At 63.1% G+C, this 53,706-nt stretch carries 63 protein-coding genes and 2 tRNA genes (1 of these 65 cut by a window edge); 34 read left to right on the top strand and 31 right to left on the bottom strand.

Features of this window, described 5'->3' with window-relative positions; all coding sequences use genetic code 11:
* Both recJ and J6497_RS11605 read left to right on the top strand, forming a co-directional pair.
* A protein-coding gene (recJ, locus tag J6497_RS11610) for a single-stranded-DNA-specific exonuclease RecJ (protein WP_225704433.1) crosses the window boundary here: on the top strand, window positions 1–1,265 show its 3' portion. The gene continues 577 nt to the left of window position 1, outside the view; the window shows 1,265 of its 1,842 coding nt (coding positions 578–1,842); its start codon lies off the left edge, out of view; its stop codon occupies window positions 1,263–1,265.
* 20 nt (window positions 1,266–1,285) lie between these two features.
* Window positions 1,286–2,095, top strand: coding sequence for an SDR family NAD(P)-dependent oxidoreductase (locus tag J6497_RS11605; RefSeq protein ID WP_225704393.1), 810 nt, complete (start codon window positions 1,286–1,288; stop codon window positions 2,093–2,095).
* A gap of 160 nt (window positions 2,096–2,255) precedes the next feature.
* On the opposite strand, the gene J6497_RS11600 is transcribed toward J6497_RS11605, so the two are convergent.
* Both J6497_RS11600 and J6497_RS11595 read right to left on the bottom strand, forming a co-directional pair.
* Complete coding sequence (locus tag J6497_RS11600; protein WP_225704392.1) at window positions 2,256–3,485, bottom strand: lytic murein transglycosylase; 1,230 nt, start codon at window positions 3,483–3,485, stop codon at window positions 2,256–2,258.
* A 55-nt stretch (window positions 3,486–3,540) separates the two neighbouring features.
* Window positions 3,541–4,083 (bottom strand): MarR family winged helix-turn-helix transcriptional regulator, encoded by a 543-nt coding sequence (locus J6497_RS11595; protein ID WP_225704432.1) that lies wholly within the window; start codon window positions 4,081–4,083, stop codon window positions 3,541–3,543.
* An 80-nt stretch (window positions 4,084–4,163) separates the two neighbouring features.
* Here J6497_RS11595 and J6497_RS11590 point away from each other — a divergent pair, with 80 nt between their 5' ends.
* Both J6497_RS11590 and J6497_RS11585 read left to right on the top strand, forming a co-directional pair.
* A complete protein-coding gene (locus J6497_RS11590) occupies window positions 4,164–4,646 on the top strand; it encodes a carboxymuconolactone decarboxylase family protein (protein ID WP_225704391.1) in 483 nt (160 codons plus the stop codon).
* 49 nt (window positions 4,647–4,695) lie between these two features.
* Window positions 4,696–5,193, top strand: a complete 498-nt coding sequence (locus J6497_RS11585) for a cupin domain-containing protein (protein ID WP_225704390.1) — start codon at window positions 4,696–4,698, stop codon at window positions 5,191–5,193.
* Window positions 5,194–5,321: 128 nt separating this feature from the next.
* Here J6497_RS11585 and J6497_RS11580 read toward each other — a convergent pair whose 3' ends face one another.
* On the bottom strand, window positions 5,322–6,896 hold the full coding sequence (locus J6497_RS11580; protein WP_376708196.1) for a M23 family metallopeptidase: 1,575 nt from the start codon (window positions 6,894–6,896) through the stop codon (window positions 5,322–5,324).
* Between the two features lie 46 nt (window positions 6,897–6,942).
* Window positions 6,943–7,509 (bottom strand): elongation factor P, encoded by a 567-nt coding sequence (efp, locus tag J6497_RS11575; RefSeq protein ID WP_225704388.1) that lies wholly within the window; start codon window positions 7,507–7,509, stop codon window positions 6,943–6,945.
* 409 nt (window positions 7,510–7,918) lie between these two features.
* On the opposite strand from efp, the gene epmA reads away from it, so the two are divergent.
* The 3 genes from epmA (at window position 7,919) to J6497_RS11560 (ending at window position 10,379) form a co-directional block, all read left to right on the top strand.
* Entirely contained in the window at window positions 7,919–8,971 is a 1,053-nt protein-coding gene (gene epmA / locus J6497_RS11570) for an EF-P lysine aminoacylase EpmA (protein WP_225704387.1), read from the top strand.
* On the top strand, window positions 8,968–10,059 hold the full coding sequence (locus J6497_RS11565; protein WP_225704386.1) for a lysine-2,3-aminomutase-like protein: 1,092 nt from the start codon (window positions 8,968–8,970) through the stop codon (window positions 10,057–10,059). The genes epmA and J6497_RS11565 overlap by 4 nt, the downstream gene beginning before the upstream one ends.
* 68 nt (window positions 10,060–10,127) lie before the next feature.
* Window positions 10,128–10,379, top strand: a complete 252-nt coding sequence (locus J6497_RS11560; protein WP_225704385.1) for a hypothetical protein — start codon at window positions 10,128–10,130, stop codon at window positions 10,377–10,379.
* Between the two features lie 49 nt (window positions 10,380–10,428).
* Here the strand turns inward: J6497_RS11560 and J6497_RS11555 are convergent, their stop codons facing one another.
* The 4 genes from J6497_RS11555 to J6497_RS11540 form a co-directional block, all read right to left on the bottom strand.
* Entirely contained in the window at window positions 10,429–11,514 is a 1,086-nt protein-coding gene (locus J6497_RS11555; RefSeq protein ID WP_225704384.1) for a 3-deoxy-7-phosphoheptulonate synthase, read from the bottom strand.
* A 310-nt stretch (window positions 11,515–11,824) separates the two neighbouring features.
* Window positions 11,825–12,403: an HdeD family acid-resistance protein gene (locus tag J6497_RS11550; RefSeq protein ID WP_225704383.1), complete on the bottom strand. Its 579-nt coding sequence runs from the start codon at window positions 12,401–12,403 to the stop codon at window positions 11,825–11,827.
* A gap of 67 nt (window positions 12,404–12,470) precedes the next feature.
* Window positions 12,471–13,508: a PrsW family intramembrane metalloprotease gene (locus J6497_RS11545; protein WP_225704382.1), complete on the bottom strand. Its 1,038-nt coding sequence runs from the start codon at window positions 13,506–13,508 to the stop codon at window positions 12,471–12,473.
* A 279-nt stretch (window positions 13,509–13,787) separates the two neighbouring features.
* Window positions 13,788–15,041, bottom strand: coding sequence for a Zn-dependent hydrolase (locus J6497_RS11540; RefSeq protein ID WP_225704381.1), 1,254 nt, complete (start codon window positions 15,039–15,041; stop codon window positions 13,788–13,790).
* 232 nt (window positions 15,042–15,273) lie between these two features.
* On the opposite strand from J6497_RS11540, the gene J6497_RS11535 reads away from it, so the two are divergent.
* The 6 genes from J6497_RS11535 to J6497_RS11510 all read left to right on the top strand — a co-directional run bounded on the left by J6497_RS11535 (window position 15,274) and on the right by J6497_RS11510 (window position 19,987).
* The gene (locus tag J6497_RS11535) at window positions 15,274–15,510 is read left to right on the top strand and encodes a hypothetical protein (RefSeq protein ID WP_225704380.1); all 237 of its coding nucleotides are present in this window, start codon (window positions 15,274–15,276) and stop codon (window positions 15,508–15,510) included.
* A gap of 171 nt (window positions 15,511–15,681) precedes the next feature.
* Entirely contained in the window at window positions 15,682–16,023 is a 342-nt protein-coding gene (locus tag J6497_RS11530) for a hypothetical protein (protein ID WP_225704379.1), read from the top strand.
* A gap of 1,003 nt (window positions 16,024–17,026) precedes the next feature.
* A complete protein-coding gene (locus tag J6497_RS11525) occupies window positions 17,027–17,722 on the top strand; it encodes a Crp/Fnr family transcriptional regulator (RefSeq protein WP_225704378.1) in 696 nt (231 codons plus the stop codon).
* Window positions 17,723–17,929: 207 nt separating this feature from the next.
* A complete protein-coding gene (locus J6497_RS11520; RefSeq protein WP_225704377.1) occupies window positions 17,930–18,115 on the top strand; it encodes a hypothetical protein in 186 nt (61 codons plus the stop codon).
* Window positions 18,116–18,627: 512 nt separating this feature from the next.
* Complete coding sequence (locus tag J6497_RS11515) at window positions 18,628–19,314, top strand: energy transducer TonB (protein WP_225704376.1); 687 nt, start codon at window positions 18,628–18,630, stop codon at window positions 19,312–19,314.
* Between the two features lie 223 nt (window positions 19,315–19,537).
* Window positions 19,538–19,987 carry an arsenate-mycothiol transferase ArsC gene (locus J6497_RS11510; RefSeq protein WP_225704375.1) on the top strand — a complete coding sequence of 150 codons (450 nt, stop codon included), beginning with the start codon at window positions 19,538–19,540 and terminating at the stop codon, window positions 19,985–19,987.
* A 115-nt stretch (window positions 19,988–20,102) separates the two neighbouring features.
* On the opposite strand, the gene J6497_RS11505 is transcribed toward J6497_RS11510, so the two are convergent.
* A tRNA-Glu gene (locus tag J6497_RS11505) sits at window positions 20,103–20,177 on the bottom strand.
* A gap of 227 nt (window positions 20,178–20,404) precedes the next feature.
* Here J6497_RS11505 and J6497_RS11500 point away from each other — a divergent pair.
* Together J6497_RS11500 and J6497_RS11495 are read left to right on the top strand one after the other, a co-directional pair.
* Window positions 20,405–20,662 (top strand): PilZ domain-containing protein, encoded by a 258-nt coding sequence (locus tag J6497_RS11500; protein WP_225704374.1) that lies wholly within the window; start codon window positions 20,405–20,407, stop codon window positions 20,660–20,662.
* 171 nt (window positions 20,663–20,833) lie between these two features.
* Complete coding sequence (locus J6497_RS11495; protein ID WP_225704373.1) at window positions 20,834–21,079, top strand: porin; 246 nt, start codon at window positions 20,834–20,836, stop codon at window positions 21,077–21,079.
* Window positions 21,080–21,086: 7 nt separating this feature from the next.
* Here J6497_RS11495 and J6497_RS11490 read toward each other — a convergent pair whose 3' ends face one another.
* The 3 genes from J6497_RS11490 to J6497_RS11485 all read right to left on the bottom strand — a co-directional run bounded on the left by J6497_RS11490 (window position 21,087) and on the right by J6497_RS11485 (window position 22,507).
* Window positions 21,087–21,728, bottom strand: coding sequence for a glutathione S-transferase family protein (locus tag J6497_RS11490; RefSeq protein WP_225704372.1), 642 nt, complete (start codon window positions 21,726–21,728; stop codon window positions 21,087–21,089).
* A gap of 131 nt (window positions 21,729–21,859) precedes the next feature.
* The gene (locus tag J6497_RS41220; protein WP_283844413.1) at window positions 21,860–21,985 is read right to left on the bottom strand and encodes a hypothetical protein; all 126 of its coding nucleotides are present in this window, start codon (window positions 21,983–21,985) and stop codon (window positions 21,860–21,862) included.
* Between the two features lie 69 nt (window positions 21,986–22,054).
* Complete coding sequence (locus J6497_RS11485; protein ID WP_225704371.1) at window positions 22,055–22,507, bottom strand: VOC family protein; 453 nt, start codon at window positions 22,505–22,507, stop codon at window positions 22,055–22,057.
* 553 nt (window positions 22,508–23,060) lie between these two features.
* Here J6497_RS11485 and J6497_RS11480 point away from each other — a divergent pair.
* From J6497_RS11480 to J6497_RS11470, 3 genes are all read left to right on the top strand, one after another.
* On the top strand, window positions 23,061–23,273 hold the full coding sequence (locus tag J6497_RS11480) for a hypothetical protein (RefSeq protein ID WP_225704370.1): 213 nt from the start codon (window positions 23,061–23,063) through the stop codon (window positions 23,271–23,273).
* An 864-nt stretch (window positions 23,274–24,137) separates the two neighbouring features.
* Window positions 24,138–24,326 carry a hypothetical protein gene (locus tag J6497_RS11475; RefSeq protein ID WP_225704369.1) on the top strand — a complete coding sequence of 63 codons (189 nt, stop codon included), beginning with the start codon at window positions 24,138–24,140 and terminating at the stop codon, window positions 24,324–24,326.
* Between the two features lie 415 nt (window positions 24,327–24,741).
* The gene (locus J6497_RS11470) at window positions 24,742–25,098 is read left to right on the top strand and encodes a hypothetical protein (protein WP_225704368.1); all 357 of its coding nucleotides are present in this window, start codon (window positions 24,742–24,744) and stop codon (window positions 25,096–25,098) included.
* 64 nt (window positions 25,099–25,162) lie between these two features.
* Here J6497_RS11470 and J6497_RS11465 read toward each other — a convergent pair whose 3' ends face one another.
* Window positions 25,163–25,348 (bottom strand): hypothetical protein, encoded by a 186-nt coding sequence (locus J6497_RS11465; RefSeq protein ID WP_225704367.1) that lies wholly within the window; start codon window positions 25,346–25,348, stop codon window positions 25,163–25,165.
* Window positions 25,349–25,535: 187 nt separating this feature from the next.
* Between J6497_RS11465 and J6497_RS11460 the strand changes: the two genes are divergently transcribed.
* From J6497_RS11460 to J6497_RS11440, 5 genes are all read left to right on the top strand, one after another.
* Window positions 25,536–25,781, top strand: coding sequence for a hypothetical protein (locus J6497_RS11460; RefSeq protein WP_225704366.1), 246 nt, complete (start codon window positions 25,536–25,538; stop codon window positions 25,779–25,781).
* Window positions 25,782–25,867: 86 nt separating this feature from the next.
* On the top strand, window positions 25,868–26,629 hold the full coding sequence (locus tag J6497_RS11455) for an SIR2 family NAD-dependent protein deacylase (RefSeq protein ID WP_225704365.1): 762 nt from the start codon (window positions 25,868–25,870) through the stop codon (window positions 26,627–26,629).
* 197 nt (window positions 26,630–26,826) lie between these two features.
* On the top strand, window positions 26,827–27,492 hold the full coding sequence (locus tag J6497_RS11450; protein ID WP_225704364.1) for a cold-shock protein: 666 nt from the start codon (window positions 26,827–26,829) through the stop codon (window positions 27,490–27,492).
* Between the two features lie 190 nt (window positions 27,493–27,682).
* Window positions 27,683–28,102 carry a DUF192 domain-containing protein gene (locus J6497_RS11445; protein WP_376708197.1) on the top strand — a complete coding sequence of 140 codons (420 nt, stop codon included), beginning with the start codon at window positions 27,683–27,685 and terminating at the stop codon, window positions 28,100–28,102.
* Window positions 28,103–28,165: 63 nt separating this feature from the next.
* Window positions 28,166–28,242: transfer RNA gene (locus tag J6497_RS11440), tRNA-Pro, on the top strand.
* Window positions 28,243–28,314: 72 nt separating this feature from the next.
* On the opposite strand, the gene J6497_RS11435 is transcribed toward J6497_RS11440, so the two are convergent.
* On the bottom strand, window positions 28,315–28,770 hold the full coding sequence (locus J6497_RS11435; RefSeq protein ID WP_225704362.1) for a cupin domain-containing protein: 456 nt from the start codon (window positions 28,768–28,770) through the stop codon (window positions 28,315–28,317).
* 32 nt (window positions 28,771–28,802) lie between these two features.
* Between J6497_RS11435 and J6497_RS11430 the strand changes: the two genes are divergently transcribed.
* Window positions 28,803–29,120, top strand: coding sequence for a hypothetical protein (locus J6497_RS11430; protein ID WP_225704361.1), 318 nt, complete (start codon window positions 28,803–28,805; stop codon window positions 29,118–29,120).
* Between the two features lie 32 nt (window positions 29,121–29,152).
* Here J6497_RS11430 and J6497_RS11425 read toward each other — a convergent pair whose 3' ends face one another.
* From J6497_RS11425 to J6497_RS11400, 6 genes are all read right to left on the bottom strand, one after another.
* Window positions 29,153–29,482 carry a hypothetical protein gene (locus J6497_RS11425; RefSeq protein ID WP_225704360.1) on the bottom strand — a complete coding sequence of 110 codons (330 nt, stop codon included), beginning with the start codon at window positions 29,480–29,482 and terminating at the stop codon, window positions 29,153–29,155.
* A gap of 218 nt (window positions 29,483–29,700) precedes the next feature.
* Complete coding sequence (locus tag J6497_RS11420) at window positions 29,701–29,859, bottom strand: hypothetical protein (protein ID WP_225704359.1); 159 nt, start codon at window positions 29,857–29,859, stop codon at window positions 29,701–29,703.
* Window positions 29,860–30,162: 303 nt separating this feature from the next.
* Window positions 30,163–30,513: a hypothetical protein gene (locus J6497_RS11415; RefSeq protein ID WP_225704358.1), complete on the bottom strand. Its 351-nt coding sequence runs from the start codon at window positions 30,511–30,513 to the stop codon at window positions 30,163–30,165.
* 175 nt (window positions 30,514–30,688) lie between these two features.
* A complete protein-coding gene (locus tag J6497_RS11410; protein WP_225704357.1) occupies window positions 30,689–31,873 on the bottom strand; it encodes an acetate/propionate family kinase in 1,185 nt (394 codons plus the stop codon).
* A 29-nt stretch (window positions 31,874–31,902) separates the two neighbouring features.
* The gene (locus J6497_RS11405) at window positions 31,903–34,311 is read right to left on the bottom strand and encodes a phosphoketolase family protein (RefSeq protein WP_225704356.1); all 2,409 of its coding nucleotides are present in this window, start codon (window positions 34,309–34,311) and stop codon (window positions 31,903–31,905) included.
* Between the two features lie 255 nt (window positions 34,312–34,566).
* On the bottom strand, window positions 34,567–34,806 hold the full coding sequence (locus J6497_RS11400; RefSeq protein ID WP_225704355.1) for a hypothetical protein: 240 nt from the start codon (window positions 34,804–34,806) through the stop codon (window positions 34,567–34,569).
* A 260-nt stretch (window positions 34,807–35,066) separates the two neighbouring features.
* Here J6497_RS11400 and J6497_RS11395 point away from each other — a divergent pair, with 260 nt between their 5' ends.
* Complete coding sequence (locus J6497_RS11395; RefSeq protein ID WP_225704354.1) at window positions 35,067–35,843, top strand: cyclase family protein; 777 nt, start codon at window positions 35,067–35,069, stop codon at window positions 35,841–35,843.
* A gap of 110 nt (window positions 35,844–35,953) precedes the next feature.
* On the opposite strand, the gene J6497_RS11390 is transcribed toward J6497_RS11395, so the two are convergent.
* A complete protein-coding gene (locus J6497_RS11390) occupies window positions 35,954–36,244 on the bottom strand; it encodes a hypothetical protein (RefSeq protein ID WP_225704353.1) in 291 nt (96 codons plus the stop codon).
* Window positions 36,245–36,598: 354 nt separating this feature from the next.
* On the opposite strand from J6497_RS11390, the gene J6497_RS11385 reads away from it, so the two are divergent.
* Window positions 36,599–38,410: a carbamoyltransferase family protein gene (locus J6497_RS11385; protein ID WP_225704352.1), complete on the top strand. Its 1,812-nt coding sequence runs from the start codon at window positions 36,599–36,601 to the stop codon at window positions 38,408–38,410.
* A 151-nt stretch (window positions 38,411–38,561) separates the two neighbouring features.
* Here the strand turns inward: J6497_RS11385 and J6497_RS11380 are convergent, their stop codons facing one another.
* The gene (locus J6497_RS11380; RefSeq protein ID WP_225704351.1) at window positions 38,562–39,575 is read right to left on the bottom strand and encodes an IS5 family transposase; all 1,014 of its coding nucleotides are present in this window, start codon (window positions 39,573–39,575) and stop codon (window positions 38,562–38,564) included.
* A 206-nt stretch (window positions 39,576–39,781) separates the two neighbouring features.
* Complete coding sequence (locus J6497_RS11375) at window positions 39,782–40,939, bottom strand: OpgC domain-containing protein (RefSeq protein ID WP_225704350.1); 1,158 nt, start codon at window positions 40,937–40,939, stop codon at window positions 39,782–39,784.
* A 225-nt stretch (window positions 40,940–41,164) separates the two neighbouring features.
* On the opposite strand from J6497_RS11375, the gene J6497_RS11370 reads away from it, so the two are divergent.
* Entirely contained in the window at window positions 41,165–41,473 is a 309-nt protein-coding gene (locus J6497_RS11370) for an ETC complex I subunit (protein ID WP_225704349.1), read from the top strand.
* A gap of 24 nt (window positions 41,474–41,497) precedes the next feature.
* Here J6497_RS11370 and J6497_RS11365 read toward each other — a convergent pair whose 3' ends face one another.
* The gene (locus J6497_RS11365; RefSeq protein WP_225704348.1) at window positions 41,498–41,950 is read right to left on the bottom strand and encodes a DUF2000 domain-containing protein; all 453 of its coding nucleotides are present in this window, start codon (window positions 41,948–41,950) and stop codon (window positions 41,498–41,500) included.
* Window positions 41,951–42,038: 88 nt separating this feature from the next.
* Between J6497_RS11365 and J6497_RS11360 the strand changes: the two genes are divergently transcribed.
* Complete coding sequence (locus tag J6497_RS11360) at window positions 42,039–42,455, top strand: MarR family winged helix-turn-helix transcriptional regulator (protein ID WP_225704347.1); 417 nt, start codon at window positions 42,039–42,041, stop codon at window positions 42,453–42,455.
* On the opposite strand, the gene J6497_RS11355 is transcribed toward J6497_RS11360, so the two are convergent.
* Both J6497_RS11355 and J6497_RS11350 read right to left on the bottom strand, forming a co-directional pair.
* Window positions 42,452–42,919 carry an Lrp/AsnC family transcriptional regulator gene (locus J6497_RS11355; RefSeq protein ID WP_225704346.1) on the bottom strand — a complete coding sequence of 156 codons (468 nt, stop codon included), beginning with the start codon at window positions 42,917–42,919 and terminating at the stop codon, window positions 42,452–42,454. The genes J6497_RS11360 and J6497_RS11355 overlap by 4 nt on opposite strands.
* 26 nt (window positions 42,920–42,945) lie before the next feature.
* A complete protein-coding gene (locus tag J6497_RS11350) occupies window positions 42,946–43,596 on the bottom strand; it encodes a TetR/AcrR family transcriptional regulator (RefSeq protein WP_225704345.1) in 651 nt (216 codons plus the stop codon).
* A 318-nt stretch (window positions 43,597–43,914) separates the two neighbouring features.
* Here J6497_RS11350 and J6497_RS11345 point away from each other — a divergent pair, with 318 nt between their 5' ends.
* Genes J6497_RS11345 through J6497_RS11335 form a run of 3 tightly spaced genes read left to right on the top strand, consistent with a single transcriptional unit; the run spans window position 43,915 to window position 48,436 of the window.
* Window positions 43,915–45,519, top strand: a complete 1,605-nt coding sequence (locus J6497_RS11345; RefSeq protein WP_225704344.1) for a carboxyl transferase domain-containing protein — start codon at window positions 43,915–43,917, stop codon at window positions 45,517–45,519.
* A gap of 2 nt (window positions 45,520–45,521) precedes the next feature.
* Complete coding sequence (locus J6497_RS11340) at window positions 45,522–47,528, top strand: acetyl/propionyl/methylcrotonyl-CoA carboxylase subunit alpha (RefSeq protein ID WP_225704343.1); 2,007 nt, start codon at window positions 45,522–45,524, stop codon at window positions 47,526–47,528.
* On the top strand, window positions 47,528–48,436 hold the full coding sequence (locus tag J6497_RS11335) for a hydroxymethylglutaryl-CoA lyase (RefSeq protein ID WP_225704342.1): 909 nt from the start codon (window positions 47,528–47,530) through the stop codon (window positions 48,434–48,436). Before J6497_RS11340 ends, J6497_RS11335 begins: the two co-directional genes overlap by 1 nt.
* 98 nt (window positions 48,437–48,534) lie before the next feature.
* Here the strand turns inward: J6497_RS11335 and J6497_RS11330 are convergent, their stop codons facing one another.
* Genes J6497_RS11330 through J6497_RS11320 form a run of 3 tightly spaced genes read right to left on the bottom strand, consistent with a single transcriptional unit; the run spans window position 48,535 to window position 51,463 of the window.
* Window positions 48,535–49,893, bottom strand: coding sequence for a TRAP transporter large permease (locus J6497_RS11330; RefSeq protein ID WP_225704341.1), 1,359 nt, complete (start codon window positions 49,891–49,893; stop codon window positions 48,535–48,537).
* Window positions 49,890–50,444: a TRAP transporter small permease gene (locus J6497_RS11325; RefSeq protein ID WP_225704340.1), complete on the bottom strand. Its 555-nt coding sequence runs from the start codon at window positions 50,442–50,444 to the stop codon at window positions 49,890–49,892. The genes J6497_RS11330 and J6497_RS11325 overlap by 4 nt, the downstream gene beginning before the upstream one ends.
* Window positions 50,441–51,463, bottom strand: a complete 1,023-nt coding sequence (locus J6497_RS11320) for a TRAP transporter substrate-binding protein (protein WP_225704339.1) — start codon at window positions 51,461–51,463, stop codon at window positions 50,441–50,443. The genes J6497_RS11325 and J6497_RS11320 overlap by 4 nt, the downstream gene beginning before the upstream one ends.
* A 325-nt stretch (window positions 51,464–51,788) precedes the next feature.
* Here J6497_RS11320 and J6497_RS11315 point away from each other — a divergent pair, with 325 nt between their 5' ends.
* Entirely contained in the window at window positions 51,789–52,034 is a 246-nt protein-coding gene (locus J6497_RS11315; RefSeq protein WP_225704338.1) for a pentapeptide MXKDX repeat protein, read from the top strand.
* 129 nt (window positions 52,035–52,163) lie between these two features.
* Here J6497_RS11315 and J6497_RS11310 read toward each other — a convergent pair whose 3' ends face one another.
* Together J6497_RS11310 and J6497_RS11305 are read right to left on the bottom strand one after the other, a co-directional pair.
* A complete protein-coding gene (locus J6497_RS11310; RefSeq protein ID WP_225704337.1) occupies window positions 52,164–52,520 on the bottom strand; it encodes a DUF6481 family protein in 357 nt (118 codons plus the stop codon).
* Between the two features lie 220 nt (window positions 52,521–52,740).
* Window positions 52,741–52,956 (bottom strand): hypothetical protein, encoded by a 216-nt coding sequence (locus tag J6497_RS11305; protein WP_225704336.1) that lies wholly within the window; start codon window positions 52,954–52,956, stop codon window positions 52,741–52,743.
* 198 nt (window positions 52,957–53,154) lie between these two features.
* Between J6497_RS11305 and J6497_RS11300 the strand changes: the two genes are divergently transcribed.
* Window positions 53,155–53,331 (top strand): hypothetical protein, encoded by a 177-nt coding sequence (locus J6497_RS11300; RefSeq protein WP_225704335.1) that lies wholly within the window; start codon window positions 53,155–53,157, stop codon window positions 53,329–53,331.
* Between the two features lie 104 nt (window positions 53,332–53,435).
* A complete protein-coding gene (locus tag J6497_RS11295; protein ID WP_225704334.1) occupies window positions 53,436–53,669 on the top strand; it encodes a hypothetical protein in 234 nt (77 codons plus the stop codon).
* The last annotated feature ends 37 nt before the right edge of the window (window positions 53,670–53,706 follow it).

Below are 53,706 nucleotides of genomic sequence, written 5' to 3'. Positions count from 1 at the left end.
AATGCGGCGAGGCGCTGCCTGAGGTCGATGCTCTGGTCAATCCGAACCGGCTCGACGATCTCTCCGGCCTCGGTCATCTCGCCGCCGTTGGGCTCGTGCTGGTAACGCTGGTCGCGGTGAACCGGGAATTGCGCCAGCGCGGTTTCTGGACTTCGGAAATGCCGGAGCCGGATCTCTTGGGCATGCTGCATCACGTCGCGCTTGGGACGGTGGCCGATGTCGCGCCGCTGATCGGGCTCAACCGCGCCCTTGTCGCCAAAGGGCTGATCGCCCTGCGCAGGCGCGACCATGTCGGGCACACTGCGCTGATGGACGTGGCCCGGCTCAACGGCCCGCCGGAGGCCTGGCATCTCGGCTTCATGCTGGGGCCGCGCATCAATGCCGGCGGCCGGATCGGGCGCGCCGACCTCGGCGTGCGGCTGCTCCTGGAAGGGGACATCTCGGAAGCGGCGCGGATCGCGGCAGAGCTCGACCGCCTCAATAACGAGCGGCGCATCATCGAGCAGGCGGCGGAAGCGCAGGCCGAGGCAGAGGCGCTCGCCTCGCTCGGATTGGAAGACAAGGGCGCCGTCATCGTCACGGCCGCCGAGGGCTGGCATCCCGGTGTCGTCGGTCTCGTGGCCTCGCGTCTGAAGGAGAAATTTGGCAGGCCGGCCTTTGCCATCGCGCTCGAGCCGGGCGGCATCGGCACCGGCTCGGGCCGCTCGATCGGCGGCGTCGATCTCGGCAAGGCGGTGCGGCAGGCGGTGGCGGACGGTTTGCTGTTGAAGGGCGGCGGCCACGCGATGGCGGCGGGCGTAACGTTGCGCAAGGAGAAGCTAGCCGAGTTCCGCGCCTATCTGGAAAGCGTGCTCGCCGCCGATGTCGCCAATTCGCGTCACGAGAATGAATTGTTCATTGACGGCGCGGTGAGCGCACGCGGCGTAACGGCTGAGTTTGCCGCGATGCTGAACCGCGCCGGCCCGTTCGGCAGCGGCAATCCGGAGCCGGTGATCGCGCTGCCGGCGCATCAGCTCGTCTACGCCGATGAGGTCGGACAGGCGCACTTACGCCTGCGCTTCAAATCGGGCGACGGTTCGATCGTGAACGGCATGGCGTTCCGTTCCGTTGGCCAAAAGCTCGGCAATGCGCTGATCCAGAATCGCGGCCAACCGCTCCATGTCGCAGGCTCGCTCGCGATCGACCGTTGGCAAGGCAGCGAACGTGTGCAATTGCGTGTGCTCGACGTCGCGGTCCCCGATCAGGGGCCCGCGGTCATCAGATAAGAAAAAGTCGGGGAGAGCACATGGCAGGACGGGTTGAAGGCAAGATGGCGCTGGTCACCGGCGGCGCCTCGGGCATTGGCGCGGCGGTCGCGGAGTTGCTGGCGCAGGAGGGCGCTACAGTCGTGGCGACCGATATCGACGAGCTCAGGGGACCCGAGCTCGTTGCCGGCATCACCAAGGCTGGCGGCAAAGCGGTGTTTCTGCAGCAGGACGTGACCAGCGAGGTGCGCTGGGTGGAGATCATCTCGGAGATCGAGAAGCAGTTCGGCCGGCTCGATGTGCTGGTCTCCAATGCCGGCATCGGCATCTCCGTGCCCTCGATTGTCGACATGACCTTCGCCGATTGGCGCCGGCAGACCGCGATCAATCTCGACGGCGTTTTCCTCTCGGTGAAATATTCCCTGCCGCTGATGCGCAAGAGCGGCGGCGGGTCGGTCATCATGATGTCCTCGCTCGCGGGCCTGCGCGGTGCGGCGGGGTTGGCCGGCTATTGCGCGACCAAGGGCGGCGTGCGGCTGTTTGCGAAAGCGGTCGCGATGGAATGCGCTGCCGTGGGCGACGGCATCCGCGTCAACTCGGTGCATCCTGGGATCATCGACACCCCGATCTGGGGCAAGATCCCGACGGAAGCCACTGGCAACCGTGCCAACGCGCCCATCGATCCCGAAGAGCGCGCGAAGCTCGCAACCCCGCTCGGCCGCGCCGGCCAGGCGGCTGAGATCGCCGGCGGCGTGCTCTATCTGGCCTCCGATGCGTCGCGCTACGTGACTGGGACTGAGCTCGTGATCGACGGCGGCATGAATGCGGGTGCTGTCGCGCGCAAGGCATGAAAGCAGTCAATTTCTCTCGTCATTCCGGTTCTCTCGTCATTCCGGGATGCGTCGAAGGCGCAGGCCCGGAATCCATCTGGCAGCAGGCGCGAGCGGAGAAATGGATTCCGGGCTCGATGCTTCGCATCGCCCCGGAATGACGACCTGGTGCCGAGACATGCTACGGACCCTGCCTCAGCCGCGCCAGCACCTTCAGCCCGCCATAGCCGTCGGCCGGCAGCAGGCCCATCTTGGTCTGATAGTCCCGGATCGCCTTCATCGTGTCGTTACCGACGCGGCCGTCGGTGCCGCCGGTATCGAAGCCGGCCTTGGTGAGCCGCGTTTGCATCTCCTGCACTTCGGCAAGCGTCAGCGCACGCTCGGAGCCGGGGAAGGGATGGATGAAGGGTGGCGCGCCCAGGATGCGGTCGCCAAGGTGGCAGATAGCCAGTGCATAGTTCATCGAGGGGTTGTAGCTGCGCACGGCATAGAAATTCGGACCCAACAGGAAGGCGGGGCCGCCCGCTACCGGGATCCATAGCTGCGCCGACGCATTCGGTTGCGGGAACGGCTGGCCGTCGGCGCGGGTCACGCCGGCACTGGCCCACGCCGCGTAGGTCCGGCTGCCGCTCATGCTGCCATTGGCGCGCACCTCATAGCCCCAATGCTCGCCACGGTGATATTTGCCGCGCTTGACGAGGTATTTCGCGGTTGATCCGAGTGCATCGTCCGGCCGGCCGAATGGCGAGACCTTGCCATCGCCGTCATAGTCGAAGCCGACATTGAGCCACACTTCCGGCATCCACTGCGAATGCCCCATGGCGCCGGCCCAGGAGCCGCGCATCTCCTCCGGCGTGCTCCAGCCGCGGTCAACGACCCTGAGCGCGTTGATCAGCTCGGTCTCCCAGTAGGCCTTGCGGCGCGGCTCATTCCAGGCGAGCGCGGCGAGTGCAGGGAACACTGGTTTCATGTGGTTCTGCTGCACCAGCGGATCGCCGTAAGCGGACTCGACGCCCCACAGTGCCAGCAGCGTGCCGCGTTCGACACCAAAATCCTTCTCGATCCGCGCGAACAGCGCCTCGTTCTTTTTGAGCGCCTCGCGGCCATTGATGATGCGCCAGTCGGACACGCGGCGGTTGATATACTGCCAGATCTGCTCGTTGAATTCCGGCTGCTTCTTCATCTGCCGGAACACGCTCATGTCGGGCTCGATGTGGCCCATCACGCGCGTCCAGGTCGCCTCCGAAATTCCCTTGGCGAGCGCGCGTGCGCGAAAACTGTCGCGCCATTGGTCGAAGCCCGCTGGCGCCGCAAGCGCGGCGAGCGGACAGGTGAGCAGACCGCTGGCCGCGATGCTGCCCTGCAGGAAAGTCCGGCGGGTAGGGCGCTTCAGAGAATCAAGCTGTTTCATGCCACTAGTCTAGCGGCGTCATCCACGCACACCAAAAGTCACATCGCCGCGGGAACTAGCTATCCTGCAAGTCTGTGGCGATTTTGGACAACCAGCGCCGCACGATCAGTTCCGCCTTGGGGCTGAGCCCGTCCGCCAGCCGCCGGTCCACAGCATGGGCGTGGCGTCGGCATTTTTCCAATAGCGCCGTTCCGCGCTTGGTCAGGGTCCACTGCAGGACGCGGCCGTGGACCGGATGCGGCGTCTTCCTGATCGCGCCGTCGCGCTCGAGATTGCGGATGATGACGCCGACGGTCTGCGGCGTCAGCAGCGCCACCCGCGCGAGATCGGCGCCGGAGAGCCCGGGATAGGCGCGCAACATTGTCAGTACGACGAACTGCGGCGGCGTGACGCCGAGCGTTCCCAGCGCCCGTTCCATGGTCAGCCGCGTCGCAGCCTGCGCTTGCCGCAACAGATAGGCGAGATAGCCTTGTTCGCCGCGTTTGCCCTGGCCGGGCGGCGGCGGCCGTATCGTGAGAGCCGGATTCGTCACGACGGGCGTTTTCCAGTTCCGAGCAGGGTTTTTCGAATTCCGGCCTTTTGACGTCTGACGATCCATGCCGGACGTTGGTACAGCCTTGCGCGCCATATCAGTACTCTTATAATATATCAGCATACTGATAACATGAGGCGACACCAATGTCACACGCGAGAGCCGAGCTCACCGATTTTCAGAAGCTGGCACCTGAAGCCTATGAGGCCGTGCGAGCGTTGGGCCAGATGGCGGCCAAAGCCGGGCTCGACAAGCAGTTGCTCGAATTGGTCAAGTTGCGCGCCTCGCAGATCAACGGCTGTGCCTTCTGCGTGCAGTTTCACATCCTGCAGGCCGAGAGCCTCGGCATATCCGCCGACAAGCTCAACCTCGTCGTGGTCTGGCGCGAGGCCCCGCAATTCTCACGCCGCGAGCGCGCCGCGCTGGCGTGGGCCGAAGCCCTGACGAAGCTGGGCGATGGCGTGAGCGACGAGGTTTATGCCAAGGTGCGCGCGGAATTCTCCGAGCAGGAACTGAGCTATCTCACCTCGGCGATCGCAGCGATCAATGTCTGGAACAGGTATGGCGTCGCCTATCGCTGGACGCCGCCGGAACGGAAGCCGCCCGCGGTCGGCGCTGCCGCGTCGTGAATCGGGGAAGGCAGGGGGCGAATAACGTCTGTCTCCAAAGGAGAGCAACATGACATCGATGCTGGCGACAACTCCTCTCGCACCGACGCGGCCGACCTCGCTCGCGGTTATTGCTGGTCTTGCGTGCGCCCTGGTCATTGGAAAGACACTACCTGCGACGATGGACGCGGTGTCAGGTGCCGTCGCGCCGCTTTGTGCGAACGCCGCAGAGGGATCGCCGCTCGACAAGGTCGAGCCGATCGGCTCGTACGCCCTGCCAAACGTGCCGGGCAAACGGGTCACCATCGTGCGCGTATCCTACGGCCCCGGAGGTTTCACGCGCGCCCACAAGCATGCCGGCTCGGTGACGGCCTACATCACCAAGGGCGAAATTCGCTCGCAGCTCGGCGGCGGACCGCTCGAGACGTTCAAGGTCGGCCAGTCCTTCTTCGAGCCGCCGGGCTCGACCCACCTGGTTTCGGCCAATGCAAGCAACACGGAGCCCGCAGAACTGATCGCGGTGTTCGTGGCCGACGAGGGCGCGCAGCTTACGACGTTCATCGAATAGCCGATCGAGCGGCGGCGGACTTGGCGACTAAAGCGCGATGAGATGAGGATGAATCATCATCGCGCTTTAGGTTATTGTTTGAGCATGATCTTTTCGGAAAACCGCTTCACACTTTTCCGGATCATGCTCTAGTTGCCGCCGCCTTCCTGTGGGTCGAGCCGCTGGATCGCGTCCTCCGGCTGCGCATCCGCCACCGCGGCGGCCACCGGCGGTTCGGGGCCGATCTCGCGGCCGCGGCCGCGGATCAGGCGTTCATAGGCCGAGGTCAGCGTGGTGTAGGGATTGACCCACAGCCAGCCGTCGCGCGTGAACACCTGCACGTCGAAATGCAGGTGGCGCGAGGTGCCGTTGGGGTGATCGAGATAGTTCGAGACCACGCCGATCTTCTCGCCTTCCGTGACGCGGCGCCCATTGAGGAGGCCGTCCGCGTCCATCGCCGACGGGTTCATATGCATGTAGCGGAAGCGAATATGCTCGGTCCGGGTGCTGACCTGCAGCGTCACGCCTTGTTGGCCCGCTGAGCGGATCACGACGCCGTCTCGCACTGCGACAACCGCTTGCCGCTTGGGATCGCAGGACTCGCCTCCCTTGTTGGATAGGCAGGCACCGGGGCGGATGTCCTGCCCCTGGTGGCCAAAGCCGCGGGCGCATTGGCCGACTTCGAAACTGCGCGCCTCGCAAAAATTGTCCTGCCAGGGATATTGGTCGGCGCGCCTGACGAACGATTGCGAATGCACGAAGGCCGGCGCCTTCGCCAGGGGGAAGCGGATCTGCGAATAGACGGTCAAGTCGGGGCGACCGCTTTGCCCCCGGTAACCGCTGTTGGCGACAATGTCACCGCTCGGCCGGTAGGTGAAGTCAGGGGAGAGGCTGGCCGGCCGCTCGGCGCTCACGGAGGCGATGTCCCGCCGCGGCCGCGAGGGTTGGCCGCCGGCGATGCGCAGCGCCTTCAGGAAGCGCTCGGCGACCGGATAGGCTTCGCGGCAGGCCAGCCGCCGCAGCCGCGGCGTGCTGTCGAGGCAGTGGATCGAGACCACATAGGGCACGCCGAAGCGCGTGAAGGCGTAGCGGACATAGCCTTCGCGGATGACGCGGCGAAGGTCTGGATACTGTGCGGAAAGCGATTTGACAGGTTCGCCCTTGCCGCCGAGCCGATCGTTGAGGTCATAGAGCAGCAGCGAACCGGTGATGTGCACCTCGACCGGCTTTGCAAACGTCCGCTCCGGCATTCCGTCGCCCGCACCCGGCTCGAGTGCGAACATCGCGTCATAGCCGGCAGCTCCCGCATGGAAGAGATCGGCCGGACGGAAGCTCGCCTGATAGTGCGACACTGACAAGGTCTCCGCCGCGCCGCGCTGCCGCGCCTCAAGATAGCTTGCGGTATCGAACGGCAAGAGCACCGGGACTGAGCTGCGGCCGATGCCGGGGAAAAGCTGCGAGGTGATCGCATTCAATTGCACCAGCGCGGGACGCGAGCGCGGGTCGTAAGAAGGCACGCGGCGCTGACTCGCAAAAGCGAAGTTCGCAGTGATCGAAGGCTGGGTATTGATCTCGGCGCGGAGCTGATCGAGCACCGCGCGCCATTCGACGCGCACGGCCGAGAGCGACGGGGTGCGGAATTCGTCCGCCGAAGTGGCGAGGGAGCCGGCAAGAAGCGACGCTAAAGCTGCCAGCCAAGGTGCGACTAAGCGGACAGCTTTCACTTTCAACGCGTCGCCCCCCGGCGCGGCACCCCCTTAACCCGATCGGCTAATCCTTGGCGCGTTCGACGTAGGAGCCGTCTTCGGTCATCACCACGATGCGCGTGCCGGTGGAGATGTGCGGCGGCACGGCGGTGCGAACGCCGTTCGAGAGCATGGCAGGCTTGTACGAGGAGGAGGCGGTCTGGCCCTTCGTCACCGGCTCGGTCTCGACGACCTCCAGCGTGGCGCGCTGCGGTAGCTGGATCGCGACCGGATTGCCCTCGTGCATCGAGAGCTTCACCGTCATGTTTTCCTGCAGATACGGCGCGGACGATCCGACGATATCCTTCGGAACCTGGACCTGGTCGTAGGTCTCGCCATTCATGAAGTGGAAGCCGTCGGCGTCCTCATAGAGGTAGTTGAAGTTGCGATCCTCAACCGTTGCCTTCTCGACCTGGTCGGTGGTCTTGTAGCGTTCGGAGACCTTCACGCCATCGCCGATGCGGCGCATTTCGATCTGGCTGACCGGGGTTCCCTTGCCAGGGTGGATATTTTCGGCGGAAAGGACAATGTAAAGCTTGCCATCCTGCTCGATGACGTTGCCTTTGCGGATGGAACTGGCGATGACTTTCAAAGTGGTTTTCCTGAATGGTTCGGCCGCCGGCTCAGCTCGGCTGATGCGCTCGGCGGCCTGGCGGCAGTTTCGGGCTGCAACATACTGATTTGCCCCCGAGATGCCAGCCTTTTACGGCTGGCTTGGCGGGTTGCTGACAGGTGTGGCGTCGCGCGCGTGCTGTCAACCACGCTTGGGACGCGGGATCTGGATGCGCTTGACGCCGGGATGACGAAGTCGCAGACGGGGCGAGCGATCCGCCGGTGCGCGGGACGTCCTGTATCCTCGGCGTTTGGAGCAAAGATCAAGGTGCGCTACGCGGGGTGATGTGAAGAAATCAAGTGATTTCAATGGTTTTCGCTGAGTTTATCAACTTATTGATGGGCAGCCCCATGTGCCGTCTGAAGCGGCTTTCGCCGGCGGCGCGTTCATGACTGACGTCGACCGGCCATCGCCCTGGTGGACGCCGACGCGGCATGCCGACAGAAGGCCGTTTCTTGCGGCGCGGAGCGGCGTGACGAGGGCGGTGCGAGCCTGGTTCGAGGAGCAGGGATTTTCGGAGATCGAGACGGGCGTCCTGCAAGTTTCGCCCGGTAACGAGACCCATCTGCATGCGCCTCGTACCGAGTTGACGCATGCCGATGGAAGCCACGCGAAGCGCTACTTGCGGACGTCACCCGAGTTCGCCTGCAAGAAGCTGCTCGCCGCGGGTGAAACCAAGATATTCGAGTTCGCGCGCGTGTTCCGCGATCGCGAGCGCGGCGACCTGCATCTGCCCGAGTTCACCATGCTGGAATGGTATCGCGCCAATGAGGTCTACGACGCGGTGATGACCGATACGATCCTTGTTATTGCCAAGGCCGCGCAGGCGACCGGCATCGGGCGGTTCTCATTCCGCGGCAAGAGCGCCGATCCCTTTGCCGAACCGGAATTGCTGACTGTTGCCTCGGCCTTCGAGCGCTTTGCCGGGATCGATCTGCTGGCCACCGTTGTTGACGGCAAGGGCGACCGTGCAGCGCTTGCGGATGCGGCCCGGCAACAGGTACGGATCGCCGATGATGACACCTGGTCGGATATTTTTAGCAAGGTCCTGGTCGAGCATGTCGAGCCATATCTCGGGCAGGGGCGACTGACCGTGCTGTCCGACTATCCGGTTCCGGAGGCCGCGTTGGCACGTGCAAAACCGTCCGATCCGCGCGTTGCCGAACGGTTTGAGGTCTATGCCTGCGGCGTCGAACTCGCCAATGGATTCGGTGAATTGACCGACGAGGCGGAGCAGCGCCGCCGCTTCGTCGCGGCCATGGACGAGAAGCAGCGCCGCTATGGCGAGCGCTACCCGGTGGATGAGGATTTTATCGCCGCCGTCGGCGCGATGCCTGAGGCGAGCGGCGTGGCACTCGGCTTCGACCGTTTGGTGATGCTGGCGAGCGGCGCGCTGAGGATCGATCAGGTGGTTTGGACGCCGCCCGCAGGAGAGACATGAACCGGATCGACCGAAAGCTGACCGCAACCCTGCGACAGCCCGCAGAACTGATCGAGCGCGGGCTGGCGCCAGAGCAAGCGCTTGCCGATCTCGAGCAGGTCGCGGCGCGCTATGCGATCGCGGTGACGCCTGACATTGCAGCGCTGATCGATCCGGACGATCCGAATGATCCGATCGCGCGGCAGTTCATCCCCGCCGCGGATGAACTCGCGACGCATCCCGGCGAGAATGCCGATCCGATCGGCGACGATGCGCACTCGCCGGTTCCCGGCATCGTGCACCGCTATCCGGACCGGGTGCTGTTCAAGCTTGTGCATGTGTGCGCGGTCTATTGCCGGTTCTGCTTCCGCCGCGAGATGGTCGGGCCGGGCAAGGCGACCGCGCTGCCGGAAGCTGCGTATCGCCACGCGCTTTCCTATATCCGCTCGCACCCGGAGATCTGGGAGGTGATCCTGACCGGGGGTGATCCATTGATGTTGTCGCCGCGGCGGCTCGCCGAGATCATGGCCGATATCGCTGCCGTCGATCACGTCAAGATCATCCGCCTGCACACGCGCGTGCCGGTGGCTGATCCGGCGCGCGTCAGTCCGGAGATGGCGCACGCGCTGCGCGTGGACGGCGCGACGACGTGGATCGCGATCCACGCCAATCATCCGCGCGAACTGACCTCAGAGGCGCGTGCCGCCTGCGCGCGGCTGGCGGATGCCGGCATCCCCCTGGTGAGCCAGACCGTGCTGCTCAGGGGCGTCAACGATGATGCCGCCACGTTGGAGGCTTTGATGCGCGCCTTCGTCGAATGCCGGATCAAACCTTATTACCTGCATCACGGCGATCTGGCGCCCGGTACCGCGCATCTGCGCACGACCATCGCAGAAGGCCAGGAACTGATGCGGTCGCTGCGGGGACGCGTCTCTGGCCTGTGCCAGCCGGATTACGTGCTCGACATTCCCGGCGGCCATGGCAAGGCGCCGATCGGACCGCGCTATTTGTCGCAGGAGAATCCCCGACAACGTGAAGGGGCTAACGAAACACGCTATCGTGTCGTCGATTATTGCGGTGACGTGCATCTCTATCCACCTAAGGTGTGATGTGAGATGCGCGAATATCGACGTTCCGGAACCGGTGCGATAGAATGTTGAAAGGCAGGAGAATCGAGATGCGGAAAACAATCTTGTCGATGGCACTTGTGACCCTGATCGGTGCGCCTGCGTTTGCGCAGGGCGGGACCTCGTCGGTTCCGAAAAATACCCAGGAGATCAAGCCAATTCCGGAAGCGCCGATCGGACACCGCCAGCCGCGCCGGGGCGAGGTGCCGAGCGAGAGCAATGTCAGCGATCCGAACAATCCGGCGAACAAGGAGGACGCCGCTCTTGATCGCAAGATCAAGAGCATCTGCAGGGGTTGCTGAGGCGAGCCGCCGGACGCTGCGGCGCCCAGCGGCCCGTAGCCACAAGCGTCTAGGCCAACCGTTCCCGGACATCGCGGCGTTGTGCCTTGCGCCGCGCCCCAACCGCATCGGCGAGCACGTTGAGCGACGAGACCGTCGTCTCCCAATCGATGCAGCCGTCTGTGATGCTCTGCCCGTAGGTGAGCGCAACTCCCGGCACCACATCCTGCCGCCCGGCAACCAGGTTGCTCTCGATCATCACGCCCATGATGCGCATCTCGCCGCCGGAAACCTGGCCGGCGATGTCGGCGACGACCAGAGGCTGGTTCTCCGGCTTCTTGCTGCTGTTCGCATGACTGGAATCGATCATCGTGCGCTGGTTGACGCCTGAGCGCGCCAGCTCGGCCGCGGCGGCATCGACGCTCGCCGCATCGTAGTTCGGCGTGCGGCCGCCACGCAAAATGATGTGGCAGTCCTCGTTGCCGCTGGTCGCCGCGATCGCCGAGCGCCCGCCCTTCGTCACCGCCATGAAATGGTGCGGGTGTGAGGCCGATTTCACGGCGTCGGCGGCGATGCGCACATTGCCGTCGGTACCGTTCTTGAAGCCGACGGGGCAGGAGAGCCCGGAGGCAAGCTCGCGGTGAATTTGGCTCTCGGTCGTGCGCGCGCCGATCGCAGCCCAGCTCACGAGATCGGCGATATATTGCGGCGTCGTCATATCCAAGAATTCGGCGCCGGCGGGCAGGCCGAGATTGTTGATGGCGGAGAGCACGCTGCGGGCAAGCCGCAGGCCCTTGTTGATGTCGAAACTGCCGTCAAGGCCCGGATCGTTGATCAGCCCCTTCCATCCGACGGTTGTGCGCGGCTTCTCGAAATAGACGCGCATCACGATCTCGAGCCGGTCAGAAAGCTGCTCGCGCAAGCTGGCAAGGCGCTCGGCATAATCGATGGCAGCGGCGGGATCGTGCACGGAGCAGGGGCCGACGACGACCAGGAGCCGGTCGTCCTTGCCGTTCAGAATGGCGTGGATGGCGTTGCGCGCCGCCATCACCACCCGCGTCGCCGTCAACGTGCGCGGGACTTCGCGCATCACCTCTTCGGGCGTACTCAGCTCTTTCAGTTCTCTAATTCGAAGATCGTCAGTGGTACTCAACACGGCGGGCTCCTTTGACTTTTGAACCTGCCGGCCAACAAAAAAGCCGCCAGGTCTGGCGGCTGTTCGGACGTCTTGCTGCAATTTCACTAAATTGAGCGCGATCCTCCCGCCGCCAGCGAGCTGTCGTAGCTAAAGTACCAGAAGTAGCTGGTGGCGGCGTTGATCATGGCGGGCTCTATAGCGGATGGATCCGGCCTTGTCACCCCTAAAGCTTCGGTCCTGATTAAATCAGGACCGAAGCTTTGGATTCTCGTTTTGACGCGTTTTCTTCACGCGAACCGGCATCCACTTCGCTCGAAAACGCTCTAAATCATGGGGCAGTGCTGTGGGCTGCGAGCGCCATGCCGATCAGCGTGGCCCCGCCGAACAAGAGATTGAGGCCGACCAAGAGCCCGAGCGCCCATTCCGCAGAGCCGGGCAGGCCAGCGATGATGATGAATGCGATAAGGATGTCCATCAATCCCGCGACCAGGAGCCACGACCAGCGCCCGGTCAATTCGCGCCGGTGCTCCAGCCCATACATGATGGTGGCGACGCCCTCGGCGATGAAATAGGCGCCGACTACGATGGTCAGCGTCAGCACGCCTTGCGTCGGCTTCGCCAGCAGGATGACGCCGGCGAGCACGGCAAGCGCCGCCGAGATCAGCGACCACCAGAAGCCCGGCATCTCGCGCGCCCAGTAGGTGACGATCAATCCGCCGATGCCGGAGATCAGGAACATCCAGCCGAGAAAGATCGTGACGGCGAGGCTCGCAAAGGGCGGCACGATCATCGCGGCGAGGCCGAGAACTGCAAGCAGGATGCCTTCGAACAGGAAGGCCTTCCAATGCGCCTTCACGGCTGCGTTCACTTCGGATTGCAGCTTGTCGAAGTTGTCTGGAATGGTCATCGCAGCTCTCCGGGCGGGGCGTGATTGCACGCGATCCTAGAGCATATCAGGTTTCGATGATATCAGATTAGCCGGGTCCCGGCGCCGACGAAAAGCCCTCCGAGGTCGTGCGAATTCGATTTCGCCCGAAGATGTAGATCGCGGTGGCGGCGATCAGGAGCGCTATGCCGATCACGATCGAAGTCGCCGCGACCGGGACCAGGATCGCCGCCGGATTGTGCTCGGGATTGATCAGCCAGCGGCGGATCGACGTCAGCACAAAAGCCAGCCCGAGAAAGCCGGCGCCGCTGCCGAGGACGAGCACGGCCCACAGCCGCCGCAGCTGGCTGAGCCGTTCGCGCGCGAGCGCGGTGCGTGGCGCATGATGGCGGCCGACCCGGTAGACCAGGCGGATCGCGAAGCCGATCGAGCTGAACCCGATCAGGACACTTGCCGAGCCCAGGATCATCCGCAGCGTGGAGCCGAGATCGCCGCCCCTCTGCAGGGTCAGCAGCGGGAAGTCGAACGCGGCATGCAGCAAGACCGGGGCGAGCAGCACCATGGCCCAGCTCGACAAGCGCGCCCAGTCGCGGTGCAGGCGGTGCGCGCCGAGCGCGGTGCCCGAGCGGGCGATCGCGACATAGGCGCCGGCGATGATGCCGAGCGCGCCGTGAAACGGCACGGTGAGCACGCTGCGCAGCACGGCGAGCGCGCGCCACATCTCGGCATGCTGGACGAGGTAGGCGAGGTTCTCGTAAGCGGCGAAACCGAGCCCTACGGCGGCGCCGTAGACCACCGGGTCCATCGGGTCGGCGGTGGCGCGGCGCCGCGACGATACCGCGATGATCACCGCGATCTTGACGATCTCCTCGGGCAGGGCGACGCCGAACAGCGAGCGCAGCACCAGCGTCATCCAGGGGTTTTCCGGTATCGCCAGCAATGCATTGAACGGCGCCCGCACCAGCCCAAGCAGCGAAATGCTGGCCGCGCCAAGCACGAAAGCGAGCCAGACCTGCGCCGGCGGACCCGGGCGTTCATCGGCAGCGATGACGAGCCAGAGCATCAAAAGTGCCGGCGCAATGGCGGCGGCGCCGATGACGGTTGGGAGAGACTCGAGCAACAGCATCTACGGGCAATCAAACCGGGTACGATCTGGGAAAATGGCCACAAAGCCAGCACTTGGCAAGCCAACGTAACCGGTTTGCGATGGGTTCGGCGCGCCACATTCACGGCTTTTTGTCGCATTGCACTGTGGCGTTGCTTCGCGGGGGTGTCATTCCGGGGCGATGCGACAGGCCGTAGGATGGGTAGAGCGAAGCGAAACCCATCATTCGCGCGGCTTGCTCCATCGCGATGGGTTTCGCTTCCGCTCTACCCATCCTACCACCTCGCTCCTGCGCAGTGCTCACCGCGCCAGCACCAGCAGTCGCCGGCACGTCTCGACAAACACTTTCGCGCCGGTGACAATGTCGGCGTCATCGGTGTTCTCGCTCCAGTGATGGCTGATGCCGCCGATCGAGGGCACGAACAGCATGCCTGACGGCATGATGGTGGCGAGGACCTGGGCGTCGTGACCGGCGCCGCTTGGCATCCGGATCGACTTGCCGTCGGCAAAGCGCGCGCTTGCGGCTTCGATCGTATCCTGGAACGTGGCATCCATCAGCGCCGGTGCGCCTGTGCGGATGCGCTCCACCTCGACGCTGCAGCGGCCTTCCGCCGTGACCTCGGCGGCCATGCGGCGCAGCTGCGCTTCCAGACGTTCGATCACGCTGGCATTGTCGTCGCGCATTTGAAACAGCATTTCGGCGCGGCCGGGAATGATGCTGGGCGCGCCGGGGTCGAGCGTGATGCGGCCGGTGGTCCACACCGTCCGCGGGCCGCACAGGACGGAGAAGCTGTCGTCGATCGCGACGCAGAATTTGGCGAGCGCCAGTCCGGCGTCACGGCGGATCGCCATCCGCGTGGTGCCGGCATGGTTCTGCTCGCCGCTGAATGTGATGCGATATTGCCAGATGCCGACGATGGAGGTGACGACGCCGATCTTGAGGCCGCTGTCTTCCAGCGTCCTGCCTTGCTCGATATGGGCCTCGAGATATCCAACGTGCCGCCCGCGTTCGGCGGTGACACGCGGACGGCCGCCAAGCCCGACGCTTTCTAGCGCTTCCCGCATGGGACGGTCGCTACTGCGGTCGCGGGCGGCATCGATCTCCGCTTCCGTCACGGCGCCAACATAGGAGCGGCTGCCGATGAAATGGCCGAAATGGCCTTCCTCGTCGCACCAGGCGGCGACCTCGACGGCGCCTCTAAGGCTCGAGTCGGGATTGATGACGCGTGCGGCTTCGAGCGCATAGACGACGCCGAGTGGTCCATCGAGCCAGCCAGCAAAATTCTGACTTTCAAGATGCGAACCGGCCAGAAGTTTCGGGCCAGGTTTTGCGCTGGTGCCGAACACGTTGCCGATGCCGTCGATTGTAGGGGCAAGGCCGGCTTCCGGAAGCCTTGCCGCGAGCCACTCGATTGAGCGCATATGCGGTTCCGAAAACGATGGCTTGTGCACGCCGGTCTTGTACGCGCCAATGGCGCGGAGCGCAGTGAGATCGGCAAGAACGCGGGCGCCGTCGACGGGCAGGTTTGGATCGGGCATGGCAGATTCACCCATGGATGGTCTCTTCCATCCAGGCTCGCATACACCGCGCGATAGGGAAAGCAGGGTGCGCGCCTGCCTTGGAATGTGGATGAGGCCTACTTCTGGCATGGACAAACCAAGTGCATAAAATGACGACTGGCGAAGCCCATATTGATTTGGCGCAAGCCAAGACAACTCAGACTTGCTTTCATTGCGATCTGCCCCATTGGACGGGCAGCAAGAAAATATACCGGGGAGACGGCCCGTGGGCGAGATTACTCACTTTGTCGCCGTGCCATTCGACCTGACGGATGATGGTCTCGTCGCCGGCGAGCCCTTCAAATGCGCGAGCCCTGCGGCGGCAATCGAACGCGCGAAAGGTTTTTGGCAGATCCTGGGCCATGCCGGGGCCGTCGCGCTCGTTCGCGTCGGTTATCCGGATTCGACGACGACCGTGCTGCGCGCGTTTGGCAACGTTCCTGATGACCTGTTGCGCGGCTAGTATGGGCGCCGGTGCCATCACGCAAATGCGCCATCCAAACGCGAGGCGCAGGTACGCTCGGGCATCGCCGCTTTGGTCATCTTTTGGCTCCACTCGGCGAATACATGACTACAACGATTTGTTAGCCGTTCTGGTCTTAGCTCACAGCACCAGTTGCGTCAGAGTATCGCCATGCGCCATGTTCGGAGCCGGTTTAGCCGGATCGCCATCCTGTTTCTTCCGCTCGCGCTTGGTGCCTGCGCGCAATACGGGGCGATGAACACGTTGGCTTCGACCGGGCCAAGAGCGTTCGCCTGGGACGGAGCGGGAGAGGATCCCAACCAGCCGCAACGAATGCCCAGGCGCTCAGCGAATGCATCTCAGGCGATCGAGCCATCCGCGGATGAGCACGAGCAGGCCTCTGACGCCCAAGCCGATCGCGATCTCGCCGGCAAGCTCGTGATCTGCAGCGGCTGCATCAAGACTCCGGCGACGGCGGAGCGGACTGACGGATCGCGCGTCGCAAGCCGCTGATGCGTGTTTGATGCGCGCGTTTTGACTGCACGCTGCGGTCGCTTGCCGATCGACGTCTACGCGATCGGCAATTGCACTGCGAGTTCCCCGGAGACACCGTGGGCATGGGCTTCGCCAATGCCTGAATACAGGCTGCTTCTGGGTTGTCTGCCGACCAGCAGCTTTCGAACCGCTCGGGACCGAACTGTTCCGGGCGCGGATCGCGGCTGCACCCGCAGCCTCAGGCAAGCAAGCCCCGCTAGTTGTGAACCAATGTAGTCCCTTGCGTCTCTGGTATTGGTCGCGCTTGGCGACCATATCCTTATCAGGTCCAATGAGGCGAATGGCGGAGGATCGATGGCCGACGCTGTGGAACTTCGGAAGCGAGCGGAAATGTTCGAACGACGCGCGGAGGAGGCGAAGGATCCGATCTCGCGCGTTCATTATCGGGAGATGGCTGCACATTACCGAACGCTAGCCGTCGAACACCTGCGTGTTCGAACGGAGGAGTCCGCCGATCACTAGGTGATCACTCGTCTAAGCCTGCACGTGGCGGAGCATCAACGGTCATTGTTGGTTGCTGCAGCGGATGCGCTGAACAGTGGACATGCCGCTGCAGCCATGGCGGCTAACGCTTAGGCAAGCTGGCTGGAGATGTGACTCGGTCGCCAGCAGGCATTCACATTCTGTAGAAAGCTAAACGCAGTTTAGTGCCCGGGTGCGAGTGAAAGGTCATGGTTGGTAGTCTGGCCTTTCCCCGAGGTTCGGGCAAATGCGAGCCCCAGCTCTGCCCCCTGAGCTGGGGCCTTTGCTGTTTGGCCAACAGCTCCGCTAGTTCGACATTTGTCGGACTGGCGCTCGATGGGTTTGTGGAGTGCCAGACCGGGGGCGCGGGAACAATAACTGGTCAACCCTCGCAGGGAGGCGTACGCTTTTGTTTTGCCGCTGAGGGCCAAAGGGCGAGAACTCTCACGGGGTGACTCAATCTGACGCGCCCTTGGTTTGCCAAATGCCTAGCGAAATAATGATCCGCAGGCTGCGGGTCAATTCTAAACTGAGCGAAGGCGATGTTGCCGCGCTGCGGTCCTTACGTCTTCAGGTGAAAGAGTTTCCGGAGGAAACGGTCGTCGTTCGCGAAGGCGAACGCACGACGAATTGCTGCGTGATCTTAAGGGGTTTTGCCTATCGCGCCAAGGTGGCGGAGAATGGCAAACGACAGATCCTCTCGTTTCACCCTGCAGGGGACATGCCGGACCTGCAGGGTCTTTACCTGGATCGGATGGACCATGATCTCGTGACGCTATCGCGCGCCCATCTCGGCTTTGTTGAGCACCGTGCTATCCATCAGCTCATCGAAGCCCGACCATCCATCGCGCAGGCGCTCTGGCGCGAAACGCTCGTGGATGCGGCTATGTTCAGAGAGTGGATTGTGAGCCTGGGCACCAGAACGGCGGCGGGACGCATGGCGCACCTGATTGCCGAACTGCGCCAGCGACTGACGGCAATCGGACTGGCCGCCGATGACGAGTTCGAATTTCCGATCACCCAATCGAGGCTTGCGGAGGCGCTGGGACTAAGCGCGGTTCATGTCAATCGGGTGCTGCAGTCCTTTCGTGCCGAGGGCGTGCTCGACATTCAGAAGAACATGGTCAAGCTGAGCGACATCGAGAAACTCGTGGAGATCGGAGGGTTCAACGACACTTACCTGCATCAGCAATGAAGCTTTGCGCAGAGGCGAAACTCTGGATTTCTTGTCTTGACGCGTTCTCCGCGCCAACCGCTATGACTTCGCTCGAAAATGCTCGAGCGGATGCGATCTAAGGAAATCTGAATCACATGGGTTATTGCAAAGGCCCGGCCTGATGGGAAAAGCTAACGGCATCTCGCAGGGGAGGGGTAATCGATGCGACGTCCATGCGGGCCTCTCATGTCGGAGGCGGATTTCTATCTCAACACGAACAACCTGTTCGATCTTCAACGCGAAGTGGTGGCCTTGTTTGCCCTTCGCAAGCGTGTCGCGGACGCCGAGCTGGCGGCCACGCGCCGCGAACGCGAGACCCGCGCCGCGGTCGACCGGCGCGTCTCATCTCGGGGGCGACGAAAGGCTCATTGATTCCCAGGACTATGCCGCGGTTCGCCAGCGGAGCCTTGGTGTGCCGGGCTTCCGGCGCGGAGGATCCTGCCGCACCGTGGAGCTGACCTCAGCTACACGGTGGCAGATCGGCCGATTGGACACGCGGTCGATCATCGTCGGCTGGTCTGCCACGAGCGGCGTGGCAATCAGCGCAAATCGACACACCCCCGTTCAGGCCTGCCCGCATCGGCTGGCATAATCCTGTTGTAGGTGGGGCAAAGGCCGGCTGGCGATCCCTGAGCCAAAGGCCCACAGTTGTCAGGATGATAACTGGTGGAGTTAATCCGCATCTTTAGCAAATTGGCACAAAAGGGATCGAGGTTGCGCTTGCGTTCGGGTATTGCATTATCCCACCGTATCGTCGGGCTCTTGTTTGCGCAGGTTTCTGTTCGGCATGGTCAATACGAGCGCGTGTGGACCATGGATGGTCCGCGTCATCGTTGATGGTGCGCTCATTGTAGTTCGGCCGGAAGCCTGGAAGCGAATATCGGATGGCAATCAAGAACACCCTGTTAGGTGACGGCGAGGCGTTGCCGGAGACATCGAATCCGGTCGTGCAATTCGTTCTGCCGTCGGTACTCGCCGTCATGCTGCTCGCCGGAGGCATCTATTGGATCAGGCAATTGCCGGCCAGCCTGGCGCCGTCAGGGACCCGTGGCACCATTCAGGTCAGGCTCGTTCGGACACCTGCCATTGCCCCACTGCCCGTGCGGGCAACGGATCAGCCGATCGCTTCCAATCCAGGCGTTCAGTCGGACTTGCAGGGGCAGTCCAAGCAACAGGCCGAGAATAGGCCGCCAACGCTTCCGGCCGATGCAATGGCCTCGATCGAGCGGCCAGCGCGGCCAACTGTCAGCGCGCCGCAATCATCTGTCAGCTCGCCGCCAAACAGCGCTGCGGTCAGATTTCAGCAAGTGTTGATGCGGCATATCGAGCGTTTTCAGCGCTATCCGGGCGTCGCGCGGCGCGCGCGCCTTGAGGGGACGGTCAAGGTTGCGTTCGTGATGGACCGCGACGGCAAGATCGTCAACGCGTGGGTAAGGTCAAGCTCAGGCCAAAGCGCTCTGGACAAGGAGGCGGTTGAGGCACTTCGGCGTGCGGAACCCTTGCCGAGCATTCCCGGCGAATTGCCGGGCCGGCTCAGCGTGCTGCTGCCGGTCTCGTTCGCCGCAAACTAGCAATGCCAATGGCCGTCAGACGCCGGGCGGCAATTGACCAATTCGGCCTCAGCAATGACGATTCCGTGCAGAGGCGTATCGCTGTCTGCAAGATGATTTGATCATCAACGCGCCGCTCTCGCGCAGCCGCGGCCTGCCGCGCCGCGCAATTGCCCGAGAGAGCGATCAACTGTATCAATCGGACCTGCTGTGGCGCCTTCTTTCAAGCTCACGATTCTCCTCGATGGCACATCGTCTGTTGTTCCTTTGCACCGGCAATTATTACCGCAGCCGGTATGCGGAAGAGCTGTTCAATCACCGCGCAGGGCTCGCCGACTTGAAGTGGCGCGCCTTCTCGAGAGGGGCCGCGGAAAAGGGATCGCCCGACAACGTCGGTCCAATGTCGCCATTCGCGTTGGAAGGTCTCGAGGCTAAGGGCATCCTGCCGGCCGGAAACTTGCGATACCCTCAACCTTGTACTTCACCTGACTTGGAGAGCGCCGATCTCATCATCGCGCTGAAGGAAGCAGAGCATCGGCCTCTCCTCGAACGGCGCTTTCCAGGGACGGCGAGCAGGGTGATCTATTGGCATGTGGACGATGTGGACATCGCCAAGCCTGCCGTCGCCCTGGCCTTGATCGACGACCTCATCGACGATCTATTGAACTCGCTCTCGGACGATCGGCTGCCGTAGCGAAGCGTGCATCGTTTTCCCAATAACTGACACGTCCGACAAAACGTCCAGCACGTTTCGGAAGCCGGATTCCAAGTATTTGATTTTTCGTGTAAATTTTTGAAGCGGTTGCGCTTGGCGCTCCCTAGCGGAATCGAACCGCTCTCTCCACCGTGAAAGGGTGGCGTCCTGACCGATAGACGAAGGGAGCCAAAAACAATCCGCAAATCAATGCGCTAGGCGCGAGATGTGCCGGATTGGCCGCCGACGGTTACCGGTGGCGACGGAGCGAACGTATAGTGGCGATTGGGTGGGCGGGCAAGTCGCAGGACGGCCCTTTTTGCAGCCATCCCCGGATGGCGCTGCGCAGGTGCCGATACCGAAAAACCGCGGGTGTTTCGCAACGCTTTGTAAAGCCTGGTGCCGTAGGCCTCGGCCATGGCGTTCAGCAGCAAGAAGCGCGAGGCGCGCAAATCGATGCATCAGCCCGGCTGGATCACCCTGGAGGGCGGATTCGCGGCGCGGCCCTGCGTGGTGCAGGACATGTCCTCCACCGGCGCCAAGGTCACGATCGACGATCCCAACACGCTGCCCGGAAAATTGCGTCTGGCGTTCTCGCGCGACACGCGCACCGGGCGGCCCTGCGAGGTGGTCTGGCGCCGCGGCAGGACCCTAGGCGTCAAGTTCGTGGGCTAGAGCATACCGGTTCCTGATTGCGTCAGAGCCGAAGCTCCAGATTTTTGTCTTGATGCGTTTTCTGCGCAGATAAGTCTACGCAATCTGCGTAACCTTGATCGCTATGCGAACGGCGGCCGCTTCGCTCGAAAACGCTCTGGCAGTTCCAGCCCTTGCGCGATAGAAGGCCGGATGCGAAAGACGCTGATCGTCATCTTCGCGCTGCTGCCGGCAATCGCGCTTGCGGAGCAGCGGAGCCGAGCGAAATCCGGCAAAGCTCCGGCGTCCACAAAGCCGCTCCCGCTGAAGGGAGCTGCGCGGACCCACTCGTGCGCGGAGTACGGTGCGGGCTTCGTCAGGATCGAGGGCTCCGATACCTGCATCAAGATCGGCGGCGCCATCGGCATTGGCGGCGGCGTCTCGATCGGCGGGCGCTGAGATCACATCACGACATCGGCGGCGCCAGGAATTGCACGAAGCCCGGGCGCGCTGAGATCTCGGCAAACCAGCGCTCGAGATTGGATAGCCGCGGCTTGGTGACGCCCTCGACGCCGAACCAGCGCCGCGCAAAGGCGCCGATCGCGATGTCGGCGATGGTGAACCCGTCGCCTTCGATGAAGCGTCGGCTCGCCAGTTGCGCGTCGGCGATCCGCCACACTTCAGCTTCGGCATCGGCGTCCTTCTGGATCACGGCCATGTCGCGCTTTTCCGGGGGCGTGCGCACCAGCGCCCAGAACACCGGGCGGTCGACCGGCTGCAGCGTCGACAGTGTCCAGTCGAGCCAGCGGTCGATGCCGGCGCACTGGCGCGGCGCGGCCGGATAGATCGGTGAGCCCTCGCCATAGGCGAGGCAGAGATAGCGCATGATCGAATTGGATTCCCACAGCACGTAGCTGCCGTCGACCAGCGTCGGCACGCGGCCGTTGGGGTTCATGGCGAGATAATCGGGCTGATCGTTCTTGCCGAACTGCATGCCGGCATCGATGCGGTGATAGGGCAGCTCGAGCTCGCTGAGGCACCACAGCACTTTTTGCACGTTGACCGAGTTGGCCCGGCCCCAAACCGTGAGCTGATATTTTTCCGCCACGCCTCTCTCCCATCTCTTGCTGCCTGCGTTGACGGCCGAATAGCAGAAAGCACGACCCCGATCATCCCACGCAAACAAAAAATCAGGCCCGCTGAGCGGCACCTGATTTTGTCATCATGGCTTGCGCGCGATCAATGGCCGAAGAACAGCCACAACAGGATGATCACCGGGATCGGTACGCCAAGCAGCCACAGCAAGAGTCCTCTTGCCATCGTTTCCTCCTCCATATCGTATTGGTGAGGAAACGCGCGATCCATAGGGTCGTTCCGTTGTGGATCGCGGCGCCCATGCTGGGCTCGGAGGTACGCGCAGAATTTGCGCCAGGTCTACCAGTGGCCGGTGTTCGGCATCGACAGCCACGGCTCGGCCGGCGGCTTTGGATCGCCCTTCTGCAACAGCTCGATCGAGTGCAGATCCGGCGAGCGCACGAATGCCATGTTGCCGTCGCGCGGCGGGCGGTTGATGGTTATGCCGAGCTTCATCAGACGATCGCAAGTGGCGTAGATGTCGTCGACTTCATAGGCGAGGTGGCCAAAATAACGGTCCTCGCCGTATTTCTCCTCGTCCCAGTTGTAGGTGAGCTCGACCAGCGGCGCGCCGCGTGTGCTCGGCAGGTTCTTCAACTGTTCGATATCCTCGGGCGCGCACAGGAACACCAGCGTGAAACGGCCCTTCTCGCTGTCGGTCCGGCGCACTTCCTTCAGCCCCAGCGAGTCCTGATAGAATTTCATCGCGGTGTCGAGATTGCGCACGCGCAGCATGGTGTGGAGATAACGCATGGTGTTGGCTCCCTCTGGGGTTTGTCGCGTCTGGTTTGGGCGGTTCGTGACCAGAGCGTGATTATTAATCATCCCGCTCGATCTTTTGTCTGAGCATTGATCTTCCGGAAAGCCGGTATCCACTTTTCCGGATCGTGCTCTAGATATCAGAAAAGGCTGCGGAGGGCAGGTGTCTGGCGGGCTCCCGGGTCACAAACCGGAAACACAGGCTGTACCAAGGTAAGGCCATGGGTGGCGTTGTCCCATACCTGCTCGAATTGATAGCCGGGTTGCTCGGTCGCGCCCTGGATTGGACCGGGCGCCGATTGGAGCGCATGCCTGACCGGGACTTCTCGCAGGCAACCACGCTGCGATCGGCCGCCTCACGCTCTGTTTCGCGGTTCTTGTCGGACTTGGCGGTCCGCTGATCTGGTGGATATTCGGTTAGCGAGGCGTGCAAACCGCCTCGGCCGGAATTCATTAAATAACTGCAACGACACATGGTCGTGAGTCTCAGGCTTGTGAGTGGCGGGCAAGAGCGCCACGACTATTTTTGGCGCGCGGGGAGGCTGCGATGCCATATAGTCCTGAACTCGTTGAGACCATGCGGGCCGCGCTGGAAGCGGTCATGTCGAAGATTCCCGCCGATCAGTCCGTGTTCGGCGTCAAGGCGGCGGTGGCTGAATGTATTCTGAAGGCTGCAGCCCACGGCCAAACGTCCTTCGAGGGCCTCGTCGCGTCAGCTTCTGTCCAGGTGCAGCCGATCATCGCCATGCTGTCCTCGTGAGCGACACCCGTGAATGACGTAGAGCGAGACGAATCGTTATCCCGCTTTAGGTTCTTGATCGATGTGTTTGCTTCACGCCAACCGCTATCCACCCTCGGATCAAGTCCGAGGGCATGCTTCGCTCGAAAAGGCTCTACCCCGAAAAAGGAAAACCCCGCGCCTGCGGGGCACGGGGCTTTTTGGGCTGACGGACTGGGGATTCAGGGCGCGAGCCGCCAGCTCAATTTCTAACTTAAGGTTGAATTTTCAAAAAGCAACAGCGCCGCCTAGAGGAGTATGTTCTCCGGGCGACGCTGCCGCGAAATACTGGGCCCTGAAATCCCCAGTTCTCCTATGTCTGTCGGCGTGCAAATAGGTTCAAAAGAAAACCCCGCGAGGGGGTGCCGCGGGGCTTCCTTGCCGGCAGGAGGGCAGGGTGTGTGTCCTACCGGCACTTCCTAGTGCTCCTTCAATTCGTGACGGCCAAAAGAGTTCCCACGCAGTGCGGTCACGCAAGGTCGAAGTAGAGCGCGGCGATTCCGGAATCGCACGATGTTCTGGTCTCGCCTTTTTGCACGAGCGTTCGAGTCTGCATCGCATTGCTGTGCGGCCATGCGCACCTGTGGCCCAAGGCAGCAGCACTCGGCCCGCGTCGTGAGAATGCTGTGGATCGCTGCGCAGCAACGTGAGGGAATCGCTCGGCAAAGACTGATCTGCCGGTTTGTGGATTTGCTGCGGATAACCGGGCCGACGGGCGCCGACGCCGGACCATGTCCTAATGATCCGTTTCGGCGCAGCCGATAACGCTATTCGGTTAGGTTAAGGACAGGATCGCGTTGCGATCGTCAGAGGTTGCGCATAGGGATCGGGCGCGGAACCCGAACCATGATAATCCCTTCCTTTCACAATGCGGACAGGCCAACTCACCGGCGCGTGGTGCTGGTGGGGCTGCTGTTTTGCCTCGCCTTCGTCGCCATCAGCTTTTCGCTGCGGCCGCAGGTAGACGATGGACGCGTGCTGGTGAAGGCCGACCGCCTGGTGCGCACCGCAGGTGAGCCGCGCAAGGCGAACTAGCGTTTTCAGGCGAAGCATGCCCCCGGACCTGATCCGAGGGTGGGAACCGGTTCGCGTGAACAAAACGAGTCAATGCAACTTTAACGGGAATCTCGCTCCGGCAGTTTCTCGCTGGAGGAACGATGACACATCGCAATGGCAATGAACCCGCCATAGCCGATGATGTTGATCAGAATTTCGAGCCAGACCGGCATGGGCACACCCTTTACGCAACACAATACGCGCAGAGGTCGTGGTTTGTTCCTACGCCCGATCCGTGGGTGGCCCGGCCGTGTTGCATAGCTTGAGCGGGCAGCGCCGGCGCCCATGCGCCACAAAGGCGCTCCTTTGCAGCAACAGTCGCGTCGGTTCCCGATGAAACCAACCGCGCCTTCGTGCGTTGGAGCGCCGGATGAAATTGCGTGAGGAGGCGAGGATGAAAAAAGCACTCGCAGTTTTGGCCACGGTCGCCGCGGTTGGCGCGACCACAGTGAGTTCGCCGGCCGAGGCGTACTGGCGCGGCGGGGGATGGCGCGGCCCGGGACCGGGCCTGGCATTCGGGCTAGCCGCGGGCGCACTGATTGCGGGCGCTGCCGCAGCATCCAGCCCATACTACTACGGGCCGGGCTATTACCCCGGCTACTACGGCCCTCGGTATTACGGCCCTCGATACTACGGTTACCCGGCCTATTATGGCGGTTATGGGTATCGACGCTACTATGGTGGAGGTCCGTACGCCTACTGGGGCGGCCCCCGTTATCGGCGCGCCTACTGGGGGAGCCCTTATTGGTGATTGGTAACAGAAAGCCCGGCGCGGCCCGCCCCGGGCTTTCTGACTCCGCTGCTGCTGCGAACTCCTAATCCGTCTCGACGGGCTCGCGCTGATAGCCGTGCCAGGCGCTGCGGAGCGTCGTGGCGTAATATTCCTGGCGTTCGCGTTCGAACTTCTGCTGGGTCGCCTTGAAGCTGGCGACACGAGCGGCGATCTCGTCGCGTTCACGTGCAAGCCGCTCTTCCTTCTCGGTCATGGCATTCTCGGTCATGGCCTATCCCTGTAATCGTAGTGTCATCGGAGCGAATTCGCCTTCCCATTGGGGCACCAATGGGGAGCAGCCGGTGCGGGATTGTGGTGAGATGGTGGGTAGCGAAGGCGGTGGATAAACCGCCTGCGCTGCTTGTCGCCCCTTTGCAGCCCCGCTAGCCAAAAAACGGAAAACTGGGGAGCCAGTCATGGCAAAGATCGATCTGGATTCACTGAGCATCGAAGAACTCGCAAGCTTGCGCGAACACGCGACTGACAAGCTGTTCGAGAAGGTCGCAGCGCGCCGCGCCGAACTCGAAGCGGAATTGGAGAAGCTTGCCCAATACGGCAAGCCGGTGAAGAAGTCCGATGCCGCTCCCGTCGCGAAGACGAAGAAGAGCGACGAGGTTAAGGAGCCGAAAGAGGCGAACGAGCCGGTCGCCAAGGCAGCGTGACAAAGGCGCCTGACACCTGCATAACAGGGTCGATCCCTTGCCCGGTTGGCCGTGCTATAATGTGAACGGCGAACTCGGGTTCTCACGTGATTGCAAAAGATCTGCGTAGCGGCATCGACGCGCTCGGCAATTTGATCGCCGAGGCCTGCGCCATCGTTCCCTTCACCGGTGCGGGCATCTCGACCGAGAGCGGGATTCCTGACTTCCGTTCGCCCGGTGGGCTGTGGACGCGCAGCCGGCCAATTCCGTTCGACGAGTTCGTTGCAAGTTCCGACGCGCGCAACGAGGCGTGGCGGCGCCGCTTTGCGATGGAGCCGACCTTTGCGGCGGCGACGCCCGGGCGCGGGCATCGCGCGCTCGCCTCGCTCTATCGCGCGGGGAAGGTTCCGGCGGTTGTCACCCAGAACATCGACAATCTGCATCAGATGAGCGGCTTCAAATCGGATCATGTGGTCGAGTTGCACGGCAACACGACCTATGCCCGCTGCATCGGTTGCGGCAGGGCGTACGAATTGCCATGGGTCAAGCAGTGCTTCGATGAGAACAGCGGTGCGCCCGATTGCACCGACTGCGGCGATCCGATCAAGACCGCAACCATCTCGTTCGGCCAGGCGATGCCGGAAGATGCAATGCGACGGGCGACGGAACTTGCGCAGCACTGCGACCTGTTCCTTGCGATCGGATCTTCGCTGGTGGTGTGGCCGGCGGCGGGATTTCCGATGATGGCCAAGAACTGCGGTGCCAAGCTTGTGATCATCAACAACGAGCCGACCGAGCAGGACGATATTGCGGATCTCGTGATCCGCCACGACATCGGCGAGACGCTTGGACCGTTCGTGGGCAATTGATGCTCAATTGATTCGCGGTTGCGCAAGCCTGTTCATAGTTCCCGCTGGATTCGTTTTTTATCTATGCGAGACAAGCGGGAGTGTTATCTTTTGATTCGAGATTCGCGCGCGTTGTTTCATGAGCGGTCGTGCAACAAGGCGCTGTTAGGTACCGTCGTAGAGAGACGGATTGCAGATGATGTGTGGGGTCCGGGGTCATGGGGTCGGACGGATTTGAGTCCAAGAAGCTCGGCGGACCGCCATCTGGCGGTGCCGGGCACGGCAGGCTTGGGCCAGGCGAATATTCGGATAGAACGCCACGCGATTCGGCGGCGGATGCCTTCTCCGGCCTTGGCGATGCCGCGGCGAACCTCGTCGAGATCTCCGGCGTCATCAAATGGTTCGATGCCTCGAAAGGCTATGGCTTCGTTGTCCCCGACAATGGCTGGCCAGACGTGCTTCTGCACGTCACCGTGCTGAGGCGCGATGGCTACCAGACCGCCTATGAGGGTGCTCGCGTGGTGGTTGAGTGCGTACAGCGCGTGAAGGGTTATCAGGCGTTCCGCATCGTCTCGATGGATGAATCGACGGCGATCCATCCGGCGCAGATGCTGCCGCCGCGGACCCATGTTACGGTCACCCCGACCAGCGGACTGGAGCGGGCGCAGGTCAAGTGGTTCAACCGGCTGCGCGGCTTCGGCTTCCTGACCTGCGGCGAAGGGACGCCCGACATCTTCGTGCACATGGAAACGTTGCGCCGCTTCGGCATGACCGAGCTGCGCCCCGGCCAATATGTGCTGGTCCGGTTCGGGCCCGGCTCCAAGGGCATGATGGCTGCGGAGATCCATCCGGAGACTGGTCCGTCGGCGCTGTCGTCGCACTGATTTTTCCATTCGGCCTCTGACGCAAACGTGAGCCGGATGGCGCGCGTCCCGTCTTTGCCCTCTGGTCATTGCCGCCGGGCTCGGGTTAGGTTCCCCGCGGTTTGATTTTGCCGTGAGTGCTGTTGCCATGACTTTCGATCGTGTCGCCGGCCATCGCCTGCTCGTTGGCCTGTTTGCGTCGTTCGTCCTCATGCTCGGTGTGATCGCGAGCCCGGCCGCAAAGGCCGCGACGTTCCAGCCGCTTGAGATCGTCACCAAGAATGGCGTCCACGTCTTCACCGTCGAGCTCGCGACGACCGAGGAGGAGAAGACGAAGGGGCTGATGTTCAGGAAGGAGCTGCCTGACGGCAAAGGCATGCTGTTCGACTTCTCGCCGGAGCAGCAGGTCTCGATGTGGATGAAGAACACCTACGTCTCGCTGGACATGATCTTCATTGCCGCCGATGGCCGTATCTTGCGGATCGCCGAAAACACCGAGCCGTTGTCGACCAAGATCATCTCCTCCGGCGGGCTCGCCAAGGGCGTGCTGGAGGTGGTCGCTGGCACGGCCCAGAAATACGGCATCCGGGCGGGCGACCGGGTCGCGCACCCGCTGTTCAACGGGAAATAGCCGGTTCGCTAACGCCTTGCTGGCGCCGATCTAACCGTGTATCGACATCGCCTGCGGATTGCTCGGGGTATAGCGCAGCCTGGTAGCGCGGCAGTTTTGGGTACTGCAGGTCGTTGGTTCGAATCCAGCTGCCCCGACCAAAAGTCAATGAAATCAATCAGTTACATATGATGCGATGCGTCGTGCCCCCGGCCGTCGACCTATGTCGGCTGTCAGGGATAGGGCGTGCCGTCCTTGTGCACGAACCGGCCGTCGGCATTGGTGCTCATCATGTCGACATCCGAGCAGACAGTGACGTCGGCCGGCGAGCGTGAGCCGACTTCGAGATAAACCGCCGTGGCGTTCGATTTGTTGACCAGGTGATGGCCATTGCCGGAGCCTTTCGGAAATGCCGCGCAATCGCCTGCGCGCAACACCGTCGCGCCGCCATCTTCAATCAGCGTCAGTTCGCCTTCGAGCACGTAGACGAATTCGTCTTCGGCCGAATGCCAGTGGCGCTGGCTTGACCACTTGTCCGGCGGCAGGTGCATCAGGTTGACCCCGAAGTCGGTGAGCCCGCCGGCGTCGCCCAACCGCTGCCGCACGCGTTCGGCACAGGGGGCGTCGAATGGCGGCGGGTAGCCCGAGCCCTTGCGTTTCGTCACGGCGGCGATATCGATCTTGGGCATGGGGGTCTTTCCAGCGGTTAGCGACCGGGCTCGTGCGCGCCAGCATCTCCGTTGCGGCGCCGATTGTGTGGCAGGTTGAGGAAATGCGGGATTTTGGCGAGTATCTGCGAGCTTATTGGGCTTATGTCTCGAACAACCTCGGTTGGGGCAAAGCGCTGAGGTTTGCACTTCTGTGGCTTGCTGGAATGTTCGTCCCGCTCTTCGCAAAGGGGTTCGTGCAGTTGCCGGAGTGGCTGGCGATAACGTGGATGATTTGCTGGGCGCTGCTGGGTTATGTTTTCGCGCCTTACGGCATGTGGAAGCACCACCGCGCTCAGATCACGGGCTCGAGTCAGCCAGACCAAAAATAGCGGCGGGGGCAAAGAGCGGCCGTGCTCTTTGCTCAACGCGAACACATCAACCGAGCAAGATGTCCTGATCGATAGATCAGGAAAAGATCACCGGTGTAGTGGAAATACTCGCCCGTGAAGTCCTTGGTTCTGAATTTGAGTTGAAGCTTGTTGTTGCTGACGATCGACGCGCGCCGCGGGCCATTGGCGGTATCGATCGAAACTGGCGGACCGAGGGCAAGCGTCGCGGTAGTTGGCGAGGGCGTGGATCCGGATGGGTCGAGCAGGGAGCCGCTGCAGGTGAGTGGGGCAGGCTGGGCGGCGGCGGCTGAAACAAACATCGAGGCGAGGCCCGACAAAATGATCAACGAAGTTCTGAACATTCATGGCTCCAGGAAAAGAATGCAAGAAACGCGGCGTGGCTTGCCGAATTGGAGCATAGTAGGTGGCGTCCAGCTTCGCCAGCAACGGTTGCAATTGACAAATTGCACGTCAGATCATCGGCGCCGATGAATTTTCGGACATGCGCTTGCGCGCAAATGCGGCTGGCAGCGAAGATTCGAGCGTGCCGCGCATGCGCTTCAAGTGAGCGCGCAGCGCCTTAGTCGTTTGACGTAAGGAACGGCAGAACCGGCACGTCGATGCCGATGGCCAGCTCGAGCACTGCACCAATCGCCGCAATTGCCGCGCCCAGTTCAAGCAGGACGAATGCGAACAGCGCGCTGAGCCCGATGACTGCGTTCTTGCGGCCGTTCCACATGATGTCACCTGCAATCCTGGCTTTTGGAAACAAAGCTCGATTCAGCCCGATTGGGTCATAGCCGGAGATATGGCACAGCGAATTCGCTTTACCATCGCGGCCACCATGCTCAAGACGATCCTGATCTTAACCTAACTGATCAACCTTAACGTCGGTGCGGCGGCACCACGCGGCGTTGCGGCATCGCGGCAGCGATCCATTCGGCAGCCAAACACGGGCCGACCGATCAGAGAAGGGCCGCCGGTTTTGCGAACGGCCGACGTTGCGAACGGCCGACGTTGCGGACGGTGTCCTGCGGCCGCTTTAGCAGCCGCGGCAGATCGATCCGAGCATCTTCTCGACCTTCGCCTCTTCGCGATCGATCGAGGGATCGGTGCCAAGCAGCGGACCTTTCTGGGGACCATTGGCAATGCCCGACGAGGAAAGCGCGGTTCCGAGCGAGTTGGTGCCGGGCGTGGCGGGGTTGGTTCCAAAAGCGCCGCCGGTCACCGGCAGACCACCGCTCGTGGGTAGGCCGCTGTTCGTGGGCATGCCTCCGTGCATCCCCATGGCTCCCATACCGTGCCCCATGCCGGCTCCGCCGCCGCGCGCGAATGCTGTGGTGGTCGAGAGGCCGACGGCGAGGGCGACGCATAGAAGGGACAGTTTCTTCATGGCGAGACTCCTGTCTTCGCGAAACGGCCGGGCCGGTCCATTCGGCCGGCACCAGCACAAATAGGATGTAAGTATTGCGGTCCCGCGCAATGCGCTCCCAGCCATCAAATCCTCTGGCGCGAAGCTTCCTGTCGGATCGCAGCCGCGAGAACTACGGCGATGTCGTTCATCATTCTCAACGATTTGTAATCAAGGCCTGGCTGTGGGCGGCGATGGCCGCTTCCTCATCGGTGGGGACTACGAGGGTTGCGACACGCGCAGTCTTTGCGCCGATCCTGAGCTCATTGGCGCCGTTGGCGGCATCATCGAGTTCCACGCCAAGCCAGCCAAGACCGGCGCAGATCTGCTTCCTCACCTCGGGGCTGTTCTCGCCAATGCCGGCGGTGAAGACGATCGCGTCGAGACCACCCAGGCTGTGGACCATCGCGGCGATCGCCGCACCCGCGCGGAACGCGAACAGTTCGAGCGCCTCGGCGGCGCGGGGATCGTCACTGTTGGTGAGCACGCGCACATCAGCGCTGATCCCGGAGACGCCAAGCAGTCCGGATTCGTAATAGAGCACGTGCTCGATCTCGTCGGCCGAAAGCCCGCGTTGTTGCTGCAGGTAGAGGGGAAGTCCGGGATCGATCGCGCCGCAGCGTGTGCCCATCATCAGCCCGTCCAGCGTCGTGAAGCTCATCGTCGTGTCGACGCTGCGCCCGTTGCGCATCGCGCACAGGCTGGCGCCGCTGCCGAGATGGGCGATCACCACCCGCGCCATCGCCAGATCCGGTGCGATCTCGCGCAAATGGCGGGCGAAGAACTCATAAGAGAGCCCGTGAAAGCCGTAGCGGCGCACGCCTTCCTGTTCGAAATACCGCGGCAGCGCAAAGCGGCTCATGGGCGGCGCGACGCTGTGGTGAAAGGCGGTGTCGAAGCAGGCAACCTGCGGCAGGTCCGGCCGCAGCTTTTGCATCGCCTCGATCGGCGCGAGACAGACCGGCTGGTGCAATGGCGCGAGCGGCGTCAGCTCGCGCAGCGCCTGCAGGATGGCCGGTGTCACCTTTACCGGTTCAGAGAATTTCAGTCCGCCATGGACGACGCGGTGGCCGACCGCGAGGAGAGTTCCACCGGTGAGGAATTCGTCGATCCAGCGCAGCAGATCGGCGAAGAAGCTTTCATCGTCCGCTTCTGCCGCGGCGTGGCGTTCGAACAGCACGTTGCCGTGCAGGTCCTTCACGATCATCTGTGGCTGTTGCTGATGATGGTCCAGCATGCCCTTGCAAAGCAGCAGCGCGGGGGCGCCCGAGCCGCCGCTCTCGAACAGCGCCAGCTTGATCGAAGACGATCCCGCGTTGATGACAAGGAGGGCGTTCGGCATCTGGTGAACCCGACGCTTGCGATCAGCCGTCAATCGCCGGCGTTCGCGGCCGTTCCATACGGCCAGGACCACTCGCGAATATCAGGCATGTCCTCGCCGTGCTCTCGGACATATTTGCCATGCTCGATCAGGCGGTCGAGGCAATGCTGCTTGACGGTGGCTGCGGACGCCGCAAGTCCCGGCACGCGGTTGATCGCCTCGATCGCCAGATGGAAGCGGTCGAGCTCGTTGAGCACGACCATGTCGAACGGCGTCGTCGTCGTTCCCTCTTCCTTGAAGCCGCGCACATGGATGCCGGAGTGGTTGGTGCGTGCATAGGTGAGGCGGTGGATCAGATAGGGATAGCCGTGATAGGCGAAGATCACAGGCTTGTCGCGCGTGAACAAGGTATCGAATTCGCGGTCGGTGAGCCCGTGCGGATGCTGTTCGCGCGGCTGCAGCGCCATGAGGTCGACGACGTTGACGACCCTGATCTTGAGGCCCGGGATCTGCTTGCGGAGAATGTCGACGGCGGCCAGAGTCTCAAGCGTGGGCACATCGCCGGCGCAGGCCATCACCACGTCGACATCGCTATCGCGTGTCTCGGTTCCGGCCCACGACCACGCGCCGATCCCGGCCGCGCAATGGACCGCGGCTTCCTTGATCGTCAGCCATTGCGGCGCGGGCTGCTTGCCGGCCACGATGACGTTGATCCGGTCGTAGGTGCGCAGGCAGTGGTCTGTGATCCACAACAGCGAGTTGCTGTCCGGCGGGAAATAGACGCGGACGATGTCCGCCTTCTTGTTGGCGACGAGATCGACGAAGCCGGGATCCTGGTGGCTGAAGCCGTTGTGATCCTGCCGCCAGACGTGCGAGGTGAGCAGGTAGTTCAGCGACGCGATCGGGCGCCGCCATGGCAGCTCGCGCGAGACTTTCAGCCATTTGGCGTGCTGGTTGAACATGGAATCCACGATGTGGATGAACGCCTCATAGCAGGAGAACAATCCATGTCGCCCGGTGAGCAGATAGCCCTCGAGCCATCCCTGGCAGAGATGCTCGCTCAGGACCTCCATCACCCGGCCGTCACGGGACAAGTGGACGTCGTAGGGCTCGATCTCCTCCATCCAGACGCGATCGGTTGCTTCGAACACGGCGTCGAGCCGGTTGGAGGCGGTCTCGTCCGGACCCATGATGCGGAAGTTGCGGGTGCCCTCGTTGCGCTTCATGACGTCGCGCAGGAACTTGCCCATCGTTCGCGTCGCTTCGTCGATCACGCCACCGGGTTTCGGGACTTCGATCGCGAAGCTGCGATAGTCGGGCAATTCCAATTCGCGCTTCAGTGTCCCGCCATTGGCGTGCGGATTGGCGCCCATCCGGCGCGCCTCCTTCGGCGCCAGTTCCTGCAGCTCTGGAACGAGCCTGCCTTGTTCGTCGAACAGCGTTTCCGGCCGATAGCCGCGCATCCACTGCTCCAATATGGCGAGGTGGCTTGGATCGCTGCGGACCTCGGCAATCGGCACCTGGTGCGCACGCCAGAATCCTTCCACCTTGAGGCCGTCGACTTCCTTCGGCCCGGTCCAGCCCTTGGGGCTGCGCAGCACGATCATCGGCCATCGCGGCCGCTCGCCCGATGGCGACGCACCGCGCGATGCCTGTTGGATTGCGCGAATACGATCGGTTGCCGCATCCAGCGTGGCTGCCATCTGCCGGTGCATCGTCCTGGGATCGTCGCCCTCGACGAACATCGGCTCATGGCCAAAGCCCAGGAACAGATGGCGGATTTCCTCGTCGCTCATCCGGCCGAGCACGGTCGGGTTGGCAATCTTGTAGCCGTTGAGATGCAGGATCGGGAGCACCGCCCCGTCGCGCGCGGGGTTGAGAAACTTGTTCGAATGCCAGGAAGCGGCGAGCGGGCCAGTCTCCGCTTCGCCGTCGCCGATGACGCAGGCAACCAGGAGATCGGGATTGTCGAACGCCGCCCCATAGGCGTGGGCGAGCGCATAGCCGAGTTCGCCACCTTCATGGATCGAGCCCGGCGTTTCCGGCGCGGCATGGCTCGGGATGCCCCCGGGAAAGGAGAACTGCCGAAACAACTTGCGCAAGCCGTCGACGTCGCGCGTGATATCTGGATAGATCTCGGTGTAGGTACCTTCGAGATAGGTATTGGCGACCATGCCGGGCCCGCCGTGGCCGGGGCCGCAAATGTATATCGCGTTGAGATCGCGGTGTTTGATCAGGCGATTGAGATGGGCATAGACGAAATTCAAGCCGGGCGTCGTGCCCCAATGGCCGAGCAGGCGTGGCTTGATGTGTTCCTTGCGAAGCGGCTCGCGGAGCAGGGGATTGTCGAGCAGGTAGATTTGGCCGACCGAGAGGTAGTTGGCGGCGCGCCAGTACCGATCAAGCAGATCGAGCTCGGCGCTATCGAGAACGGCGGACGTGCTGCTTGCATCTTGCATTGAGCGCCTCGTTGTTTCCTGGCGACGTTGCCAATCGTGACGGCTTTGCCGGACGCGGCACTGTCCATGCCTGAGCGGTGCGGGTGTTGAGCCAAATCAACCGGATCCCGCCGCGCCTGTCCGATGACAACGAGCGCGGATCAGCGCCGTTCCGGCGCAGGAAATACTAGTCTATAGCGGTGACGTTTGACGAGACTGCGATGCCGCGCTTTTGATGAAGGGCGTGCGGCCAAACGCCGGATGGCACGGCTGCCGCTATCGGCTGGAGACCAGTTTCAACTGAGGCTGGAGAGTCGCTTCGAGTTCCGCACGCAGGCGCTGGACACGCGGATCGCTCGAGCGCCCGGCGCAGACGCTGTATTGATGGACGGACTGGGCCAGAGCGCGCCGCTCCGCCGCGGTCTTCGAGACCGCCGCAAGCTTGAGCACGATGGCGCCCAGGTTCACCAGCATCTCGTCAAGCGTCCGGTCGATCTTGTCGAGCTCGTTCTTCATCCGCACTCCTGTGCACGTCAATGAAGGCTGGTGAATGACGTTCCTGTGGCAACATCGGTAAAGCTAACTATTGGTAAATGCCGTAGGGTGAGCAAAGCGACTTGTCCGCCGTAGCTCAACGAGCGAAGGCGGAAGCGTGCCCACCATCACGAGCGGAGTGCTGATGGTGGGCACGCTTCCGCCGGTGTTTGATTAAATGACGGTGCAAGACATCGCTTTGCCTACCCTACTCACTGCTCACTAGAAACTGAGGAGCTCCCATGGCGCGCAAACTGATCGACATCTCCGTTCCCCTGCAGAACGACGTGCCGGCCGATCCGCCCGGCAACCATCCGACCATCCAGTATATCGATCATCAGCAAAGCCTGCCGCGCATGCTGGAATTCTTCCAAGGGCTGAGGGCGGAAGAGTTGCCGGACGGGCAGGGCTGGGCGGTCGAGCAGGTCAACCTTTCCACCCACAACGGCACGCATCTGGATGCGCCCTGGCATTTCCATCCCACGATGAACCGCGGCGAGCGATCTTGGACCATCGACGAGGTGCCGCTGGAATGGTGCTTCCAGCCCGCCGTCAAGCTCGACTTCCGGCATCTGCCGGACGGCTATGTCGCGACCGCTGGGGATGTCGAGGAGGAGCTCAAGCGCATCGGCCATACGCTGAAGCCGCTCGAGATCGTCGTGGTCAACACCAGCGCGGGCGCCAAATTCGGCCGGCAGGACTACGTCGTCTCCGGCTGCGGCATGGGTTACGAGGCGACGATGTATCTCCTGGAGCGCGGCGTGCGGCTGACCGGCACCGACGGCTGGAGCTGGGATGCGCCGTTCGTCTACACCGCGAAGAAATATGCCGAGACAAGGGATGCGAGTCTGATCTGGGAGGGCCACAAAGCGGGCCGCCATATCGGCTATTGCCACCTCGAGAAGCTGCACAATCTCGAACTGTTGCCGTCGACCGGCTTCATGGTGTCGTGCTTCCCGGTGAAGATCGAGCGCGCCTCAGCCGGCTGGACGCGCGCGGTCGCAATCCTCGAGAGCTGAGCCGCGTTGGCTCGGAAAGATGTTCGCTTCAAAAGAAAATCAGGTGCGCCGTTTCCGACGCACCTGATTTTTTATTTTGATGTCGCGCAGCTACGTCAGTCGGGCTGACGTTACCACCTGCAGACGCGAACGCCGCGCGGGGTCCACCAGCAGCGCCGGCCACCACCATAGCCGTAGTAGCCGTAGCCGCGCGGGCGCCAGCCGCGGCGATACCCGCCGCCACGAAAACCCCATCCGCCGCGGCCCCAACCGCGTCCACCCCCACCGCGCCCGCGTCCCCACTGTGCCTCCGCCGATGTGGTCGTCGCGCCGACCAGTACCGCGGAGGTGCTGGCAACGTAGACGAACAGCAGGGCTACCGCGGCAAGGCAGCGCGTCAGGAAATTGTAGCGTTTAGCCATTCAGGAATCTCCCGGTCACTTCCAGACATCCAAACAATCCGAGCTGTCTTGCTTAGACGTTTGAGACAGCCACTAGTTCAGATGCACTAAGACAAAATTTTGTCGAATGTCCTTGCGCTTCGCAAAAACTCTATTGGGCAGGTGGGGTAAGGTCAAGTTACACTCCGGCTTGCGAAGATGCGCTGTTTATCTTGCTGTTCATCCGTCGTTCATCTTGTTCATATTCGTCGCATCCGATGATTTGTGCGTTGCAGAACCGGGGCGAAAAAGATTTCGACAAAATTCCGCAGAGAACTTGATGTCGACACGATCGCACTCCTAAGCCACGCGATGATTCCCGCTTGACGAGTCGCCATGCCCAAGCAGCACACCTACGTCCTCGGCCTCAACACCTACGACCATGACGTCAGCGCCTGCCTGTTGCGCGACGGCGCCATCGCCTTTGCGATCGCCAAGGAGCGGATCACACGCGAGAAGCACGCATCCGGCTTCCACAAGGAGGCGATCGACTATTGCCTCAAGGCCGAAGGCATCACGCTCGATGACGTCGATCTGGTCGTCAGCAATTGCTACATCCTGCCGGTGCCGGAATTGGAAGAGCGTCTGATCTATCAAGACATGGCCGGCTTTCTTCCGTATCCCGAGCGACAGGAAGCATCGAAATATCCGCTGTTTCGCTCGACCTCGGGCAAGGTGGCATCGCTCTCCCACCATCTGGCGCATGCCTACAGCGCATTCGCGGTCTCGCCGTTCGATGAGGGCGTCGTGATGGTGGTCGATGGCGTCGGCAACTATCGGTCCGACGTCATGGAGAAATATCCGAATGCCGATGCGGTCTCACCGCTGGCGCGCGAATCCGAAAGCTACTACCGCTTCGAGGGCGAGAGACTGGAATGCCTGAAGAAGGTCTTCATGGAGCCTTCGCGCGGCATGCTCAGCGACGAATTCTACAACATGCCCGGCCTCGGCGCGCTCTATAGCCGCGTCTCGTCCTACGTGTTCGGCGACTGGAACAAGTGCGGCGAACTGATGGGCCTTGCGCCCTACGGCCGTCGCGAGCAGGTCAAGCATCTCCTCGAAATGAGCGACGGCGAGCTGCACGTGCCGGCCTGGACCAGCGAACTCAACCAACCCTTTCTGCTCGACAGCGGGAGCTGGGAGAAGAATCCGGCAATGCGCCACTGGGAGGACATCACCTGGCGCGTGCAGGACGACACCGAGAACGTGCTGCTGGCCCGTGCACGCTGGCTGCGTGAGACCACGGGCGCGAAGAACCTTTGCATCGCCGGCGGCGTTGCGCTCAATTGCGTGGCCAACGGACGGATTGCGCGGGAAGCCGGCTTTGAGAACGTCTGGATCCAGCCCGCGGCGGGCGACGACGGCACCGCGATCGGCTGTGCCTATTACGGCTGGCTCGAGATCCTGAAGCAGCGGCGCAGCTTCGTGATGGAGCACGCCTATGTCGGCAGGCCCTATAGCGATGCGGAGGTTGCGGCCGCGCTGCAGAAGTTCCTGGTGCGCGTGCAGGTGAATGCCAGCCGCAGCGACGACATCTTCCGCGACACCGCGAAGCTGATCGCCGACCAGCGCGTGATCGGCTGGTTCCAGGGGCCATCCGAGTTCGGGCCACGCGCGCTCGGCAATCGGAGCCTGATTGCCGATCCGCGCCGGGCTGAGATGAAGGACATCCTCAACAGCCGCGTCAAGCACCGGCAGGCGTTCCGCCCGTTTGCGCCGATCGTGCTGGCCGAGCGGATGAAGGAGATATTCGAAGGCGAGGAGGATTCGCCGTTCATGCTGATCGCCAAACCGGTCCGTCGCGAGTGGCGCGACAAGATTCCGGCGGTCGTCCATGTCGACGGCTCGGCACGCGTGCAGACGGTGCGCGAGGCGACCAGCCCGAGGCTCTACCGGCTCTTGAAGGAATTCGAGGCGCTGACCGGGGTGCCGGTCCTGATCAACACCTCCTTCAACGTCAAGGGCGAGCCGATCATCGAGACGCCGGAGGACGCCGTGAACTGCTTCCTCACCACCGGGGTCGACAACCTGATCCTGCACGACACGATCGTGTCGAAGGGGCGGATGCACAAGGTCGTCGCGCCGCTGGTCAGGACCTATGGCGACGTCGCGAACATCGTCGCCTCGACCGCCCCACCGCCTGCTTGAGACTTACCTCGCCCCGCTTGCGAGAGCTTTGCGCAATCGCTCGTGGCGGAGTGAGGTCCGACGTCAGGCTTTTTTTGCACGGCTTCAGGCGGCGCGCGAGGGGTGGACGGTCTCGTTTTCACGGCCGACCGATGGCGGTGGGCGATGGCGGTCATGCCGCGGCCCCCACAGGCCGCAGCACCGCCCATCGTTTGAGGTTCATGGCGAGGCAGAGCAGGCGCAGATGCGTCTGGTTGCGGGCGAGGCCCAGATAACGGGCGCGCGCCCAGCGGTAGACGCCCTTGAGACGTGCGAAGACCTGCTCGACCGGTGCGCGGCGCCGGCCCACCGCGTCGTTGAAGCGCTTCTGCCGCTCGGTCAGGGGATGATGCTTGTTGGGCCGGAACATCAGCCGCGGCTTGATGCCCCGCGCCGCGAGCCCGCGGCGGCGCTCGTGCTTGTCATAGGCCTGGTCGGCGTAGACCGCCTTCTCGTCGCCGCTGATCAGCTCGTCGGCCGGCACCGTGTCGTTGACCGCAGCGTCGGTCAGCTTGCTGCGGCGGATGATCGCCGAACCCTGGTCGATGCCGACATGCGCCTTGTAGCCGAAGTACCGCTTGCCGCCCTTCTTGGTCCAGCGCGCATCCGCATCGCGTTTGCTGTTGACCAGCTTGCTCGGTGCCCGACCATCCGGACCCGGTAGCTGCGGCTCCTTCGGTGGCTTCGGCGGCTTCACCGCCGCCGGGATCAGGCTCGCGTCGATCAGCGTGCCCCGCCGCAGCACCAGCCCACGCGCCTCAATCTGGCGCACGATCTCACCGAACAGCGTCTCGTCCAGACCGGCCCGCCGCAACGTCTCGCGGAAGCGCCAGATCGTCGCGTGGTCGGGGGTCTCGTCGCCCAGCACAAAACCGCAGAAATCGCGGAACGAGGCGCGGTCATCCAGCGCCTCTTCAAGCTCCGGATCGGACAGTCCATACCATTGCTGCAGCAGCAGCGCCTTGAACATCACCAGCCGCGGGTAGGGCGGCGCGCCACGCTCCGGTTCCGGAAGGCCGCGCAGCACAAGCTCCACCGCCGCCCAATCGACCAGCTCGCCGATCCGCCTCAGCACCGGATTGCCTTTTCCCCGCCGCGCTACCAGCGCATCTGCGAAGCTCGGTTGCCCAACCTGCCGATATGCCATCCCCAGCCCCTTCTCCAACGGGCCTAGAGAATCGCAGATTCGCGATTTGTGCAAAGCTCTCGCTTGCGGGGAGAGGTCGGAATTCAAGCGCGGCTTGAATTCCGGGTGAGGGGGAGCCTCCGCGAATCCATCTGCTATCGTGTTCGCGGAAGCAGCCCCTCACCCCGACCCTCTCCCCGTAAGGACGGGGCGAGGGAGAAGAAAGCCTACGTCGCCTTCGCAGGCGTCGGCGTCGGCGTCTTCGGCAGCGGCTTGTCCTGCCGCTTCGACCAGGAAATGTAATAGGCCACGATCGCCATGATCGCGATGCCGGTGATGCTGACGAAGATCTGCGCGAACAGCGAGCCCGAGCTCATCGACAGCTCGAAATGCCCGACAAATGACAGGAACACGCCGACGCAGAACACCGCGAGCGACTGCTGGCCGCAGACGATCAGGGGATCGAACACCCGCCATTCCAGCGCCGCCCAGTCCTTCGGGATGAAGCGGATCACGAGGATCACGATGACCGCGAAGTGGATGAAGCGGTAGGGCGCAAGGTTGGTCTTGTCGTTCGGGTTGAAGGCCGAATAGAGCCAGTCCGGGAACATGACGCCGAAATCCGGGAAGCGGCCGGCCATGGTCATGGCCAGCGCGAAGATCAGATAGGCGATGCAGAACCAGAGCGTGTAGCGCGAGTTGATGATCGCGGCATTCTTGCGAGCGCCGCCCATCGCGCACCAGGCACCGAATACGAACAGCACCTGCCAGGCGAACGGGTTGAAGTACCACACTCCAACCGGATAGGCCGGCAGATTCCAGCCGGTTTGCCGCGACACCAGCCACAGCGCGATCGAGGCGATCATGGTCAGGTTCGGTTGTCGCAGCATGAACCAGAGCACCGGCGGGAACAGGCCCATCAGCACGATGTAGAGCGGCAGCACGTCGAGGTTGACGGGCTTGAATTTGAGGAACAGGCCCTGGCGCAGGGTCTCGGTCGCGTTGTCGACGAGGCCGGCGACGTTGAACTCGTTGATGAGGTTGGAATCGCCGAAGCGCAACGCCAGATAGCTGATCGCGGCGATATAGATCACGAACAGGATGATGTGGGCGACGTAGAGCTGCCAGACCCGCTTGGTCAGCCGGGTCGCGCCGACAATGAAGCCGCGCTCCAGCATCATGCGGGCATAGACGAAGGAGGCGGTATAGCCGGAGATGAAGACGAAGAGGTCGGCCGCGTCGCTGAAGCCGTAATTCCGCGTGGTGATCCAATTCACCACATTGTCGGGGATGTGGTCGAGATAGATCGCCCAGTTCGCGACCCCGCGAAACAGGTCGAGCCGGAGGTCGCGTCCCTTTTCGGGCAGGATGGCGTTGATTTTCATGGGTCCCGCTTCGAAGTGATGCTTTCGAGAAGGCCGCGCCGCGAGGGCCGCTTGCGACCATCCGCGGCCAGATTGTCACAGCGCGGCAGAATGGCTATACCGGATGGGAAGGTAACATCCGGGTTCAGGAATCACCCATCACATCCGTGAAAGGTGTCTCTATACTATCCCGGGCGTCTCCTCCACACGCTTCCGTGTCGCACATCTCCGAAGGTTCGACGATCCATGACGACAGCACGCATTTTTAAGCCCGCCAAAAACGCGATGCAATCGGGGCGTGCCCAAACCAGGGAATGGCAACTGGACTACGAGCCGGAACAGCCGCGGATGGTTGAGCCTCTGATGGGCTGGACCTCGTCGGGCGACATGAAGCAGCAGCTCACCCTCCGCTTCCACACCAAGGAGGAGGCGATCGCCTATTGCGAACGCAAGGGCATCCCCTACCAGGTGCTCGAGCCGAAGGAGCCGGTCTATCGCCAGATCGCCTATGCCGACAATTTCTCGTTCCGGCGCGGCGAACCCTGGACGCATTAACGCGCTTAACCGCGCCTGGCCGCCTCAGGGCGCGCGGAGCAGCGAATATTTGCCGACGATGCGGCCGACCCGCTTCTTGGCGCCGAACAGCATGATCCCGAGATATTCGATGCTGTCTGGCGCCAGGCCGCTCATCATGCGCCGGAATTCGCCGTAGTCGGTGGTCTCTTGTCCCGGCACGGGGAAGTCGACGATCTCGATCCCTGCCTCGGCGGCCTTGTGCCGGATCCGCGGCAAATCCTCCTTCGGCGCGCCGAGCACGGGAATTCCGATCGGGATCAGTCCAGCATGGGGATTGCCGGCGGCGTCGATCAGCGCGTCGCCCACGAGGTGAGGGTGGCGGGCGCCCATGGTCAGCGCCATCACGGCGGCGGCGTTGGCGGCCTTGCCGAGTGGCAAACCCGCATCGATCACCGCCACGCAGCGCTGCGGCTCCGACGCGCCGTCCTCGGAATCGCGGTCAGCAGCATGCACCATCACCAACCTCGCCGTACAAGTGACTTGTATACAAGTAACATGTGTGCATAGAAAGCGTCAACCTGGCTTCGCGGGCCGGAAGGGAACGATGGACAAGATCGAGGACTGCATCAGCTTTCTGCTCGGAAAGGCGCAGCAGCGGGTGACACGGCGTGCCAAGGAATTGCTGGGCGAACACGACGTGACGCCGGTGCAGTACGCCGCACTATGCGTGCTCTGGGAAAAGGACGCGCAGACAGCAGCCGAGCTGAGTGCGCGGCTCGTCATCGACAGCGCGACCATGACCGGCGTCATCGACCGGCTCGAGCGCTCGGGCCTCATCAGGCGCGAGGTCGATGCGAGCGACCGGCGCGTCTACCGTCTCTATCTCACTGATCGTGGCCGCGCGCTGCGCGCTCCGCTGGATTCCGCGATGGAGAAGCTCAACGCCGAAGTCGCGGAGCTTCTCGGCAGGGACTGGCCGCGCTTCCACCGGATGCTGCGCAAGGTCGGCGCGTCGAGCTAGGGCAGCGGCAGCGGGGCGTCCTTGGAGACGCCGAGCACTGGAAAGCTCCTGATGGTGCGCACCTCGGGCATCGTCGAAAACTGCAGGAGCTGCTGATGCATGCCCTGCACGTTTGCCGCCACGCATTTGAGCAGGAAATCCGCTTCGCCTGAAATGCGCCAGCATTGCTGCACCAGTGGCAGGCGGGCGATCGATGCCTCGAACACCTCCAGCGTGGCCTGGTTCTGGCTGGTCAACTGAATCAGGACAAAGGACACCACCTCGTAACCGAGCGTTCGCTCGTCGAGGCTCGCGCGGACGTCCCTGATGACGCCGCGGCTACGCAGTGCGCGGACGCGGCGCAGACAGGCCGGCGCTGAGATGCCGACCCGTTGCGCCAGGTCGTTATAGCGCAGCCGGCCGTCCTGCTGCAGCTCGGACAAAATCTTTCGGTCGATTTCGTCGAGCTCGGCGCGCTCGGTCATGAATGCCTCGTGCGTTGACGAACGAACTATCCTGCGGCAACACGCCGTGTGGCCCTGCGGCTGACGCGGGCAGGGGGAGCAGCCGCCTGCGGCGCAATGCCCGACAGCACCAGCTTTTCATGGGTGGCGATGATGGCTTCCTTCGAGAGTCGGCCGCCATGACGATACCAGGTGCACGGTCCCGTCAACATCGCCAGGATCGCAAAAGTTGCGACCTGGACATCGACCAGCTCGAAGACGCCCTGCGCAACACCTTCTTCGAGAATGTCGGCGAGGCGCCGCTCGTAGGCCTCGCGCAAGGCGATCACCGCCGCATAATTCTTCGGCTCCAGGCTGCGCAGCTCGGAATTGGCGATGTAGACCTCGCGCTTGCGCGTCATGTGGTAGCTAACGTGGAAGGCGACGAAGGCGCGGAGTTTTTCCTCCGGACCGCTCTTGGCCTTGAGCGCGAGGTCGAGCTGGCGCAGCAGTTCGTTGATATGATGCTGCACCAGGTCGAACAGCAGTTCCTGCTTGGTGCTGATATGGTTGTAGAGCGATCCCGCCTGGATGCCGACCTCGGCGGCGAGCTGCCGCAGGCTCATGGCCTCATAGCCATGTTCGAAGATCAGGCGCGTTCCGGCTTTCCGGATCGCCTCCAGCGTCGTTGGGCCGTGTGAGCCGATCGTGCGCGCCATCGGGACTCTCGCAGAGCGTTGGAGAAAGCAGGGAAACAAGCGAACGATCGTATGTTTATAGCTGGAAAATTCAGTAAAATCAATGAACTATAGGTTCAACATCGGCCCGATACCGATGCTCTTGAGACTGCAATAAAAAAACGTATGATCGTTCGTTATAAATCCAGGACGATGGGAGGAAGCCATGGTCTCGAACCCCTGCAAAGGCGGTCAATTCCGCAAGACGGTATCCCCGGCTTGAGCGCCTGAGCCTATCGCGCGATACGGCGCGATGTCCTAGTTTGAAGGTTGTCGAAACACGCGGCAGAAAAGCGCAACATGCAGCTTCATTCCACGATCGATCCCAGATCCTCCGAATTTTCTCGCAATGCCGAGGTAATGCGTGGCCTAGTCGCCGAGCTCCGCGACAAGCTTGGTCAGGTTGCGGGCGGCGGAGGCGAGGCGTCCCGTATCAGGCATACCGCGCGCGGCAAGATGCTGGCGCGCGACCGCGTCGACCTCCTGGTCGATCCCGGTACCGCGTTCCTGGAATTGTCGCCGCTCGCGGCCAACGGCCTCTATGGCGGCGACGTGCATTCGGCGAGCGTAATCACCGGTGTGGGGCGCATCTCGGGCCGCGAATGCATCATCGTCGCCAATGATGCCACCATCAAGGGCGGCACTTATTATCCGATGACGGTGAAGAAGCATCTGCGCGCCCAGGATATCGCCCGGCAGAACAATCTGCCCTGCGTCTACCTGGTCGACTCCGGCGGCGCCTTCCTGCCGTTACAGGACGAGATCTTTCCGGACGAGCGGCATTTCGGCCGCATCTTCTACAACCAGGCGCAGATGTCGGCTGCGGGCATTCCGCAGATCGCGATCGTGATGGGCTCCTGCACCGCCGGCGGCGCCTATGTGCCGGCGATGTCGGACGAGAGCATCATCGTGCGCAATCAAGGCACAATCTTCCTTGGTGGTCCGCCGCTGGTGAAGGCTGCGACCGGCGAGGTCGTCACCGCCGAAGAGCTGGGCGGCGCCGACGTGCATTCGCGGCAATCTGGTGTCACTGACCACTACGCGCAGAACGATGCGCACGCGATTGGCATCGCCCGGCGCATCGTCGCGACCCTGAAGCCGCCGGCACGCGCCGCGCTCAACATGCGCGAGCCGCGCGAGCCGCTTTATCCGGGCGAGGAGATCTATGGCGTGGTCTCCTCCGACGGCCGCAAGCCGTTCGACGTGCACGATATCATCGCGCGGATCGTCGACGGTTCCGAGTTCGACGAGTTCAAGAGGCTGTACGGCACGACGCTGATCTGCGGCTTTGCCCATATCTGGGGCTTTCCGGTCGGGATCATCGCCAACAACGGCATCCTGTTCAGCGAGAGCTCGCTGAAGGGCGCGCATTTCATCGAATTGTGCTGTCAGCGCGGCATCCCGCTGGTGTTCCTGCAGAACATCACCGGCTTCATGGTCGGCAAGAAGTACGAAGCCGGGGGCATCGCGCGCGACGGCGCCAAGCTGGTGACGGCGGTCGCGACTGCCGGCGTGCCGAAGTTCACCGTCGTGATCGGCGGGTCCTATGGCGCCGGCAACTACGGCATGTGCGGCCGCGCCTACAGCCCGCGCTTCCTGTGGCTGTGGCCGAATGCGCGCATCTCGGTGATGGGCGGCGAGCAGGCCTCGATGGTGCTGAGCCAGGTCCGGCGCGACAATATCGAGGCCAAGGGCGACACCTGGTCGGTGGAGGAAGAGGAGAAGTTCCGCGCGCCCATCCGTGCGCAATATGAGAGCCAGGGCAATCCCTATTACGCGACCGCGCGGCTCTGGGACGACGGCGTAATCGATCCCGCCGATACACGCCTGGTGCTCGGCCTCGGCCTCTCGGCCGCCTCCAATGCGCCGATCGAACCGACGAAATTCGGCCTGTTCAGGATGTGACGATGGATCGCTCAAGACTCTACCGGCGTTTTCGCACCCTGCTGATCGCCAACCGTGGCGAGATCGCCTGCCGCGTCATCCGCACCGCCAGGGCGATGGGCCTGCGCACCGTCGCCGTCCATTCCGAAGCCGACCGCGACGCGATGCATGTCGCACTCGCCGATGAGGCCGTGCTGCTGGGACCGGCGCGGGCGCGCGACAGCTATCTCAACATCCCGCACGTGATCGAAGCGGCGCGCGAGACCGGCGCGGAGGCGATCCATCCCGGCTATGGCTTCCTCTCCGAGAATGCCGAATTCGCGCAGGCCTGCCTCGACGCCGGCCTGGTGTTCGTCGGTCCGACCGCCGAGATGATGAATGCGATGGGTTCCAAGTCCGGCTCCAAGGAACTGATGGAGAAAGCGGGCGTGCCGCTGGTGCCGGGCTATCACGGCGCGGCGCAGGACGAGGCGACGCTGGCGAGCGCCGCCAAGCGTATTGGTTTCCCGGTGCTGGTGAAGGCGTCCGCCGGCGGCGGCGGACGCGGCATGCGTGTCGTCAATTCGCCGGCCGAGCTGTCGGCCGCGATCGTCAGCGCCAAGCGCGAGGCCAAGGCGGCGTTCGGCGACGATCGCATGCTGATCGAGAAATACGTCCAGAACCCGCGCCACATCGAAGTGCAGATCATCGGCGACAGCCACGGCAATCTGCTCTCGCTGTGGGAGCGCGAATGCACACTGCAGCGCCGGCACCAGAAGGTGGTCGAGGAAGCGCCATCACCGACGCTGAATGCCACCCAGCGCGAGTCCGTCTGTGCGGCTGCGCGGAAGGCCGCGGCGGCCGTCAACTATGTTGGCGCCGGCACCATCGAATTCGTCTCCGACGGCAAGGACGTGTTCTTCATCGAGATGAACACGCGCCTGCAGGTCGAGCATCCAGTGACTGAGCTAATCACCGGCGTCGATCTCGTGGAATGGCAGCTCCGCGTCGCCTTCGGCGAGAAGCTGCCGTTGAACCAGGACGAGATCAAATTGAACGGCCACGCCATCGAGGCGCGGGTCTATGCCGAGAACCCGCAGAAGAATTTCATGCCCTCGGTCGGCCGCATCAAGACCTGGCGCACGCCGGAGGGGGGCGACGGCCTGCGCATCGACGCCGGCTATCGCAGCGGCGATAACGTCTCGCCGCACTATGACGCGATGCTGGCCAAGGTGATTGCGTGGGCGCCGACGCGCGAGGTCGCGCTCGAAAAGCTCAACCGCGGGCTGGAAGAAACTGACGTTCGCGGCATCGTCACCAACATCCCGTTCCTGTCGGCGCTGGTGACGCATCCGGCCGTGGTCGCGAATGCGGTCGATACCGGCTTCATCGAGCGCGAACTGAAGAGCCTGACGGCAGAACGAGGCTCTGCCAGTGCGTTCGAGCTCTGTGCCGCCGTCGCGGCGATCCTGAATGAGGAGCAGAAAGCCGCACGGAAGGAAGCGCATTCGCCGTGGCAGACCTTTGGTTGGATGCCGGTTGGCCAGCGGCAGCGGGTGTTCTCGTTCCGGCAGGGGCAGGGCGCGGAACAGAAGGTGACGCTGCGCTACGGCAATGGGCCGTCGACGGTATCCGTCGGAGACCGCGAGTCCGTGCTGGCGCTGGCGCCTGCCGCGGACGGCGGCTTTGATCTGACGCTCGATGGGACGAAGTCCCATGTCGTCGCCGTGATCGAGGGCCACGAGCTTTACCTGCGAACACGCAACGGCCGCTTCGACCTGCACTGGGTCGATCCGTTCGGCGGCGAGACCGAGGAGCAGGTCGGCGAGGACAAGATCGTCGCGCCACTGCCGGGCACCGTGGTCGCGCTGCTTGCCGAGGAGGGCGCGACCTTGGAGAAGGGCGCGGCGATCCTGACGCTTGAGGTGATGAAGATGGAGCAGACCTTGCGCGCCCCGTTTGCCGGCGTGCTCACAAAGTTGAAGTGCAAGGTGGGCGATATCGTCGGCGAGGGTGTCGAACTCGCCGAAATCGAACCGGAAGAGGCGTGATGAGCGAGACCGTCCGCATTGTCGAGGTCGGCCCGCGCGACGGGCTGCAGAACGAGAAGACGCCGATCAGCGTCGCCGACCGGATCGCCTTCATCGAGCGCCTGATCGGCGCCGGCCTGCCGATCGTTGAGGTCGGCGCCTTTGTGTCGCCGAAGGCGGTTCCGCAGATGGTGGGATCGGCCGAGGTGCTGCGCGGTGTCAGCCATTTGCCCGGCGAATTCCATGTGCTGGTGCCGAACGAGAAGGGCTATGAGGCCTCGCAAACCGCCGGCGCCAAGGTGATCGCGGTGTTTGCCTCGGCCTCGGAAGGATTTTCGCGCGCCAACATCAACTGCACGGTCGCGGAATCGATCGAGCGCTTCAAGCCGGTGCTGGTGAGGGCCAAGGCTGACGGCATCAAGGTGCGCGGGTATATCTCCTGCGTGCTCGGCTGCCCCTTCGACGGCGAGGTGAAGCCGCAGGCCGTCGTCGATGTCGCCAAGACGCTGTTCGACCTCGGCTGCTACGAGATCTCGCTCGGCGATACCATCGGCGTCGGCACGCCAGTGAAAGCGCGGGAGCTGATGCGTGCGGTGGCGAGCCACGTGCCCGTGCAACACCTCGCGATGCATTTCCACGACACCTACGGCCAGGCGCTCGCCAATCTCTACGCCGGCATGGAGGAGGGCGTCCGCGTCATCGACTCCGCCGCCGGCGGTCTCGGCGGCTGCCCCTACGCACCCGGCGCGACCGGCAACGTCGCGACCGAGGACGTCATCTACATGCTCGAAGGCATGGGGATCAGAACCGGCGTCGACATGGACAAGCTGCTTGCCGCGACGAACGAGGTCAGCCGCTTGCTCGGCCGTCCGCCGGTGAGCCGTGTCGCCAGCGCGCTGAACGCGAAGAAGAAGCGCGTGACTTCGTAGAACTTGTAGGGTGGGTAGAGCGAAGCGAAACCCACCATTTGCGCGGCTTGCTTCGAAGCTGATGGGTTTCGCTTCGCTCTACCCATCCTACGGAAGCATCACCTCGCTCCCTCCGGCCCCATCACGAGGTCCGGCAGCCACGTCGATATCCCCGGGAAGAAACACAGCAGCAGCACCGCGAGCATCATCAGCAGCACGAACGGCAGCGTACCCCAGATCACTTCGCTCAAGGGAATGTCGGGTGCGACGTTGCGGATGACGAAGATGTTCAGCCCCACCGGCGGATGGATCAGCCCCATCTCCATCACGATGGTCATCACCACGCCGAACCAGATGATGTCGAAATTGGCGGCGCGCAGCGGCGGCAGGATGATCGGCGCGGTCATCAGGATGATCGAGACCGGCGGCAGGAAGAAGCCGAGCACGATCACCATGGCGAGGATCGCGGCGAGCAATTCCCAGCGCGGCAGGTGCATCGCGACGATCGCCTCAGCCGCCGATTGCGAGATGTGCAGGTAGCTCATCACGTAGGAGTAGAGTAACGACATGCCGATGATCATCATCAGCATGGTCGATTCGCGGATGGTGGATTTCAGGATCGGCTCGAGGTCGCTCGGCTTCCAGACGCTGTAGATCACGGCGATCAGCGCGAGCGCCAATAGTCCGCCGAGGCCGGCGGTCTCGGAGGGCGTCGCATAGCCGCCATAGAGCGCGATCATCACGCCGGTCAGCAGCAACACGAACGGCAGCACCCGCGGCAGCGCGTTGAAGCGGTCGGCCATCGTGAACTCGTCGCGCTGCAGGATCGCGGCGTCCGCACCGGTCGCGTCATAGGCGGCGCGCGCGGCCGCATATTCTTTGCGGAAACGATACATCGCGTAGAGGCCGAACAGCGTCACCAGCAACAGGCCCGGTCCGATGCCGGCGAGGAACAGCCGTCCCAGCGATTTTTCCGCCGCAACCGCGAACAGGATCATGGTGATCGAGGGCGGCAGCAGGATGCCGAGCGTGCCGCCGGCGGCGATGATGCCGGCCGCAAAGCCGCCGGAATAGCCGCGCTTGCGCATCTCGGGGATGCCGGCCGAGCCGATCGCCGAGCAGGTCGCGGGCGAGGAGCCCGCCATTGCCGCAAACAGCGCGCAGGCGAACACGTTGGCGACCCCGAGCCCGCCGGGCACGCGGTGCAGCCAGGCGTGCAGGGCCGAATAGAGATCCTGGCCCGCGCGGGATTTGCCGATCGCCGCCCCCTTGAGGATGAACAGCGGGATCGACAGCAGCGTGATCGACGCCATCTCCTCGTAGACGTTCTGCGTCACGGTATCGAGCGAGGCCGTCGGCATGTAGATCGCCATGAACACGACCGCGACCGCGCCCAAGGCAAATGCAATGGGCATGCCCGAGAACATCGCAAACAGGGTGGCAAGCCCGTAGCTGATGCCAATGCCAAGCACACTCATCGGCGTGCGCCACCCATCAACGGAATCATGATCTGCAACAGGAGCTGGAGGCAGAGCAGCGTCATGCCGACTGCCATCAGCACATAGGGGATCGCCAGCGGCGGCGACCACATCGAGTTCGATACCTGGCCGTCGACATAGGCCTCATGCGCCAATGTCCAGGATTTCCAGGCAAAGAAAGCGCAGAACGCCAGGCTCGCGGCATCGACGAGCCACAGCCTGACGCGATTTGCGAGCGGCGACATCAGCCCGACGAAGGCCTCGATGCTGACATGGCCGCGCTGGCCCTGCACATAGGCCGCGGTCATGAAGGTCGCGCCGACCAGCAGGAACACCGCGGCCTCGTCTTGCCAGTAGTTCGGGCTGCGGAATAGAGCGCGGCCGAGCACGCTGTAACTCAGGATCACGCAGGCCGCGATCAGCGCGATGGACGCGAACACGACGACGATGTTGTTGCAGATGGCAAGCCCGCGCGACAGCGCCGCCACGAGCGCATTGCCCGTGACGACGGTCTGACGTTCGACTTGATCCGCGACCGGACCATGCATCATGCGGCGACGTCGTTTGCGAGCTTCAACAGGTTGGCTGCCGTCGCGGTTTTGGCACCATAGTCCTTCCAGGCCGTATCGCGCGCAATGTCGCGCCACTTATTGACGGTGGCCGCATCGAGCGCGGCGACCTTGGCGCCGGCCTTCTCGTAAACTTTGGCGACCTCGACATCGTCGTCGTGCGCGCCCTTCTTGCCGAAGGCTTCGAGCTCAGCGCCGACGGCAAGGATGACGTCCTGCTGGTTCTTCGGCAGCTTGTCGAAGATCGCCTTCGACATCATCAAGGGCTCCAGCATGAACCAGTACGAGGTGCCGGCGCCGGAGGTCAGCGATTTCGCCACTTCTTCCAGGCGGAACGAGATCAGGCTGGTGGAGGAGGTGATGCCGGCGTCGCAGGCGCCGGTCTGCATCGCCGCATAGAGTTCGTTGGAGGGCACCGACAGCACGGCCGCGCCGGCCGTCTGCAGCACCATGTCCATCTCGCGCGAGCCGCCGCGCACCTTCATGCCCTTGGCGTCCTCGGGCGCCACGATCGGCTTGGAGCGGCTGGCGACGCCGCCGGCCTGCCAGACCCAGGTCAGGAGGATGATGCCCTTGTCCGCCAGGAAGTCGGAAAGTGCCTTGCCGACCGGCTCTTTCTTCCAGCGCAGGCCCTGGTCGTAGGTCGTGACCAGGCCCGGCATCAGGCCGATATTGGTCTCCGGCAGCTCGCCGCCGGCATAGGGCATCGGGTAGAGGCTGATGTCGAGCGCGCCCTTGCGCATGGCGGAGAACTGCGCGTTGGTCTTGATCAGCGAGGAGTTCGGATAGACTTCGGCTGCTAACTCGCCGCCGGAGCGCTTCGCCACTTCCGCGGCGAACGTCCGGCAGAGGCGGTCGCGGAAATCGCCCTTGTCGATGGTGCCGCCGGGGAACTGGTGCGAGATTTTCAGTGTGGTCGCGGCTTGGGCGGTGCCGACGCCGAAGCGGAGGACCGCAGGCGCGGCAAGTGCTGAGGCGAGGACGTGGCGGCGAGTAAGCATAAAGTTTCTCCCGTTGAAAAGGCTGTTCTTGATTTGCGATAAGGCGGAACTTGAGGGCCGCATTTAGGCGAACTTTGCCAGAATTTTCTCTAGGCTGATAGTTTGAGACGGCTTGGTGCGTTGGCGCCAAGCGTCACACCAGAGGCAGGTATTACCGCACCGCACACAAGAGCCGACGATCTGCCGCAGCGTCTCCTTTTCGGGCAGCCGCGGTCCGCACACCCCTTCAAGACTTTGTGAGAAGGTAACAACGGCCATTCCGCCGGCGTCGAGAGAAGAGCGGCAGACGTCGCTCCATGATCAACCCGCAGCAAGGATGACCACCATGACCTTCTCGACCCGTATCGGCCTCGGCGTCTCCACCGCTCTTGTCGCTTTCAGTGTCGCGCTCTCGCCCGCAGCGTTTGCCCAGGACAAGATGGGCAAGGACGACGCCATGAAGAAAGACACGATGTCCAAGGATTCCATGTCCAAGGACTCCATGTCGAAGCATGACGGCATGAAGAAAAGCGACGGGATGATGAAGAAGGATGATGCAATGAAGAAGGAAGACGGCATGAAGAAGAACTGATTGCCGTCTTGTCTGAGAAGGACTCGCCGCGAGGAAGGACTCGCCGCGAGCAGTGCTCGTGGAGAGTCCTCTCACCTTGAATGCCGGGAGCAAGCCTTGCCTGCCTCGAGCGTGTCGCGGGAAACGCCCTTACTTCTTTTTCTTGCTGCGTTCCTTGCGGGCCGCGTAGCGCGCGTCGCGCTTGGCCTTCTGATCGGCTTCGAGCGCGGCCTGACGCGCGGCTTCCTCTTCCTTTTCGCGGGCGATCCTTGTAGTTTCCGCGGCGGCGGCTTCTTCCTCGAGACGCTTCTGCTCGGCCTTGGCCGCCTCCCGCGCAAGCCTTGCCTGCTCCCGGGCGGCCGCAACCGCCGCGCGCTCGGCGGTCCGTGCCTGCACCTGGGGATCATCGGGCCCGGGACGGGAACGGAATTTTTCTAGAATGTTCTGCCGGGCCCGCTGCGCCGCCTTTTGTCGGTCGGAAAAGTTCGGTTCCTTGAAGCCGCTCATCGAGAGAGCCTTGTTACCTTCACTGCTGGTTGGAGGGGTGACGGAAATGGGGTTCTGCCCAGCACATAAGTGAACCCGGCGCAAAATGCCAGCGTTCAATTGGCATGCCGAACAGGCTCGTTCGCGATGTATCCGCGGCAGAGATGAGCCGATGATTGCCAGGTGCAATCCGGCGATCTGCGTCCAACTTCGCTAAAATTTCTGGCCGTGCCAGAACAAGCTAGAAGCTGTCACGCGACCGGGAGGTTCCCAGCACCCTGGCGACGGTCTGCGCCGTCATGGCGACGCGATCGGAGGTCCGCTGCGCTTCGAGCTTGTCCCGGGCCCTCTCGCGGATCAGAAGCTCGATCAATTCGAGCCGCTTGCCGTCGTCGACCGCTTCCGCCAGCAGTTTCTTGTATCGATGATAGTCGTAGCCCGTTTCTTGTTGACCCATGGCACGCTCCGCACACGCACTTACCGGAAGGCGCGCAGTCTTGAGCAGCACGCGAACAGGTGCAACGGATTTGCAACACTTATGCCCAGGCTTTGAGAATTTATCCGTCAGCTGTTGCAGATGTGATCACGCGTGCACTTGCGAAGCAGCTGCTGCAACCACGATCTCTGTGGGGACGGTGCGGGAACCGATACAATCATGACAGACCCGAGGGAAGGCGGCAGTCGCCGCGGCGCGATCGTCGGCCTCTTGATCGCGGCCGCGATGCTGGCCGCCGGCTTGTGGCTGGCGCGCGAGCTGACCGCGGCGAGCAAGATGCAGGACTGCCTGATGTCGGGACGGACCAACTGCAACGTGATCCAGCCGGCGCAATAGCCCGTGGGGACAGCGCTAAAACGCCGCGGGCAATTGTGATTCCGATCACAGAAAGAGGGGCGAGCCAGTCCTATGCTCCGCGCAAACTGAACAGGAACGATCGCATGATCCACCAACTCTATAGTCGCAAGGGATTTGCGCTGCTGGCCGTCATCGTCGTGATCGGTTTTGGCGTGGCGCTGCTTTCAGCCGGCAGCCTCTCTCACGAGACGGTAGCGAGCGCGGCACTCGGGCCGGGGTGGCAATGCAGCCGCATCGCCTTTGTCATGACGAGCTGCACCAGAGATAGAAGGCCGGAGCCTGCGCGTGCGCACGCGCAACAGCCGTCCCCCGGCTAGTCTCTCCGTGACCCGTCAGCGCGCATCGCGTGCGAGC

The organism is Bradyrhizobium cenepequi (assembly GCF_020329485.1).
Classification (GTDB): domain Bacteria; phylum Pseudomonadota; class Alphaproteobacteria; order Rhizobiales; family Xanthobacteraceae; genus Bradyrhizobium; species Bradyrhizobium cenepequi.
This window is presented reverse-complemented; position numbering and strand designations above follow the sequence as displayed.

Coding starts and splice junctions, on each gene's coding strand:
- J6497_RS11540 (WP_225704381.1), bottom strand. CDS start 15,041: ATGGGTGAATCTGCCATGCCCGATCCAAACCTGCCCGTCGACGGCGCC.
- J6497_RS11600 (WP_225704392.1), bottom strand. CDS start 3,485: ATGAAACAGCTTGATTCTCTGAAGCGCCCTACCCGCCGGACTTTCCTG.
- J6497_RS11295 (WP_225704334.1), top strand. CDS start 53,436: ATGATCCACCAACTCTATAGTCGCAAGGGATTTGCGCTGCTGGCCGTC.
- J6497_RS11525 (WP_225704378.1), top strand. CDS start 17,027: ATGATCCGCAGGCTGCGGGTCAATTCTAAACTGAGCGAAGGCGATGTT.
- J6497_RS11300 (WP_225704335.1), top strand. CDS start 53,155: ATGACAGACCCGAGGGAAGGCGGCAGTCGCCGCGGCGCGATCGTCGGC.
- J6497_RS11450 (WP_225704364.1), top strand. CDS start 26,827: ATGGGGTCGGACGGATTTGAGTCCAAGAAGCTCGGCGGACCGCCATCT.
- J6497_RS11325 (WP_225704340.1), bottom strand. CDS start 50,444: ATGATGCATGGTCCGGTCGCGGATCAAGTCGAACGTCAGACCGTCGTC.
- J6497_RS11465 (WP_225704367.1), bottom strand. CDS start 25,348: ATGACCGAGAATGCCATGACCGAGAAGGAAGAGCGGCTTGCACGTGAA.
- J6497_RS11350 (WP_225704345.1), bottom strand. CDS start 43,596: ATGGCGCGCACGATCGGCTCACACGGCCCAACGACGCTGGAGGCGATC.
- J6497_RS11385 (WP_225704352.1), top strand. CDS start 36,599: ATGCCCAAGCAGCACACCTACGTCCTCGGCCTCAACACCTACGACCAT.
- J6497_RS11315 (WP_225704338.1), top strand. CDS start 51,789: ATGACCTTCTCGACCCGTATCGGCCTCGGCGTCTCCACCGCTCTTGTC.
- J6497_RS11425 (WP_225704360.1), bottom strand. CDS start 29,482: ATGTTCAGAACTTCGTTGATCATTTTGTCGGGCCTCGCCTCGATGTTT.
- J6497_RS11530 (WP_225704379.1), top strand. CDS start 15,682: ATGCGCCATGTTCGGAGCCGGTTTAGCCGGATCGCCATCCTGTTTCTT.
- J6497_RS11375 (WP_225704350.1), bottom strand. CDS start 40,939: ATGAAAATCAACGCCATCCTGCCCGAAAAGGGACGCGACCTCCGGCTC.
- J6497_RS11485 (WP_225704371.1), bottom strand. CDS start 22,507: ATGCGTTATCTCCACACCATGCTGCGCGTGCGCAATCTCGACACCGCG.
- J6497_RS11415 (WP_225704358.1), bottom strand. CDS start 30,513: ATGAAGAAACTGTCCCTTCTATGCGTCGCCCTCGCCGTCGGCCTCTCG.
- J6497_RS11360 (WP_225704347.1), top strand. CDS start 42,039: ATGGACAAGATCGAGGACTGCATCAGCTTTCTGCTCGGAAAGGCGCAG.
- J6497_RS11590 (WP_225704391.1), top strand. CDS start 4,164: ATGTCACACGCGAGAGCCGAGCTCACCGATTTTCAGAAGCTGGCACCT.
- J6497_RS11565 (WP_225704386.1), top strand. CDS start 8,968: ATGAACCGGATCGACCGAAAGCTGACCGCAACCCTGCGACAGCCCGCA.
- J6497_RS11320 (WP_225704339.1), bottom strand. CDS start 51,463: ATGCTTACTCGCCGCCACGTCCTCGCCTCAGCACTTGCCGCGCCTGCG.
- J6497_RS11605 (WP_225704393.1), top strand. CDS start 1,286: ATGGCAGGACGGGTTGAAGGCAAGATGGCGCTGGTCACCGGCGGCGCC.
- J6497_RS11305 (WP_225704336.1), bottom strand. CDS start 52,956: ATGGGTCAACAAGAAACGGGCTACGACTATCATCGATACAAGAAACTG.
- J6497_RS11330 (WP_225704341.1), bottom strand. CDS start 49,893: ATGAGTGTGCTTGGCATTGGCATCAGCTACGGGCTTGCCACCCTGTTT.
- J6497_RS11550 (WP_225704383.1), bottom strand. CDS start 12,403: ATGACCATTCCAGACAACTTCGACAAGCTGCAATCCGAAGTGAACGCA.
- J6497_RS11340 (WP_225704343.1), top strand. CDS start 45,522: ATGGATCGCTCAAGACTCTACCGGCGTTTTCGCACCCTGCTGATCGCC.
- J6497_RS11335 (WP_225704342.1), top strand. CDS start 47,528: ATGAGCGAGACCGTCCGCATTGTCGAGGTCGGCCCGCGCGACGGGCTG.
- J6497_RS11310 (WP_225704337.1), bottom strand. CDS start 52,520: ATGAGCGGCTTCAAGGAACCGAACTTTTCCGACCGACAAAAGGCGGCG.
- J6497_RS11470 (WP_225704368.1), top strand. CDS start 24,742: ATGAAAAAAGCACTCGCAGTTTTGGCCACGGTCGCCGCGGTTGGCGCG.
- J6497_RS11390 (WP_225704353.1), bottom strand. CDS start 36,244: ATGGCTAAACGCTACAATTTCCTGACGCGCTGCCTTGCCGCGGTAGCC.
- J6497_RS11400 (WP_225704355.1), bottom strand. CDS start 34,806: ATGAAGAACGAGCTCGACAAGATCGACCGGACGCTTGACGAGATGCTG.
- J6497_RS11435 (WP_225704362.1), bottom strand. CDS start 28,770: ATGCCCAAGATCGATATCGCCGCCGTGACGAAACGCAAGGGCTCGGGC.
- J6497_RS11410 (WP_225704357.1), bottom strand. CDS start 31,873: ATGCCGAACGCCCTCCTTGTCATCAACGCGGGATCGTCTTCGATCAAG.
- J6497_RS11365 (WP_225704348.1), bottom strand. CDS start 41,950: ATGGTGCATGCTGCTGACCGCGATTCCGAGGACGGCGCGTCGGAGCCG.
- J6497_RS11420 (WP_225704359.1), bottom strand. CDS start 29,859: ATGTGGAACGGCCGCAAGAACGCAGTCATCGGGCTCAGCGCGCTGTTC.
- J6497_RS11500 (WP_225704374.1), top strand. CDS start 20,405: ATGGCGTTCAGCAGCAAGAAGCGCGAGGCGCGCAAATCGATGCATCAG.
- J6497_RS41220 (WP_283844413.1), bottom strand. CDS start 21,985: ATGGATCGCGCGTTTCCTCACCAATACGATATGGAGGAGGAAACGATG.
- J6497_RS11510 (WP_225704375.1), top strand. CDS start 19,538: ATGGCACATCGTCTGTTGTTCCTTTGCACCGGCAATTATTACCGCAGC.
- J6497_RS11585 (WP_225704390.1), top strand. CDS start 4,696: ATGACATCGATGCTGGCGACAACTCCTCTCGCACCGACGCGGCCGACC.
- J6497_RS11345 (WP_225704344.1), top strand. CDS start 43,915: ATGCAGCTTCATTCCACGATCGATCCCAGATCCTCCGAATTTTCTCGC.
- J6497_RS11475 (WP_225704369.1), top strand. CDS start 24,138: ATGATAATCCCTTCCTTTCACAATGCGGACAGGCCAACTCACCGGCGC.
- J6497_RS11445 (WP_376708197.1), top strand. CDS start 27,683: ATGCTCGGTGTGATCGCGAGCCCGGCCGCAAAGGCCGCGACGTTCCAG.
- J6497_RS11520 (WP_225704377.1), top strand. CDS start 17,930: ATGTCGGAGGCGGATTTCTATCTCAACACGAACAACCTGTTCGATCTT.
- J6497_RS11405 (WP_225704356.1), bottom strand. CDS start 34,311: ATGCAAGATGCAAGCAGCACGTCCGCCGTTCTCGATAGCGCCGAGCTC.
- J6497_RS11495 (WP_225704373.1), top strand. CDS start 20,834: ATGCGAAAGACGCTGATCGTCATCTTCGCGCTGCTGCCGGCAATCGCG.
- J6497_RS11515 (WP_225704376.1), top strand. CDS start 18,628: ATGGCAATCAAGAACACCCTGTTAGGTGACGGCGAGGCGTTGCCGGAG.
- J6497_RS11355 (WP_225704346.1), bottom strand. CDS start 42,919: ATGACCGAGCGCGCCGAGCTCGACGAAATCGACCGAAAGATTTTGTCC.
- J6497_RS11595 (WP_225704432.1), bottom strand. CDS start 4,083: ATGGATCGTCAGACGTCAAAAGGCCGGAATTCGAAAAACCCTGCTCGG.
- epmA (WP_225704387.1), top strand. CDS start 7,919: ATGACTGACGTCGACCGGCCATCGCCCTGGTGGACGCCGACGCGGCAT.
- J6497_RS11560 (WP_225704385.1), top strand. CDS start 10,128: ATGCGGAAAACAATCTTGTCGATGGCACTTGTGACCCTGATCGGTGCG.
- J6497_RS11480 (WP_225704370.1), top strand. CDS start 23,061: ATGCCATATAGTCCTGAACTCGTTGAGACCATGCGGGCCGCGCTGGAA.
- J6497_RS11395 (WP_225704354.1), top strand. CDS start 35,067: ATGGCGCGCAAACTGATCGACATCTCCGTTCCCCTGCAGAACGACGTG.
- J6497_RS11370 (WP_225704349.1), top strand. CDS start 41,165: ATGACGACAGCACGCATTTTTAAGCCCGCCAAAAACGCGATGCAATCG.
- J6497_RS11460 (WP_225704366.1), top strand. CDS start 25,536: ATGGCAAAGATCGATCTGGATTCACTGAGCATCGAAGAACTCGCAAGC.
- J6497_RS11545 (WP_225704382.1), bottom strand. CDS start 13,508: ATGCTGTTGCTCGAGTCTCTCCCAACCGTCATCGGCGCCGCCGCCATT.
- J6497_RS11380 (WP_225704351.1), bottom strand. CDS start 39,575: ATGGCATATCGGCAGGTTGGGCAACCGAGCTTCGCAGATGCGCTGGTA.